Annotated in this window: 54 protein-coding genes, 2 tRNA genes and 1 pseudogene (2 of these 57 only partly in view); 30 read left to right on the plus strand and 27 right to left on the minus strand. The window is 56.1% G+C overall.

Annotation, left to right across the window (positions count from 1 at the left end):
- Positions 1–346, plus strand: the 3' portion of a protein-coding gene (locus ACR0AA_RS05160; protein ID WP_480662866.1) for an SH3 domain-containing protein. The gene continues 122 nt to the left of window position 1, outside the view; only the last 346 of its 468 coding nucleotides appear in the window; its start codon lies beyond the left edge, outside the window; the stop codon is at positions 344–346.
- Between the two features lie 10 nt (positions 347–356).
- Here ACR0AA_RS05160 and ACR0AA_RS05165 read toward each other — a convergent pair whose 3' ends face one another.
- Positions 357–1,265, minus strand: coding sequence for a haloalkane dehalogenase (locus ACR0AA_RS05165; RefSeq protein WP_480662096.1), 909 nt, complete (start codon positions 1,263–1,265; stop codon positions 357–359).
- A gap of 304 nt (positions 1,266–1,569) precedes the next feature.
- On the opposite strand from ACR0AA_RS05165, the gene ACR0AA_RS05170 reads away from it, so the two are divergent.
- A tRNA-Gln gene (locus ACR0AA_RS05170) sits at positions 1,570–1,644 on the plus strand.
- Positions 1,645–1,783: 139 nt separating this feature from the next.
- Here the strand turns inward: ACR0AA_RS05170 and ACR0AA_RS05175 are convergent.
- Positions 1,784–2,071, minus strand: coding sequence for an HNH endonuclease (locus tag ACR0AA_RS05175; RefSeq protein ID WP_480755563.1), 288 nt, complete (start codon positions 2,069–2,071; stop codon positions 1,784–1,786).
- An 11-nt stretch (positions 2,072–2,082) separates the two neighbouring features.
- Here ACR0AA_RS05175 and ACR0AA_RS05180 point away from each other — a divergent pair, with 11 nt between their 5' ends.
- From ACR0AA_RS05180 to ACR0AA_RS05190, 3 genes are all read left to right on the plus strand, one after another.
- Positions 2,083–2,592 (plus strand): hypothetical protein, encoded by a 510-nt coding sequence (locus tag ACR0AA_RS05180; protein WP_480553079.1) that lies wholly within the window; start codon positions 2,083–2,085, stop codon positions 2,590–2,592.
- 267 nt (positions 2,593–2,859) lie between these two features.
- Positions 2,860–4,254, plus strand: coding sequence for a primase-helicase family protein (locus ACR0AA_RS05185; RefSeq protein ID WP_480755564.1), 1,395 nt, complete (start codon positions 2,860–2,862; stop codon positions 4,252–4,254).
- The gene (locus ACR0AA_RS05190) at positions 4,254–4,628 is read left to right on the plus strand and encodes an HNH endonuclease (RefSeq protein WP_480755565.1); all 375 of its coding nucleotides are present in this window, start codon (positions 4,254–4,256) and stop codon (positions 4,626–4,628) included. Before ACR0AA_RS05185 ends, ACR0AA_RS05190 begins: the two co-directional genes overlap by 1 nt.
- A gap of 360 nt (positions 4,629–4,988) precedes the next feature.
- Here the strand turns inward: ACR0AA_RS05190 and ACR0AA_RS05195 are convergent, their stop codons facing one another.
- On the minus strand, positions 4,989–6,713 hold the full coding sequence (locus tag ACR0AA_RS05195) for a PGN_0703 family putative restriction endonuclease (RefSeq protein WP_170608613.1): 1,725 nt from the start codon (positions 6,711–6,713) through the stop codon (positions 4,989–4,991).
- 582 nt (positions 6,714–7,295) lie between these two features.
- Here ACR0AA_RS05195 and ACR0AA_RS05200 point away from each other — a divergent pair.
- The 4 genes from ACR0AA_RS05200 (at position 7,296) to ACR0AA_RS05215 (ending at position 10,103) form a co-directional block, all read left to right on the plus strand.
- Complete coding sequence (locus ACR0AA_RS05200) at positions 7,296–8,261, plus strand: integrase (protein WP_480755566.1); 966 nt, start codon at positions 7,296–7,298, stop codon at positions 8,259–8,261.
- Positions 8,258–8,431 (plus strand): hypothetical protein, encoded by a 174-nt coding sequence (locus ACR0AA_RS05205; protein WP_480755567.1) that lies wholly within the window; start codon positions 8,258–8,260, stop codon positions 8,429–8,431. Before ACR0AA_RS05200 ends, ACR0AA_RS05205 begins: the two co-directional genes overlap by 4 nt.
- A gap of 89 nt (positions 8,432–8,520) precedes the next feature.
- Positions 8,521–8,646 carry a hypothetical protein gene (locus ACR0AA_RS05210; RefSeq protein ID WP_480682255.1) on the plus strand — a complete coding sequence of 42 codons (126 nt, stop codon included), beginning with the start codon at positions 8,521–8,523 and terminating at the stop codon, positions 8,644–8,646.
- A 176-nt stretch (positions 8,647–8,822) separates the two neighbouring features.
- Positions 8,823–10,103, plus strand: a complete 1,281-nt coding sequence (locus tag ACR0AA_RS05215; protein WP_170469006.1) for a serine hydrolase domain-containing protein — start codon at positions 8,823–8,825, stop codon at positions 10,101–10,103.
- Between the two features lie 79 nt (positions 10,104–10,182).
- Here the strand turns inward: ACR0AA_RS05215 and ACR0AA_RS05220 are convergent, their stop codons facing one another.
- Both ACR0AA_RS05220 and ACR0AA_RS05225 read right to left on the minus strand, forming a co-directional pair.
- The gene (locus ACR0AA_RS05220) at positions 10,183–10,884 is read right to left on the minus strand and encodes a hypothetical protein (RefSeq protein WP_170469003.1); all 702 of its coding nucleotides are present in this window, start codon (positions 10,882–10,884) and stop codon (positions 10,183–10,185) included.
- Positions 10,885–11,514: 630 nt separating this feature from the next.
- Positions 11,515–11,643: a hypothetical protein gene (locus tag ACR0AA_RS05225; protein ID WP_480755569.1), complete on the minus strand. Its 129-nt coding sequence runs from the start codon at positions 11,641–11,643 to the stop codon at positions 11,515–11,517.
- Between the two features lie 336 nt (positions 11,644–11,979).
- On the opposite strand from ACR0AA_RS05225, the gene ACR0AA_RS05230 reads away from it, so the two are divergent.
- Positions 11,980–13,191 carry a primase-helicase family protein gene (locus ACR0AA_RS05230; protein WP_480755570.1) on the plus strand — a complete coding sequence of 404 codons (1,212 nt, stop codon included), beginning with the start codon at positions 11,980–11,982 and terminating at the stop codon, positions 13,189–13,191.
- 16 nt (positions 13,192–13,207) lie between these two features.
- On the opposite strand, the gene ACR0AA_RS05235 is transcribed toward ACR0AA_RS05230, so the two are convergent.
- The 4 genes from ACR0AA_RS05235 to ACR0AA_RS05250 all read right to left on the minus strand — a co-directional run bounded on the left by ACR0AA_RS05235 (position 13,208) and on the right by ACR0AA_RS05250 (position 16,149).
- A complete protein-coding gene (locus tag ACR0AA_RS05235; protein ID WP_480755571.1) occupies positions 13,208–13,399 on the minus strand; it encodes a hypothetical protein in 192 nt (63 codons plus the stop codon).
- 406 nt (positions 13,400–13,805) lie between these two features.
- Positions 13,806–14,753, minus strand: a complete 948-nt coding sequence (locus ACR0AA_RS05240) for a cation efflux transmembrane domain-containing protein (RefSeq protein WP_480662088.1) — start codon at positions 14,751–14,753, stop codon at positions 13,806–13,808.
- Positions 14,754–14,877: 124 nt separating this feature from the next.
- Positions 14,878–15,882, minus strand: a complete 1,005-nt coding sequence (locus tag ACR0AA_RS05245) for an arginase family protein (protein ID WP_480755572.1) — start codon at positions 15,880–15,882, stop codon at positions 14,878–14,880.
- Positions 15,883–15,975: 93 nt separating this feature from the next.
- Complete coding sequence (locus ACR0AA_RS05250) at positions 15,976–16,149, minus strand: hypothetical protein (protein WP_480755573.1); 174 nt, start codon at positions 16,147–16,149, stop codon at positions 15,976–15,978.
- 156 nt (positions 16,150–16,305) lie between these two features.
- On the opposite strand from ACR0AA_RS05250, the gene ACR0AA_RS05255 reads away from it, so the two are divergent.
- The 3 genes from ACR0AA_RS05255 to ACR0AA_RS05265 all read left to right on the plus strand — a co-directional run bounded on the left by ACR0AA_RS05255 (position 16,306) and on the right by ACR0AA_RS05265 (position 19,293).
- Positions 16,306–17,238 (plus strand): helix-turn-helix domain-containing protein, encoded by a 933-nt coding sequence (locus tag ACR0AA_RS05255; RefSeq protein WP_480755575.1) that lies wholly within the window; start codon positions 16,306–16,308, stop codon positions 17,236–17,238.
- Between the two features lie 161 nt (positions 17,239–17,399).
- The gene (locus tag ACR0AA_RS05260) at positions 17,400–18,290 is read left to right on the plus strand and encodes a peptidyl-prolyl cis-trans isomerase (protein WP_480755576.1); all 891 of its coding nucleotides are present in this window, start codon (positions 17,400–17,402) and stop codon (positions 18,288–18,290) included.
- 259 nt (positions 18,291–18,549) lie between these two features.
- A complete protein-coding gene (locus ACR0AA_RS05265; RefSeq protein ID WP_480755577.1) occupies positions 18,550–19,293 on the plus strand; it encodes a HupE/UreJ family protein in 744 nt (247 codons plus the stop codon).
- 729 nt (positions 19,294–20,022) lie between these two features.
- Here ACR0AA_RS05265 and ACR0AA_RS05270 read toward each other — a convergent pair.
- A pseudogene (locus ACR0AA_RS05270) lies at positions 20,023–20,241 on the minus strand (transposase); the annotation flags it as partial.
- A gap of 97 nt (positions 20,242–20,338) precedes the next feature.
- A complete protein-coding gene (locus tag ACR0AA_RS05275) occupies positions 20,339–21,226 on the minus strand; it encodes a LysR family transcriptional regulator (RefSeq protein WP_480755578.1) in 888 nt (295 codons plus the stop codon).
- A 97-nt stretch (positions 21,227–21,323) separates the two neighbouring features.
- Here ACR0AA_RS05275 and ACR0AA_RS05280 point away from each other — a divergent pair, with 97 nt between their 5' ends.
- Positions 21,324–22,631: an aminotransferase class I/II-fold pyridoxal phosphate-dependent enzyme gene (locus ACR0AA_RS05280; protein ID WP_480755579.1), complete on the plus strand. Its 1,308-nt coding sequence runs from the start codon at positions 21,324–21,326 to the stop codon at positions 22,629–22,631.
- A gap of 111 nt (positions 22,632–22,742) precedes the next feature.
- On the opposite strand, the gene ACR0AA_RS05285 is transcribed toward ACR0AA_RS05280, so the two are convergent.
- Positions 22,743–25,193, minus strand: a complete 2,451-nt coding sequence (locus ACR0AA_RS05285) for a GcvT family protein (RefSeq protein ID WP_480755580.1) — start codon at positions 25,191–25,193, stop codon at positions 22,743–22,745.
- Positions 25,194–25,312: 119 nt separating this feature from the next.
- The gene (locus ACR0AA_RS05290; RefSeq protein ID WP_480662071.1) at positions 25,313–26,833 is read right to left on the minus strand and encodes a trimethylamine methyltransferase family protein; all 1,521 of its coding nucleotides are present in this window, start codon (positions 26,831–26,833) and stop codon (positions 25,313–25,315) included.
- Between the two features lie 93 nt (positions 26,834–26,926).
- Between ACR0AA_RS05290 and ACR0AA_RS05295 the strand changes: the two genes are divergently transcribed.
- A complete protein-coding gene (locus ACR0AA_RS05295; RefSeq protein ID WP_480662069.1) occupies positions 26,927–27,826 on the plus strand; it encodes a LysR substrate-binding domain-containing protein in 900 nt (299 codons plus the stop codon).
- 76 nt (positions 27,827–27,902) lie between these two features.
- On the opposite strand, the gene ACR0AA_RS05300 is transcribed toward ACR0AA_RS05295, so the two are convergent.
- Both ACR0AA_RS05300 and ACR0AA_RS05305 read right to left on the minus strand, forming a co-directional pair.
- A complete protein-coding gene (locus ACR0AA_RS05300) occupies positions 27,903–28,253 on the minus strand; it encodes a DUF1428 domain-containing protein (RefSeq protein WP_480755582.1) in 351 nt (116 codons plus the stop codon).
- 144 nt (positions 28,254–28,397) lie between these two features.
- Positions 28,398–28,925: a ZrgA family zinc uptake protein gene (locus tag ACR0AA_RS05305; protein ID WP_480662065.1), complete on the minus strand. Its 528-nt coding sequence runs from the start codon at positions 28,923–28,925 to the stop codon at positions 28,398–28,400.
- A gap of 244 nt (positions 28,926–29,169) precedes the next feature.
- On the opposite strand from ACR0AA_RS05305, the gene ACR0AA_RS05310 reads away from it, so the two are divergent.
- The 10 genes from ACR0AA_RS05310 (at position 29,170) to speB (ending at position 40,241) form a co-directional block, all read left to right on the plus strand.
- Positions 29,170–30,441: an imelysin family protein gene (locus ACR0AA_RS05310; protein WP_480662063.1), complete on the plus strand. Its 1,272-nt coding sequence runs from the start codon at positions 29,170–29,172 to the stop codon at positions 30,439–30,441.
- A 131-nt stretch (positions 30,442–30,572) separates the two neighbouring features.
- A complete protein-coding gene (locus ACR0AA_RS05315; protein ID WP_480755585.1) occupies positions 30,573–30,866 on the plus strand; it encodes a (2Fe-2S)-binding protein in 294 nt (97 codons plus the stop codon).
- Complete coding sequence (gene bfr / locus ACR0AA_RS05320; RefSeq protein ID WP_480662059.1) at positions 30,814–31,299, plus strand: bacterioferritin; 486 nt, start codon at positions 30,814–30,816, stop codon at positions 31,297–31,299. Before ACR0AA_RS05315 ends, bfr begins: the two co-directional genes overlap by 53 nt.
- Complete coding sequence (locus ACR0AA_RS05325) at positions 31,271–32,806, plus strand: di-heme oxidoreductase family protein (protein WP_480662864.1); 1,536 nt, start codon at positions 31,271–31,273, stop codon at positions 32,804–32,806. Before bfr ends, ACR0AA_RS05325 begins: the two co-directional genes overlap by 29 nt.
- A 3-nt stretch (positions 32,807–32,809) precedes the next feature.
- On the plus strand, positions 32,810–33,820 hold the full coding sequence (locus ACR0AA_RS05330; protein WP_480755587.1) for an imelysin family protein: 1,011 nt from the start codon (positions 32,810–32,812) through the stop codon (positions 33,818–33,820).
- Positions 33,821–33,823: 3 nt separating this feature from the next.
- Positions 33,824–34,909 (plus strand): DUF1513 domain-containing protein, encoded by a 1,086-nt coding sequence (locus ACR0AA_RS05335; RefSeq protein ID WP_480755589.1) that lies wholly within the window; start codon positions 33,824–33,826, stop codon positions 34,907–34,909.
- Between the two features lie 99 nt (positions 34,910–35,008).
- Entirely contained in the window at positions 35,009–36,898 is a 1,890-nt protein-coding gene (gene speA, locus ACR0AA_RS05340; RefSeq protein ID WP_480662053.1) for a biosynthetic arginine decarboxylase, read from the plus strand.
- A gap of 25 nt (positions 36,899–36,923) precedes the next feature.
- Positions 36,924–38,147 (plus strand): saccharopine dehydrogenase family protein, encoded by a 1,224-nt coding sequence (locus tag ACR0AA_RS05345; RefSeq protein ID WP_480755592.1) that lies wholly within the window; start codon positions 36,924–36,926, stop codon positions 38,145–38,147.
- Positions 38,148–38,232: 85 nt separating this feature from the next.
- Complete coding sequence (gene nspC / locus ACR0AA_RS05350) at positions 38,233–39,402, plus strand: carboxynorspermidine decarboxylase (protein WP_480662049.1); 1,170 nt, start codon at positions 38,233–38,235, stop codon at positions 39,400–39,402.
- Positions 39,399–40,241, plus strand: a complete 843-nt coding sequence (speB, locus tag ACR0AA_RS05355; protein WP_480662047.1) for an agmatinase — start codon at positions 39,399–39,401, stop codon at positions 40,239–40,241. Before nspC ends, speB begins: the two co-directional genes overlap by 4 nt.
- On the opposite strand, the gene ACR0AA_RS05360 is transcribed toward speB, so the two are convergent.
- On the minus strand, positions 40,238–40,828 hold the full coding sequence (locus tag ACR0AA_RS05360) for an HD domain-containing protein (RefSeq protein WP_480662045.1): 591 nt from the start codon (positions 40,826–40,828) through the stop codon (positions 40,238–40,240). The genes speB and ACR0AA_RS05360 overlap by 4 nt on opposite strands.
- Positions 40,829–40,928: 100 nt before the next feature.
- Between ACR0AA_RS05360 and ACR0AA_RS05365 the strand changes: the two genes are divergently transcribed.
- Positions 40,929–41,759 (plus strand): LysR family transcriptional regulator, encoded by an 831-nt coding sequence (locus ACR0AA_RS05365; protein ID WP_480662043.1) that lies wholly within the window; start codon positions 40,929–40,931, stop codon positions 41,757–41,759.
- Here the strand turns inward: ACR0AA_RS05365 and lptF are convergent.
- Positions 41,756–42,895 carry an LPS export ABC transporter permease LptF gene (gene lptF, locus ACR0AA_RS05370; protein WP_480755593.1) on the minus strand — a complete coding sequence of 380 codons (1,140 nt, stop codon included), beginning with the start codon at positions 42,893–42,895 and terminating at the stop codon, positions 41,756–41,758. The two genes, ACR0AA_RS05365 and lptF, sit on opposite strands and share 4 nt — an antisense overlap.
- Before the next feature lie 196 nt (positions 42,896–43,091).
- Between lptF and ACR0AA_RS05375 the strand changes: the two genes are divergently transcribed.
- Positions 43,092–43,301: a DUF1127 domain-containing protein gene (locus tag ACR0AA_RS05375; RefSeq protein WP_480755594.1), complete on the plus strand. Its 210-nt coding sequence runs from the start codon at positions 43,092–43,094 to the stop codon at positions 43,299–43,301.
- A 134-nt stretch (positions 43,302–43,435) separates the two neighbouring features.
- Here the strand turns inward: ACR0AA_RS05375 and ACR0AA_RS05380 are convergent, their stop codons facing one another.
- Both ACR0AA_RS05380 and ACR0AA_RS05385 read right to left on the minus strand, forming a co-directional pair.
- On the minus strand, positions 43,436–43,879 hold the full coding sequence (locus tag ACR0AA_RS05380) for a hypothetical protein (protein ID WP_480755595.1): 444 nt from the start codon (positions 43,877–43,879) through the stop codon (positions 43,436–43,438).
- A gap of 126 nt (positions 43,880–44,005) precedes the next feature.
- Positions 44,006–44,081: transfer RNA gene (locus tag ACR0AA_RS05385), tRNA-Trp, on the minus strand.
- Positions 44,082–44,224: 143 nt separating this feature from the next.
- Between ACR0AA_RS05385 and ACR0AA_RS05390 the strand changes: the two genes are divergently transcribed.
- A complete protein-coding gene (locus tag ACR0AA_RS05390; protein ID WP_480662036.1) occupies positions 44,225–44,929 on the plus strand; it encodes a lysophospholipid acyltransferase family protein in 705 nt (234 codons plus the stop codon).
- Here the strand turns inward: ACR0AA_RS05390 and ACR0AA_RS05395 are convergent.
- From ACR0AA_RS05395 to ACR0AA_RS05415, 5 genes are all read right to left on the minus strand, one after another.
- Positions 44,926–45,240: a MoaD/ThiS family protein gene (locus ACR0AA_RS05395; RefSeq protein WP_480755597.1), complete on the minus strand. Its 315-nt coding sequence runs from the start codon at positions 45,238–45,240 to the stop codon at positions 44,926–44,928. The two genes, ACR0AA_RS05390 and ACR0AA_RS05395, sit on opposite strands and share 4 nt — an antisense overlap.
- Positions 45,164–47,419, minus strand: a complete 2,256-nt coding sequence (locus ACR0AA_RS05400) for a xanthine dehydrogenase family protein molybdopterin-binding subunit (protein ID WP_480755599.1) — start codon at positions 47,417–47,419, stop codon at positions 45,164–45,166. The genes ACR0AA_RS05395 and ACR0AA_RS05400 overlap by 77 nt, the downstream gene beginning before the upstream one ends.
- The gene (locus ACR0AA_RS05405; RefSeq protein WP_480662030.1) at positions 47,419–47,898 is read right to left on the minus strand and encodes a (2Fe-2S)-binding protein; all 480 of its coding nucleotides are present in this window, start codon (positions 47,896–47,898) and stop codon (positions 47,419–47,421) included. The genes ACR0AA_RS05400 and ACR0AA_RS05405 overlap by 1 nt, the downstream gene beginning before the upstream one ends.
- On the minus strand, positions 47,895–48,761 hold the full coding sequence (locus ACR0AA_RS05410; RefSeq protein WP_480662028.1) for an FAD binding domain-containing protein: 867 nt from the start codon (positions 48,759–48,761) through the stop codon (positions 47,895–47,897). Before ACR0AA_RS05410 ends, ACR0AA_RS05405 begins: the two co-directional genes overlap by 4 nt.
- Positions 48,762–48,889: 128 nt before the next feature.
- Positions 48,890–52,102: a reductive dehalogenase gene (locus ACR0AA_RS05415; protein WP_480755601.1), complete on the minus strand. Its 3,213-nt coding sequence runs from the start codon at positions 52,100–52,102 to the stop codon at positions 48,890–48,892.
- Between the two features lie 75 nt (positions 52,103–52,177).
- Between ACR0AA_RS05415 and ACR0AA_RS05420 the strand changes: the two genes are divergently transcribed.
- The gene (locus ACR0AA_RS05420; RefSeq protein ID WP_480662024.1) at positions 52,178–53,080 is read left to right on the plus strand and encodes a LysR family transcriptional regulator; all 903 of its coding nucleotides are present in this window, start codon (positions 52,178–52,180) and stop codon (positions 53,078–53,080) included.
- Here ACR0AA_RS05420 and ACR0AA_RS05425 read toward each other — a convergent pair.
- On the minus strand, positions 53,071–54,012 hold the full coding sequence (locus ACR0AA_RS05425; protein WP_480662022.1) for a LysR substrate-binding domain-containing protein: 942 nt from the start codon (positions 54,010–54,012) through the stop codon (positions 53,071–53,073). The genes ACR0AA_RS05420 and ACR0AA_RS05425 overlap by 10 nt on opposite strands.
- 13 nt (positions 54,013–54,025) lie before the next feature.
- Here ACR0AA_RS05425 and ACR0AA_RS05430 point away from each other — a divergent pair, with 13 nt between their 5' ends.
- A complete protein-coding gene (locus ACR0AA_RS05430; RefSeq protein WP_480662021.1) occupies positions 54,026–54,727 on the plus strand; it encodes an SDR family oxidoreductase in 702 nt (233 codons plus the stop codon).
- A 2-nt stretch (positions 54,728–54,729) separates the two neighbouring features.
- On the opposite strand, the gene ACR0AA_RS05435 is transcribed toward ACR0AA_RS05430, so the two are convergent.
- Positions 54,730–56,001, minus strand: a complete 1,272-nt coding sequence (locus ACR0AA_RS05435; protein ID WP_480662019.1) for an NAD(P)/FAD-dependent oxidoreductase — start codon at positions 55,999–56,001, stop codon at positions 54,730–54,732.
- Positions 56,002–56,040: 39 nt separating this feature from the next.
- On the minus strand, positions 56,041–56,583 hold the 3' portion of the coding sequence (locus ACR0AA_RS05440; RefSeq protein WP_480662017.1) for an ACP S-malonyltransferase. The gene runs 492 nt beyond the window's last position; 543 of the gene's 1,035 nt are visible here — the last part of the coding sequence; the start codon falls outside the window, past its right edge; the stop codon is at positions 56,041–56,043.

Consider the following 56,583-nt stretch of genomic DNA (forward strand, 5'->3'; position numbering starts at 1 on the left):
ACTAACGCATCGAATCGATTGGGTGTTCAAACGGCGGGGTATGCCGCTGCAGATCACCGCCGAATACGGCAACTGGCGCAAGGTTCAGGATCGCGACGGGGCCGGAGGGTGGGTCCACTATGCGTTGCTGTCCGGCGTAAGGACCGTGTTGATCGAATCCGAAATGCTGCCTGTTTACTCCAACCCCGACCCCAAAGCGCCGGTCAGCGCGCAATTCGAATCCGGCGTCGTGGCCCGGCTGGGCAGTTGCTCGTTGGATTGGTGCCAAATCTCGGCCGGAGGTTATCGCGGCTGGACATTGAAATCGAACCTCTGGGGCGTGGACCCCGCTGAAATCCGCGAATAACCACCGCGGATCAAGATGTTCGCGCGATGAAGTCGCAGGTCAGATCCACCAGTTCCGGGCCGACATCCTCCTGCAGAAAATGACCTGCGTTTGGCAAAATCACATGCGGCTGCCCTGCAGCGCCCGGGCATAACTTTTGAAACACCTTGTCAATTCCGGCCATAACTTTGTCATCTGCCCCAAACGCAGTCAGCACCGGGGTCTGCAATCCACGGATCACGTCCCACGCGCGGCGATTCGGGCCCGAGGACGGATCATCTGGCGAAGCTGGCACCAGCATCGGAAACTGCCGCGCACCGGCCTTGTAGCTTTCATCGGGAAACGGTGCGTCATAAGCTGCGATGACCTCCTCGGACAGGGACGAAACCGTTCCCCCTTTCAGAATTCCTCCGGCTGGAAACTCCGGCACGTCCTGACTGAACCTTCGCCAGTTTTCAAACGCTTCACCCATCGGCTGATCTCCGGTCGGCAGCGCTGTATTGGCTACAACAATGCGCGCAAATCGATCGGGCATTTCGGCCCACAACCTCAGCCCAATCAGGCCACCCCAATCCTGACAAACCAGTGTGATGTTGCGCAGGTCAACCAAGCGCAGCCACTCGCCCATCCAAGTGACGTGTCGCTCATACGAGTAGTCACCGCGTTCAGTTGGCTTGTCAGAGCGGCCAAACCCGATCAGATCGGGTGCAACCGCCCGGCGCCCGCGCGCGACGAATCCCGAAATCATATGGCGGTAAAGGTAGGACCAGCTGGGTTCACCATGCATCATCAGAATTGGATCGGCATTTCTCTGCCCCTCATCCACATGATGTATCCGCAGTTGGCCGCCCTCAGTGTTGTCAATCTGCGTGTAAACCGGCTTGAACGGGTAGTCGGATAACCCCTGAAACCGAGCGTCAGGTGTGCGCAAAAACTCCATGGTCACTCCCTTCTGATTACTTCCGATGGTCCACCGAAGCGGTATCAAAATCGCCTAACCCGCTGAAAAAATTATTCAAAACCCGTGCTCCACAGAGTTCACTGAAGTGCACGCATCTTTTGCCCAGCAATAGAAGAGCGGGCACAGGCGATAATCAGACTGAAGGATCGAACAAGGAAGCCGTGAAAACAAGCCACTCGTAGACCGTCAAAAGTGTCCTTCAGATTTTTTTCAAACCGCGCTGATTTTTTGTCGGAAAGGCCTTGAACCCGCCGATCAACAATCGTAGACAGCGCCTCACTGTTGGGGTGTAGCCAAGTGGTAAGGCAGCGGTTTTTGGTACCGTGTATCGTAGGTTCGAATCCTACCACCCCAGCCAGTTCATCGGAACATGGAACGACAGCAGGCACTTGGGTCAGTGATACCCGAGAAATGCCCCCGTTTATGCCCCAGTGGTTTCGGGTGCTACGGGTGCCGAGGGTGGGCCCTCAGAGGTCGTTGAAGGCCCATGCCACGGGTTATAGTCGATCGCGATCGACACCGTTCGCCCAGAAGTCCCAATCGTCGCGCTTGTTATCCGCCGCCGACCCCTCGATCAGGTGCTCAGGACGGACGCAGCGCTCGTTATGACAGCGATGACGAACCACCGTCGCCTCATCGATCACCGCCCGGTTAACCACGCAGTAAACGAGCCCTGCAGAGGCCACTTGGCGGCCCTTGAACCGTGTTTTCGGCCGTCCCTGCGTCGAGGTAACCCAGCACCCGTTCTCATCCTCTGTGGTTTGCGATAGGACGGAGTTGGGCATGGAGGCTGCACATGACGTTCAAAGATGATATTGACGAAATTGAAGCATGGTTCCAGCACCATCAACCAGCCTTCGCTGACGTGCCTCCAGAAGTGAAAGCCAGCGTCTATAACTATGTCTTGGTTTTCAGTTTGTTCGATCAAAGGCATCTTGAAGCAAGTGGCTCTCGCGATGATGTCATTGCCTTCATTGATCAGTTGCCCGAGGACGCCGATTTCACTCCGTACCAACAGTATCTCGACTATTTTCAGGACCGATACATACGCGATGGGCGGCCCACGCATCATTATGAACTTCTGGTTGACCAAGACGATGTGTCGAGTAGGAGAATTCTAGATGTTCTCGCGGGTCACTCGAACCTACCTGCCGAGAAAATCGGGGCGCTAGTCCTGATAGCGTATCGCCTCCGTTGCAATCTGGTACATGGCTCAAAATGGCAAACTGGCCTTGGTGATCAGTATCATAACCTTATGAACGCAGCGCGAGTGGTGATGCTCGTGATGGATCGTGGCCCCACCTGAAGCCCCGTTTATTTCCCCAATTCTAACCGCCAAATTCGGGCGAAATGGGCCAAAAACAGGCCGCGACCCTCTGATGGCCGTTTTTGCCATAAAAATATGGGGTTTCAGGCCACTTTTCGCCCCATGAATTCTTCCAGGGCACACTATAGAAGAGAAGAACGCGATTATGCACCTGGTGCGTGCCCCCCATAAACGGTCTAATCAGCCGTCTCCTGATACGGGGTGCGTGGCTAAGCCGGGAGCATCAATGATGGGAGATAACCATCAATGGAAACCAATAATAATCCAGTTGCTGGAGCGGAGGTAACCGAGCAAGTTCAACGTTTAGCAAAGGCCTACGGCGATCAGATCGTTCGGAGAGACAACAAGTTCTTCGACGTGGAGAATCTGAGTGTTCCACTGTCGCGCAATGACGTGGAGCGAATGATCCTGAACCGAGTACGAGACGAGCATCCTGAAGTTCCACTGAGCAAAGATCTAGTCAAAACCTTATTCAAGCTGCTGATCGAAACGCAGCATACTGACGCCGACCGGTCGTTTCAGGTCTGGAACGGAACGGCAATCTGTGAAGCCGGTAACTCTAACCGACTGATACGGTCGCGTGGAGCAGTTGCAGCCAACACGTGGGTCGAACCGGAATATCGCCAACTCAGGATCAACTCCGCTGAGCTTGGCGTCGTCGGGCAATTCTTCGACGAGTTCTTTCAGCTCGAGCACGACCGTGAGCAGTTCATGAACTGGCTGGCATGGAGCCTTCAGAACGAGGGAGAAAAGCCAGCTTGGGCTCCGTTCCTGTATTCGCGGGGAAGAGGTACTGGGAAAAGTACAACGGCTCGCATTCTGACCGAACTCTTTGGCACTTCGAATACCGTCGTTCCAAATAACGTCAGCAAGCTAACGCAGCAGTTCAACGCCACGGTTCTGACAAGCAAGCTTGTGGTGTGTGAGGAAACCCAAATCAAGCCGGGGTCGCCGCAGGAAAACGCTATCAAAACCTTCATCACTGACCCTTACGTTCTGATAGAGCGGAAAGGGATCGAAGCTGAACGCGCAAAGCAGTCGTGCTGCTTCCTGTTCACCTCGAACATCTGGCCATCATGGATCGGTGAGGGTGAGCGGCGTTATCTCGTAATGGATGTGAACCATGACGGTCGATCAGGGGGTTCTCGCGCCAACGAGTTTTCGAACCTCGTCGGTCAGGTTAATCAGTTCCTGGATGATCCGGCGAACGTGGCCCGTGTCTATAACGCCTTGATGCAGAGACAACTGCCGGTCGGATTCAGCGCCAAAAGCCTCAACATCGCAGACCATCAGACCCCGACCATGGAACGACTGCATCAGACCAGCCGAGACACCATCGTTGATCGGTTGGAGGAAGAACTGAATGCTAGTGGGCTCGTCGCCCTGCCTGAAGCGGGAGTGGTTGAGTTCGTCCAGACGAACCTCAAAGGAAACATCAACCAAACCAAGCACCTCATGGATGAGTTGGACTGGCAGAAGACCAAGGCCAAGTGGGGTGGCAAAGACTATCAACGCGCGATTTGGGTTAAGTCCGGCTATTGGATCGAGCGGGGTAAAATCCATGGTCCTGACTTTGAGCCAGTGAGCATCAACGATCACATTGCTGGTGACAGCCGGTTCGACGAAGTGGAGATCATATAATGGATGGTCAGCACTTCTTCTTGAGAGACGACTGCGAGATCTGGCTGCAGGACATCATGGACACCCACTACGAGGAGGCCCTTTCGAGGGCCAACTCCGTCCTATCGCAAACCACAGAGGATGAGAACGGGTGCTGGGTTACCTCGACGCAGGGACGGCCGAAAACACGGTTCAAGGGCCGCCAAGTGGCCTCTGCAGGGCTCGTTTACTGTGTTGTTAACCGGGCGGTGATCGATGAGGCGACGGTGGTTCGTCATCGCTGTCATAACGAGCGCTGCGTCCGTCCTGAGCACCTGATCGAGGGGTCGGCGGCGGATAACAAGCGCGACGATTGGGACTTCTGGGCGAACGGTGTCGATCGCGATCGACTATAACCCGTGGCATGGGCCTTCAACGACCTCTGAGGGCCCACCCTCGGCACCCGTAGCACCCGAAACCACTGGGGCATAAACGGGGGCATTTCTCGGGTATCACTGACCCAAGTGCCTGCTGTCGTTCCATGTTCCGATGAACTGGCTGGGGTGGTAGGAAACCTTGCCCACCGATGATTGTTATAGGCTTTTTGGCGAAGCTCGAGAAACTGGGGCGGTTCCGGGGGCATTCTCGACCGCTAGATCGACCGTCCACTGGCGCTGACGACGTCCGTAAGATGGAACCGCTGTCGAGTCGTTCCGGGTGCTGAAGACTGGTCGCTGGTGCTGGCGGGGGCTTTGGTGGGGTTGATATTGTGTGGGCTAGGGAAATATCCCGTGCTTTTCTTCCATTACTTCCGCTAACCAAATCAAGCTTTCTGAGTCCAAACAAATTCGAACAATTTCCTGCCATGTCACGCGACGAATAAGACCAGGTACCCGGCACGCGGAAGCAGCTTGTCTAATTTGAACGTCCGCAGCTCCGCCAACTTTGTACCTAGGATTTCGGCCATCATATACGAAGACGGCGTGTCCATTTGAAGGATCCACATTTCCGTCAATATTGGTGACTGCAGCGAGTACGTTCCGGACGATCTGATAAGTTGGTAAAAGTGGGCAGGGAGACAGATCCTGCTTGTCGCTCCAATCAAATAAGTCAGGTATGTGATCCCAATAAGAAACGCCAACTTCCGTTAAAGCGCAGCGCGTTTGCCTGTTTTGCTGACGAGTATAGGTCCCATCGCACAAAGGCGTCTCGGACTTTTGCGGCTTGACGCGCGAGCAAATTCCGAACTCGGATTCGCTAAACTTGCATTCAACGGCTACCCGGTAATCGTCCCTTTCTAGGCAGACATCCAATTGCGTTGGTCGAGGCTCATTAAGCGTTTGAACGTCGACTTCCATGGACAGCGCAGTTTCTTGAGAAACGTTTCCAAAAGCTGAACGCCCACATTGGGCCGGAATTTGGGACAGTAATTCCAACTGGCCTGCGGCTTTGAAGGCTCCAAAAACACTTTGAGCCATCGCCTGCGAGCTTCTGAAAGATCGAAAATGCCTATGGCGATCCGTTGCTGCAATTTCAGCTTCAATCTCCGAGGCCATTCTTTCGTCGGATGGCAGCATGAGATTGAGATAAGGTTTTGAAACGGAGACGACTGGCGGCCTTCCCGGTGCCGATTGCCCGTCGAGGTCGCCCTTGGAGAACGATTTGGCATAATTCCACCAAACCCCTTGCAGCAGCGCTTCGTGTTTTTTTGGTTCCGCCCCCATTTCACTTGATTTTTGCAAAGCACTTTTGGGCAACGAGTTCTGGTACTCAATTTGGGATAGCCCGATTAATCTTGGTGCTCTGCTTCGCTGGCCATATTGGACTTTTGCGTTCGGCAAGGATGCGAAGATTATACTAAGGCCAAGGACATTTGAGATTTCTTGCGACTTTTCTTCGAGAACAGACTTAAAGGCTCTGTCAGATGTAAGCCATCGCGACCACCAATCTGCTTCTCCTAGGACCACGATATCAGGCCGCTCCAAGACCATCTCACGACCAAAGGTGTCACGAATTTCCTTCGCAATTCTCGGAAGATTGGCCTCAACGATGGCGGCATATCGTAACCCTTCCAGCAGAGCGACAGGGGGCGGATCACTAGGGCCACCCGAGTGCCCAATCACCTTGAGTTCAACTAGTACAGCTCGGCCATGTTCCGTCAGGCCGAACATATCGATCTTTCCGATTTCACGATCTGCACGTGTCGCCTTTAGCGGAACTTGATAATCAAGCAGCTCAAATCGAGTCCCGTCTGGTAAATCCCAGCCCTCCTGTGCGTTAACCATCGCAATCGCAAAATGCTCTTCCCTGCGGTTCGTCTTCCCTTCAGTCGTAGGATAGCCACTTCTCCCTCCTAAATAGGGGCGACCAGTTGGACGTTTCGGAGCTTCTTCCTTAAGGCATTGATAGGCTTGGCAATACGAAGCTACGTCAATTCGCGCGACGTCTTTCGTTAATGAAGATTTTGGCCAGCGGCGGGCAAACAATAGATCAAATGTCATGTAACTTTATTAATCAGCGAAGTATGACTTGTCATGTCTGGCAGAGGTCCATCCGAGAGATCAATTCGGGCCGTACCTCGCAATTTACTACGCTAGGCCCTCTCGACTCCACCGAGCCTTTATCTGGCAGGGGTTATGCTTGTTCTCGGCGTCCTGATGAGCCCGTGCATGACAGCTTGGGCATAGTGCAATCGCGATGAAAGTTTTCTTGCCCGTTGAGATGTCGGAGCAAAGTTCCTCACCGCAAATCTCGAGCAACTCCCCGCGTAAAATTAACTCATTGGTGGTGATGCCACATTGCTGGCACTGCGCCTCTTCAAGGGCGCACCTGACTTCCTCAACCGAGACTATCCGTTGATAGTTGCATTCAGTATCGGCCATTTTCATACCCCGCGAAATCGTTGACAACTCAACCCTGTGCAATGGACCTGCTCTGGCCTCACCCAGTATTCGCCTTGGGAGACTCAGGCTAACGCAGGTGTCGGGCGCATACAAGCCAGCGGGCATTACTCACTCCTGCCCCCCAGAAAACCGAGGAACCTCCTGCATCTAAATAAAGAAGCAACTGCAGGAGTTTGATCCATGAAGTACCTGTCTGCCCTCGGCGTTCGTGACCTGAGCCGGGCCTATCTGAACAAGCGGAGTAACGAGCTACGACCCAGCGGGTACAAATCGGTCCGATACTCTGTCGGGTTGTTCACCAGTCGATACGGTGACCAGTCGGTTTGCAGCCTGACCAGAGCCGACGGCCGAGAGTTTCTGAGCGCCATAGCCCAACTGTCCCCAATGATTGGCAAGTCAGAACGAACCCGTGGGCTGACCCTGGACCAGCTGGTCGCGTACTCGTCTCGGGGGTCAGTGACCATAACGGCTAGAACCCAGCGGCGTATCTGGTCGCAGGTCAATCACTTCCTCGACTGGATGGTCTATGAGGGGCATCTGGAACAGAATCCTTTCCGAACGGTTCTCTTCGATCGCAAGGTGCGCCCAGCGCCTTATTCTGTCCCGACTGACGATGAAGTCGTGAGACTGCTGGGAGCCAAAGACCGGGACTTGCATCCGGTTCTACTGACCTGTCTGCTGTCAGGGATGCGAGCAGGGGAAGCGGTCGGGCTGCTTCGGGAAGACCTCGTGACCAAGGGCAATCTCGGGTGCTTCATTCATGTTCAACCTAACCAACTGAGACTGCTGAAGACGGACGCGGCGGAGAGACTGGTTCCGGTTCACCCAGTGCTGGATGAGACGTTCCGGCAGTTACCCGCATCCGGCCCTCTGTTTCCTGATCTGACCGTGGCACATGTCACCAAGGGGTTTGCAAGGCTCCGACGGCGGTTGGACTTGGAGCGACCGGGACTGGTGTTTCACTCGACCCGCAAGTGGTTTGTGACCCAGTGCGAACGAACAGGTGTTCCTGAACACTTCACGGCATCTCTGGTCGGTCACCAATCGGCACGGTCGGAGAACGGGATCACCTATGGGATTTACTCGGCTGGCATCAGTGACGAGCAGCGTCGGTCGATCGTTGACCAGATACGGCTTCCGGTATGAGCTTCCCTGACATTGATGCGTTTGAGGAGCGAGCCGCTATTGCCGAGTTCGATGGCGGTTGCGCCCGTAAGGCAGCGGAAGATCTGGCTGCTCGGGCTCAAGGGTTCCGTGACGCTGAAGCCTACTGGCAATGGCTGGCCGACTATGTCGTTAACAGAAGACCACCCTGACACCTAACCCTCGGCGGCCCTTAGCGGGTTGCCGGGGGATCCCTGTTTTGTTTTTTTCTTCAAAGTGGACGTTGGTTGGAGGCAGTTGAATGACCGAGCTGCGGACAAAGCCGCCTTATGCTCATCGCTTTCTGATAACCGGTCGCAGCCCGGAAGCGGACCTTCATTGCGAGCTTTACATCCTCACAGATGCGGACCAAGAGGGCATTGCATGAGGCGACCAGCGCAATTTTATCAGCCCACAACCGCTTGCGACTACTAAGCTGTCCTATCGTAGAGTAGTTCGCAGTCGTCTGACCGCTCCGTGGTCCAGGCACAAGGGGCTAGACACCAGAGCTGAAGCATGGCTGGGTTGCTTGGAGATTGCCCAATCCTTCGGAGATCCCCAAAAATGAAAAGTCATGCAAACAAGCCGTTAGTGACCTCCGCTATTGCTATCGCTCTTTTGGCCTCCGGTGCGGTATTTACTGCTTCTACACAACCAGCAAGCGCAGAGGCTGGTTATTTCTGGGATGAAACCGTTGAGTCTGTAGATAGAAGCCCTTGGATATTTGAAGGCATAAATGTTTTTGGCGAATTGGCACGAGTTCCACCGTCAGATTGGGTACGTACTTTGGAAAAAGCGGCATACCCAACTGAGCTTGAGACTTTTGTTTTCACAGCTAGCAATAATGAAGAACAGAATATCAACGATTGGTTGCATCAAACACATACCGATAGCTTTTTGATTTATCACGATGGCAAATTGGTCGCTGAAAAGTACTTCAATGGCATGAGAGCTGATACGCCTCACCGCATTCACTCGATCACCAAGACAGTGTTGGGTATGGCAGCAGGGCTGGCGGTTGAGGCGGGAGAATTAGATCCCAAAAAGCTGATCACCGAATACCTGCCAGAGTTGGAAGGCCCAGCATTCAAAAATACAACGGTTAGACACCTACTTGATATGACCGCTGCTGTTGATTGGAAAGATGCTTCTAGCGGCTACTTAGACGACGCCGGTGATCTGTTCTGTGCGTTTGGTCAGGACCTCTCTGAAAAAGTTGAAATTTGTGATACAGAGTCTGGCGTTAAGGAGTACATGATCTCTCTTAGTGATCGCGAGACCTTGGTAGAAGACGGTGAAGTTTATAGTTACCGTTCAGTGCTATCTGCGCTGCTGGGTATGGTTATCGAGTCGGCGACTGGAGAAAGCTATCTGGATGTACTGGCCGAGTTGTGGCAGGACATCGGTGCTCAGGACCCTGCATATAGCGAACTAGGACCCAAAAGGATTGTGCAAACGAGTGGTGGGTTATTTACCAGCTCTCGTGACCTATTGCGATTTGGCATAATGATGCTGGACAACGGAAAGGTTAACGACACTCAAGTTATTCCTCCAGATTGGATAGCTGACACGATTCAAGCAAATGATGACGTTATCGCAGCTTATGAGAAAAGCGCATACGCGGAGGTGTTTGAAGGCTTCCACTACCGTAATCAAGTTTGGGTGAAAGACAGAGAAAAAGGTGCGTTTTACGGCATTGGTGTCTATGGGCAGCTGTTGTATGTGAACCAAAAAGCCAATGTGGTTATGGTGAAGCTATCAAGCCAGCCAGACGTTCAAAATACACCTATGTACCTGGACTCTATGGTTGTGATGAAAGGTATTGCAGAGACTTTGAGTAAATGAATTTCAGATTATCTAAATCTAGTAAGCTGAGCCAAATGGCTCGGCTTATACTACGGAAAGACTTAACAGTGTCGTCGGGTTAGTACCGGGTGACCTCGACTGCGACCGCAGCAAACACCACACCAATCAACAGAGCTTTTGTATTCACTGCCGAAAGGCTGGGTAGTTTAACCCGAAGAGACAGGGCTATTATCACACCCCCTGTTAACCCAGTCGAAATTGAATAGATCATGCTACTTTTGTCTGCGTTGAGACCGATCAATATGCCGACCGCAAGCGACGCGACAAAGTATGCGCGTAGCCATCCAGACATGTGTCCGGGGTGGGTCTTATAGAGAAAGATATTCACCCCAAACAAATGCAATGAATAGGCCAACGTTCCAACAGCGTACAGCTCAGGTGATGTTCCCGTCGTTTGCATGACGGTAATGGCAAGCAAGCAGTTATAGGTCCCGAGGGCCACTGTGTCCAAGCCAAGCGACAACTTGTTGTCGGCCCCTACGTCGCGACTGGCCTCCAGCAAGTAGTAAATGAGAAATCCTAGGAGCGAATAACCGAACAGCGAGTTTTCCCATTTCCCGCTTGCAGCTAAACCGGTGGACAATTCACCAATTTTTGGCAGCAGGAAAAGAAAAGCATAGCCAAGTCCGATCCCTGATGAAAAATCAGAAAGCCAGCCTGCTAGGGCGGGGAATCTCCGGTAAAAAGACACGCAGAAGACGTGAACAGTGCCGATGACTGCAATCGATGTTATCGCGAGGTATGTCGACGCGTCGAACACGGCTAAGATCCAATGATCACATTACAATTTGTATGAGACACCCCTTGGGAGCAAAAGCACAACCTAAAAAGTGAAGAAGGTGCGGTTTGAATATAACACTCAACGACAGCTTTCTTCTGCACTTTCGGCATTGATGCACGGTGCAGAAATTTGAACTTGGGCTCAAAGCAGTCCTTCGCTGCACTAGACTTTAACGTCCGCTCCGACCCAACCGCCAGCACCAGCGACCAGTGTTCAGCCCCCGGAATCGATCGTCAGCGGTCGTCTCAGCCCCAGTGGAGGGTTGCTTTGGCGGTCCTGTCAGCACCCGTTAACGGCCTCTCTAGCGGTCAAATTGCCCCGTGCTTACCCTAGAAATGCCCCCGAAACCGCCCCAGTTTCTTGTGCTTCGCTAAAAAGCCTATAACGATCATCGGACGGCAAGGATTCCTACCACCCCAGCCAGTTCATCAGAACATGGAACGACAGCAGGCACTTGGGCTAAACCCTCCGAGAATTGCCCCCGTTTATGCCCCAGCCACCCGAACGACCCGTTAGCAACTATAGCGGGTTCTTCGGGGGAGCCCCTCCCACGTTGCGGGAGGAGCGGGTTAGCTGGTTTTCAATCGAGATTTCTGCATAGCCACAGGGCTATAGCGCACCCCAATCAACCCCGTTCGCTTGCCGATCGCGCTCATCTTCAAGGTTATCACGGCGGTCACCGATGGTCAGATGGCGGGGATTGATGCAGCGGCGGTTGTGGCAGCGGTGCCGGATCACCTGATCGCGGGTGGCGGCAAGCCGGTGGGTGATGCAATAAACGAACCTGTAAGCTCGGCCGGATGGCTACATTAAAGATAATTAACTAGGGAAAACTCTCACTTTCGATATTGTGGAAGTCTGACAGAACTTAGTGGATTGGCACCTGCCGACCTGCAACTATTTATGACATTCCTTAAGATCGGGATGTCGCTAACCGGGCCGGGTGGCCATAAATTCTGAATGCCGATTTGAGACGCAGTTTAGATATGCGTCGTCGGTTGCCATTACCAAAAACTTCAACGGAAAAACGGCTCTGCAAAAGGGCCGCGTTGCACTCGTGCAAAGGAGATATTTATGAGTGAGCAGCATAATTTCGAGACAGGCTTTAAACTGAAAAGGACTGAGAGAAATCGGCGCAACGCGTGTTTCGAAACCACCTCAAAAAACCACGAAGCCATCGAATTCATACCGTCGCCCACGGTCGAAGAAACGTCACACAATCTGGAGCACTTGAAGCCAGAAAGCCCAAAGACAATGCTGTGCCAAGATCTGGCGCGGCGATTTGTCCGAAAGGAAGGACGCTTCTTTCGCCGAGACAACCCGAGTTCTGCAATCTCGGCTTCAGACCTAAAGCGTGTAGCTCTAGTTCGGTTTTCTGAGAAGTATCCGGAAATCGAATTGACTGATGATCTTTGGCGCGAAGTCTACCAACATGTTGTGGAAGAAGTGCATTCGGACATGACGCAAACTATCCCTGTCTGGTCCGGCCTCATTGAATGCTGCCCCTACAACGATGAAGGGCTGGTCTGGTCCGATGGAACAGCCGCTATCAACTCGTGGACACAGCCGGAGTACAGAAACCTGGATGTGGATGACGCTGACTTCGGCTTGTTTGCTGAACTCTTGACTCGGATGTTCCCACACTACACCGATCAAGTCTTCTTTCTCGATTGGTTGTCTTGGAGCCTCCAGAACGAAGACAGCAAGCCCGGGTTTTCAATCCTGCTGTATTCTCAAACCAAGGGTACTGGTAAGAGTTCGATCGCACTGACCCTTGCCAAGCTCTTTGGACAGAGCAACTCCATCGGCATCAACGGTATCTCCAAGCTGACTTCTCGTTTCAACCAAACACTGATGTCGAAGAAGTTCATCGCTTGTGAAGAGGTGAAGCTAAAGCCGGGAACCGATGCGGGTAACGCTGTCAAGTCTTTCATTACCGAACCCAGAGTCGCCGTTGAAGGCAAAGGAAAGGAGGTAACTGAGGTTCGCAGTGTCAGCGTCTACCTAATGACGACTAATCACTACCCACATTGGATCGAGTCAGATGACCGGCGTTTCCTTGTGATTGACGCAAATCATCCAGGTCACGCTTCTGGCCCGGACCATCAGGACTTTCAGTCCTTCATGACCCGCTACTATGACTATCTGGGCGATCCTGCGAATATCGCTCGTCTATATCGGGCGTTGATGGCTCGTCAGCAATCCAATGGCTTCAACCCTCGGTCTATTAACATGGCTGCCGTAGCGAATGTGAGCAGACATCAGTCTCCTCCTTTTCTGTTTTGAATTTTGGGGATTGCCGTTAGGCGCTAGAGACAACCCGTAGGATCATCTCGAGGGCCGGTTCGCCGTAGGAACCAGCCAGTGGGCCGGTGATGGCAAAGCCGGTCACGCAGTCTTCGAACACCTCTTCCACGCGGAAGTGATGCTCAGGGACGTCATCGAAGGCGCGGACGACCACGACGTCACCGGGGTTCAGCTCCAGTTCAGTCATCGTCGGACCTCCACGTCCAGAGAACCGCCAGTAAAACCAGCGCCGAGACAGCGGGATGAGATCGAGCGACCACCCAGAGCATCGTCGTCAGGACGGCCTTGGGCGGTGGGTGCAAAAGAAAACCCCCGACGAGAACGCCGAGGGCAGACAGGTACTTCATGGATCAAACTCCTGCAGTTGCTTCTTTATTTAGATGCAGGAGGTTGCTCGGTTTTGACCGGAGTGGACGTTCAGGTTTTCTCCGCGGATGGCGGTTTTGCGGACAAACCCGTTATTCGCCGCGCAGTAGAAATAAGATTTCATTTGAACGACCGATACCGCAGACAAAATTGAATGAAGGAGAAAAATGAAAACGTTGCCTCACGGACTTGGGACATTGTCCCTTTAACAAACATAAATCAGATATTTAATTTTTCGATGCGGCGCCAAAGACTTGGCGTCCGATCTCAGAGACCACGACCAATACCTCTGCGCGCGCGAAACGGGTGTTCAGTTCACTGTTAAGTGTGATGGAGATTTCATCAATTGTGGAGCTCATAACTGCGCCATGTGGGTTTATAAACACAACAACGGAGAGAGTTCGGCCGGCTTTGAGAACAATGACATCTGGGATTTCGATGTCCTTATTGGCCAATAAGTCTTCTGCCGTCTTGCGCACTTCGTCTACGATGTCTTTGGAAGCGGACGTTCCGACCAACTCTCCAAGACTGTTTTTGAAATCGGCCCAATATGTTCCAGAGGCAACAAGGCAAAGGCAAATTACAATAATGGAATCTCCAATTGGCGCAACGAACGCCAGCGGTCCGTCCTTCAAAAAAAACACCAGTGCGAAACCCACGCCTGCTGTTCCAGTAATGACGCCGTCGAATGCAGCCGCGCGGGACTCTAGCCTTAAGATGTCGCTTTGCTTACCAGTTTGCTTCCAACATCGAAGGTGGTTTGCCCACAAACCAGCACAGATTAGGCAAATCAGGATAGTGTAAACACCAATAACCTCAAATTTAACCGGGGCTGGCGTCGTACCGCCGATATAGGAGGCGATCTTGGCAACTGCATTGGTAAAAGCAAACACCACAAGGCCGAGAAGAGACAAGGCGCGAAAAGTCGTGAATACCGCTTCATCAGCTGCGTAGCCCAACGGCCTATTCTCATCCGGACGGGCCGAAGATTGGCGACCGACACGAACTGCTAAGATAGCAGCAAAAAAGCCGACCAATGAAAACAACCCGTCGACCAGCAATGCTTGTGAGTTCGAAAGGACCGAAGCCAAGATTCCGGCAAATCCCATGGCCAAATTTCCGGCCATGCCCACCCGGAGAGCAGAGGTTTCAAGTGTATCGACTGCTGCCGACATCGAAATATTCACCAGTTGTTTTGAACAAGACCATTACCATGAGACCTTACTGCAAACTGCGACACACTCCGGAGCATTGTGACCCGGTGTGCGTCAACAAAATAAGCTCCGTGAAGTTCTCAAATTAGGGTTCACCCGAGATACGCGGATGCACAAACTCAGGGTCCATTCCTTCTTTTCTCATCGCGATACCAGTTAGGAACTGAAACATGGTTCGTCGTACAAGTCGCGCAGTCTGCTGGCCCTTATTGTCATAAAACGGATTGAACTCGACAAAATCCACGCCGACGATTGTTTTTCGTGCAGCGAACTCCCGCAGCATTGGGAACAGGTCTTCTGGGTGTGACCCAATAGGAGAGGATGATCCTGTGCCCGGTGCATAGCTCATGTCAAAGGTGTCGATGTCAAACGAGACATACACCAGATCAATATCCTTAAGATCCTCGTAAATCTTGTCGAAGGTCTCTTCCACACCGTCCCTGCGGATCTCATGAATATGATAGACTTTCCCACCCTCGGCTTGGACTTGGTCCCAGTCGCCTTCTCCAAAAACAGGAGTGGCCATGCCGTATTGGATGACATTGCTTCCGTCCACCAATCCTTCTTCTACAGCGAGGGTCATAAAGCTGCCAGAATGGTAGAAAGCGCCAAACTTTCCCTGGCCTCGGTCGAGATGGACGTCGAAATGTACGAAAGCAACATTATTGCGCCCATAGACGTCAACGATGCCGCGGAAAGTACCGTTGGGAACGGAATGATCTCCGCCAACAATAAATGGAACGGCCCCAATCGAAGCAACTTCGCGCGTCATTCTGCGAATTTCTTCTAAAGTGTGCGCTTGGTTGTATGCGTTCATTCCGGCATCACCGTAGTCAACCGCGTTGATGATTGAAAATGGCGCTATCAAAGTTTCGTATTCCACCCAACTCAGAGGGAACTTTGGATCCCCATAGCCCCCGTAGTCTCTGTTATAACGCACTTCTGCGGGTGCCCACATATTGCCAGCCGAGTGAGGCAAAGCTCCGGTCGGCGCTCCAAAAATTGCTACGTCGATTTCACCGGCAACCAAATCTTCTGGCGTCAAAGCCACTGGAAGCTTAAAGAAGGTCTGAATTCCGATTGGCTCCATCTGTAATTGGTACCGCTGTATGTCTATTGGCCCCGCCCCTTGCGGGTTTCTTTCCGGATCTCTCAGCTCTCTCCAAATATTCGTAGATTTGTCTTACCGGATATTCATCTTGGAAGGATCATCGGGAACGACATGCGGCATAGGAGCAGGCTCTTCCTGAGGAGCGGCATCGACTATGTCTTTTAGCATTTGCGCGGAGCCTTTAACGGGGAATACACCTAATGCCGCCGCAATTGCACTAGTCATCAACAAATCGCTGAACTTCATCGCTTGCCCTTTCCGATGCACTGTTAAACAGAAGAATTGTAAAGTTAATCTCGATTTGACCCCCAAACATGTGTGTGGGCTACGTAATTTGTGCAAACATAGGAATATTTAACAAAAATCTTGCCGACCCGACCAATTTCCGTACGATTAGGGCCCATGCGCGTACAACAAATCTGTCTGCAAGAAGCCGAAGATATTTCGGAGTTTTTGTATCAGACCACAGGTATGATTCCTGGCTACACTCAGTTTTCTCCGGGCTCGGCGAAATTGAGCTACTGCGTTGTTGAATTAGATGGCGTGTCCTTGCTTTGGGCGCATGGATTTGCTCATTGCAGATGGCAAGATCAAATGTCTGATGATGGAAGGGTACATTTTGGCTTCGTAATTGACGCACCAAAGGGTGTAGTTTCCCTAGGTCGCGAACTTGATCCAGGTTACGCAATGTTGTTTCGACCTGGCCAAGAAATGGACTATGTGTTTCTCGGTCCTGTGAAAACGCTAGAAATCAGTGTCTCCAAAGAAATTTCTGTCGATCTAGGGTGGAATTTCCGCGGAGCGCCACTTTCTAAAGTACCAACTGAACATTTGAAACAGCTCAAATTCATGTGCCAGCGCGCCACTGAGTTGGCGGCGCCCGTAAATGAGCCTCCAAACCTATCGAAGATATTTGATGCACGAGAGGCTATATTGGACGCCCTCGAACCCGTCTTGCATCCGTGGCTCGAAGACTCATCCGCTGATTTGCAACTTACCAGTAGGTACAAGTTGTTGAAGGCATTCGACGACTTAGCTGACAGCTCTGGAGAAGCCTTGCCCAATTTGGACCTGATTTCCAGGGAGTTGGGCGTCGGGCGGCGCACGCTCTTTTACGCTTTACGGCAGTCTCTCGGTTTGACGCCGCGAAGATACTTGGAAATACGTCGTTTGATCGAACTTCGTAAGCAACTAAGAAAGACTGATCCTTCTGACAGTACCGTTACCGACTTGGCCACTGGGCTAGGATTTGGTGACCTTGGAAGAATGGCCGGAAATTACCGCCGGCAATTTGGAGAATACCCAAGCGAAACTTTGCGCGAATCAAGATGTTAGACTTGAGACACGCGTTCTTTTGTTCCCCTCTGCCGCACAGAAATACCAGAAGACAAATTGAGGGGTGGCAATCTACCGAGTTGCACTCGGCGCTCTTGTTAACTTGCGGGAAGATGCCTCTTTTCGGGCTGCTTTTCAGGTGAACTTTCAAGGATGCAAACATGGCCTTAAGCAGTTCAGATCATGATTCCGATAGAACGGTCAACGAACCCAAATCCGACGCGACAAAGATAGTTCGAGCAATCTTCGGAGAACCACTCTTTCAATTCCTAATTATTGCAGGCTTATTGTTCGCAGCGCAGACAATTTTCGCAAAAGACGACCGTGAAGTGATCGTGGTTGAAACAGCTACTCAACAATACCTTTTTGACCAGGAGGCTGAGCTTCTTTTAAGGCCACTAACCGAGGTCGAAAAAAAGGAAATTGTTAGAAATTTCATTGAAGAAGAAATCTTGGTCCGAGAAGCTGTGAAACGCGGCTTTTCGGACAGTTCTCGCATACGGGCACTTTTATTGCAGAACATGAGGTTTTTTATCGCCGGGGATATACCCGAACCAACAGAAGCAGAACTGCAGGAGTATTTTGAAAACAACTCCGAAAAGTTCCAAAGTCCTCTGAGTTATGATTTTGAACATGTGACTTTTGCCTCAAGTGGCGATGTTCCCGAAACTGTCATAAACGACCTGAACGAAGCCGGCGCTGCAATAGTTCAAGGCAATGCTGGCATTTATAGTGGTGGTACGCTTCGTTACATGGATCAACGGCGTCTCGTCCAGGCGTTTGGAGCGGAGACGGCAAAAGAGATCTTAAAAACAGTGGACAAGGGCGAATCTTGGCATGGTCCATTTTTGTCTCAAACCGGAACCGTCCATTTTCTGAAAGTGTCCAAAGAAAATCCGCCGAGTTTACCCGACTTCTTGGAAGTTAAGGATTGGGTGGGAACACAATGGCTTTCAGACAAATCCCGAGAGTTAATGGACAAAGAACTGCAGGCAGTGGAATCCGACTACGTCGTCGAAATTGTGCCTCCATCGGGTAATGAAGGTGATTAGATTTCGTCTTTTCGCTGCAGTGTCGGCCATACTGCTTGCATTTTCGGCCGAGGGTACACACGCGCATTCACTGGGTGTGGATCGGGCCGAATTGGTTGAAGCAATCCCGGGCGAATATCGTTTAACTTCGAAGGTGCCCCGTCGAATCTCGGCCGCCATACTGTCACCAGTTTTGCCAACCCAATGCTCGTTCGTCGGTAACCCAAATGGTGAAAGAGGATCATATTCAGTAACATTTGAGTTTAGCTGCTCGGAGCCGATGACGGCAGAAGACAGTCTGCTACTGCCATGGAAGCGTGAAGGTGCTTTGCTGACAGTCCGCTGGTTTGGTCAAGATCCAGTAACGCGATTGGTCAAACGCGATGGAGAAGCAATGGTTGTTGGCCTAGATGAGTGGCTGGCCGGCTCAGGTTCAACAATACGCGCAGCCAAGCGGTACACGATCCTCGGCATCGAACACATCCTGGCAGGTCTGGACCATCTTCTTTTTGTGTTGGCCCTTCTGTTCCTTGTTCAAGGATGGTGGATGCTAATTAAAACTGTTACCGCGTTCACAGTTGCCCACTCGATAACACTGGGGCTTGCAACATTTGGTTTTGTGTCATTGCCGGCAGCTCCTGTAGAAGCAACTATCGCCCTATCGATTGTTTTCCTAGCCTCAGAAATTGTCTGGAAAGCGCGTGGAAGATCGTCTTTGGCGAGCAAAGCTCCTTGGGTGGTGGCATTTGCTTTCGGGCTTTTGCACGGTCTGGGATTCGCTGGCGCGCTATCTGAGATTGGACTGCCACCTTCAGAAGTTCCAATTGCCTTGCTGTTCTTTAACATAGGCGTTGAAGTGGGACAGTTGGTTTTCGTTGCGGGAGTTTTGATTGCCGGTTTGATACTTTTGCAGCTTCGAGTTCCAGAACGTACTGAATTCTACGCTCGGATGTCGGTGGTGTACGGAATCGGTATCATTGCGAGTTATTGGACGATCGAAAGAACTTTTGCGATATTTCTCTAGCGTCTCAATAAATCACGTTTTTCTCTCGGCCAAGCTGTCACGTCAGCACCTGCGACCACCCGTCAGCCCCCGGAACCAGTCGTAAGCACCCGTCGTCACTAGTGAACGGCCCCTCTAGCAGCCAAAATGCCCCCGGAACCGCCCCAGTTTCTCAGGCTTCGCCAAAAAGTCGATAACAATCATCGGTTGGCAAGGATTCCTACCACCCCAGCCAGCACAGCTAACATATTGTTATCGCTGGAGAATTTGGGAAATTCGCCCGGAATTTCCGGTCGGTTTTGAGGTTTCTCGACACTCCAGACTCCAGTGACGGCGCAATACTTGGGATTTCTGCGAAAAGTCTGGAATCGCCATTTCCGCGGTAGCAGTTTGACTGTGAACGATGTCAGGTGCATCTCCAATGATGCGGCTTTGATGTACGGAGCCGGGGTGACCCGGTCGAGAATTGGCCGGATCATCTTCATGTTTTTGGAAACGTGAAAGAATTAGCTCGTGGGCAGGTATTCAAAGGGCAGCAAACTGTTCGCGCTGTTCTGCCCAGAGCGGCGAGAAGGCATGACGTTTTAGCCATTCGGAAGTCAGGCCAATCGGCTGCTTGCCCTCATGAACCGAACGAATGATATCCGGTGCCAGGAACGACAGTTCGATCAGATGCTGAATACGGCGTTTTGAGACGCCTTCAGCCTCAGAAATCTCGCCGAAGGTTTTCCCGGAACACACAAGGTCGAAATACTTACCTTTCTCACTCCAACGCTTCCACCGGCTATAAAGCGTCTTGTGCGGCCCGTATTCTTTGGGAGCGTCACGCCACCGCAACCCATTGCGATTGATGAAGATAATCCCGCTCAGCACCCTCTTGTCATCGACCCGTGGCTTGCCATGCGACCGCAGGAAGAAAGGGGAAAGTTTGGCCATCTGCTCAGCAGTCAGCCAGAAAAGGTCGCTCATATCACCGCTCCGGTTTTCGAGCCGTGAATCACGCAGCGCTTTGAAAATCAATGTATCCTGACCCTAACATCGTTGCGGGGCGTTAGATTGCTCGGCGTCAGCACTGACCGGACCGCTCCGTGTCTCGTAACAGACCGACAATTTCATCAATTTCCGGACGTCGTCTGGACGGGTGCGGAAGGAATATCACCAATGCCTGACCTGTGGCACACTCCTCGGCGGACATTCGGCACAGGTGCCCATTCCGCAAGGCTTGCTCAACCAAACAGGCATGCGCCATGAGGGCGCCCGCGCCTGATTTGGCCTCTTCGACCGCGAGACCGTATAGCGAGTATTTTGGGCCCTTGGTCGGATCAGCGATGTCTGCTCTTGTTGCTTCTGACCACAGCCGCCAATCATCATGCCATGTTTGATCATGAAGCAGTGGAATAGAAGCAAAACGAAATCTGTCAGCCAGCTTCGGTGAGCAAACCGGGAATATGACGTCCTCGGTGACAACAATCTGGTTTGCCCCACCGTCGGGAACAGTAAAAAACACCGACAGGTCGAACAGCTCACGCGACAGTCTGGGCGGGGTTTCCAGAGCAGTAACAGAGAACTTCAGATCCGGTCGGGATTCCCTTATCCGCCCTAAACGTGCAGGTAACCAGAGCTGCGCGACCGAAGGCAAGGCGGCAATGTGGATTTCGACGCTCGGGCTCAGGTTTCGCAAGCTTTGGGTTGCGGCGGCCAGATGATCGAACGCCAAGGTGAACTCGCTGGCCAATTGACGCCCTGACGAGGTCAATTCGACCCCTTGGGCATTTCGTCGAAACAGCGGCACGTCGGCCCAAGCCTCCACAGTTTTGATATGTTGCGAAACCGCGCCGGGCGTAACGCTAAGCTCTTCAGCCGCAGAGACAAAACTGCCTAGGCGCGCGGCGGCCTCAAAGGCACGAAGAGCGTTAAGGGGCGGCCCTTTTGGTCGGCGAGGTAAGACGGCCATAGACAAAGACTCAGTTTTTCTATGCCAAGAAATAGCAAATCTGATTTGCGATGTCGCCCCGATTGTTCAATCTGGTGGCAACTTGGAGGTCACAGACATGACAATTGAATCTCGGCACTGGGTCCCTGCTGCGTCCGAGGCCCTCGTTCAGAAAATCGCAAGCCAGACGTCGCAGACATCGTCGGCAGATCTGCTTGCACAGATCGAGAACCTTGCAACTCGGAACAAGGAAATCCACGAAAAGGAATGCTTCAACCTCAATCCCGCGACAAACGTGATGAACCCGAGGGCAGAAGCGCTGTTGGCCTCCGGAATCGGATCGCGCCCATCTTTGGGGTACCCGGGCGATAAATATGAGATGGGTCTGGAAGCCATCGAAGAGATCGAGGTCATTGCTGCCGAACTCTGCGCCGAGGTTTTTGACGCCAAATTCGCCGAAATCCGCGTACCTTCCGGGGCCATTGCGAACCTGTATGGTTTCATGGCCACCTGCAAACCGGGCGACACGATCATTGCGCCACCGGCTTCGATCGGGGGGCACGTGACCCATCACGTGGCGGGATGTGCAGGTCTTTTTGGGCTGCGTACCGTTGATGCCCCGACGGACGGTTACGGCTATACCGTCGACCTTGACCACCTGCGCGCCATTGCGCTGAAAGAGCGGCCCAAGCTGATCACTATCGGCGGCAGCCTGAACCTGTTCGAACATCCGGTGAAGGAGGTCCGTCAGATTGCCGACGAGATTGGGGCCAAGGTCATGTTCGACGCCGCCCATCAATGTGGGATCATCGCGGGCAAGGCGTGGCGAAATCCTCTGGCTGAGGGCGCTCATTTCATGACGATGAGTACCTACAAAAGCCTTGGCGGGCCTGCCGGAGGTTTGATCGTTACGAATGATGCTGAGATCGCGGAAAAACTCGATGCAATTGCATTCCCCGGCATGACGGCAAACTTCGACGCGGCTAAGTCGGCAGCCCTTGCCGTGACGATGCTGGATTGGCGGGATTTTGGTTCGCAATACGCCGCCGAGATGATCGCGATGGCGCAGGCATTGGCCGATGGTCTGGATGCGAACGGCGTTCCGGTCTTTGCCGGGCGCGAAGGGTTTACCGCATCGCACCAATTTGCCGTATTGGCTGCACCCTATGGCGGCGGGCAAACTGCGTCCAAAACCCTGCGCCGTGCCGGGTTCCTAGCCTGCGGAATCGGTCTGCCCGCGCCAGAAGTGACCGGAGATATGAACGGTCTCCGGATCGGTACGCCCGAGTTGGTTCGGTGGGGGATGACGTCCAAAGATGCAGGCGGACTGGCGGCGCAGATTACGTCCGGACTGGCAGGCGATGATATCGCCGCTGAGGTTGCTGAATGGCGTCAGAGTTTCTCAGAACTGCACTTTGTCCATTGAGGATTTTGCGGATGGGGCTTTTGCGCCCCATCCCTGTCATGACCTAAGGAACCTGCCTCGGATCGCCTCATGGCCCGTTTTGACGGCCATAGAGGCAATCCAGCTTGGGCATCACGCCCGCATGTTCGCGCCATTGGCGTCATAGACCGGACCGCCCAGCACTTCGGCGTCATAGAAATTGCCAAGGATTTCAACCTGCAAGTTAGTCCCCGGCACTGCGCTTTCCGTCGCCACGTAGCCCATGGCCATCGACTTGCCGACACGGTGACCATAACCGCCAGAGGAAACGTAACCCACTGGTTCACTGTCCTTCAGGATCGCCTCGTCGTTGGAAACGTCGATACCGTCGACGTCGATTGTCATGGTGACCAGCTTGCGCGAAACCCCGTCTTCCCGGAATTTCAACGTGGCCTCTTTACCGACAAAATCCTTCTTCCAGTTGATAAAGGCATCCATGCCGCTTTCGACCGCGTTGAAATCCGGGCGGAAGTCGGTGGTCCAGACGCCCCAGCCTTTTTCCAGACGCAGAGACATCAGCGCGCGGGCGCCGTACCAGCGATAGCCCAGATCGGCTCCGGCCTCTTCAATCGCTTCGGCCAGGCGAAGCAGGTATTGCGGACGGCAGTAGATCTCATATCCCAGCTCGCCCGAGAACGAAATCCGGTTCAGGATCACCGGAACACCGCCGACGAAAGTCTGGCGCAGGTCGCGGAACTTCAGCGCAACAGGGCTGACGTCTTCACGGGTGATGCGGGCCAGCAACTCGCGCGATTTCGGTCCGGACAAGGCGATCCCGTGCCAGTCGCCCGAGACATTGGCATAAGTAACATCCGGGGGCAGGTCCTTTTCAAACCAGCGCCGATGTGCGTCCTGCATCGCGCCCGAGCCGAACAGAACAAAGTGATCCTCGGTCAGACACGCCACAGTCAAATCGCCATAGAGACGCCCCTTTTCGGTCAGCATCGGCGTCAGTGCCAGTCGGCCCGGTTTCGGCACATAGCCGGCCAGCATCTTGTTCAGGTAGTCACGCGACCCTGCGCCCTTGAATTCGTGCTTAGCAAAGTTGGCGATTTCGATGCCGCCGACAGCCTCTTGCACGGCTTTGACCTCGCGTGCCACGTAGTCGTGACTGCGATTGCGCTCGAACGTGGGTGTTTCATGCGCGTCTTCCGGGCTGCCTGCAAACCAAAGAGCGTTCTCAAGGCCAAACCCCTGCCCCATTACAGCGCCCTTTGCGACCAGACGGTCATAGAGCGCCGTTGTTTTCTGCATCCGGCCTTTGGGCAAGGTTTCGTTCGGGAAGGTCATCACGAAACGGCGTTCGTAATTCTCTGTCGACTTGATCGTGCCCCAATCCGGGGTCGCAAACTCGCCAAAGCGCGCCACATCCATGGCCCAGACATCAATCGAGGGTTCGCCGTCGATCATCCACTCGGCCATGGTCAGGCCCACACCTCCGCCCTGACAGAAACCAGCCATGACACCTACAGCGACCCAGTAGTTCTTCATGCCCGGAACCGGGCCGATCATCGGGTTGCCGTCCGGCCCGAAGGTAAACGGCCCGTTGATGATATCCTTGATCCCGGCCTCTCCAATTGCGGGAATACGTTCAAAGGACATCTCCAACCGGTCGGCGACGCGATCCAGATCAGGTTGCAGTAATTCGTGGCCGAAATCCCAAGGCGTACCATCAACTTTCCACGGTGTACCCTTGGGCTCGTAGGTGCCCAGAAGCATGCCCTGACGTTCCTGACGGAAATAGATGTTTGCTTCGTAGTCGATCCCGGCAGGCAGACGCGTGCCGTGATTGGCAACCGCATCGATCTTTTCGGTGATCAGGTAGTGATGCTCCATCGGTTGCACAGGCAGGTGAACACCGGACATATGCCCCACCTCGCGCGCCCAGAGGCCGCCGCAGTTCACCACATACTCGGCATTGATCTGACCCTTGGGTGTCGTCAGGTCCCAGCTGCCGTCGGGACGCTGGCTCATCCCGGTCACACCGCAATGGGTAAAATACTGCGCCCCGTGCACCTTGGCCGATTTAGCGAAGGCATAGGTCGCACCGGATGGGTCCAGGTCGCCGTCCTGATCATCCCAGAGCGCTGCGTGATAGTGTTTGGGGTCGATCAAGGGGTGGCGCTCAGCCACCTCTTTCGGACTGATGAACTCCTGGTGCAGCCCCATGTAGCGGGCCTTGGACCGTTCGCGTTTGAGGTAGTCGTACCAGTCCTTGGTCGAGGCCAGATAGAAGCCGCCGGTGATGTGCAGGCCGACGGAATGGCCCGAAGTCTCTTCGATCTCTTTGTACAGATCAATCGTATAGCTCTGCAGACGCGAGATGTTGGGGTCCGAACTGATCGTATGGATCTGACCGGCGGCGTGCCAGGACGAGCCGGAGGTCAGTTCATCACGTTCCAGCAAGACCACGTCCTTCCAACCGAATTTGGCGAGGTGGAACAGAATAGAGCATCCAACGACGCCGCCGCCGATCACGACGACTTTGGCGTGAGAGGGAAGCTGTTTGCCGCCGGTGCTTTCGTCTTTTTGAATTTCAGGCATGGGAAAGTCCTGTGTCATGTGTGTGTGATGTTTGGGGAAAGGGGGCTGTCTGCCCCCTCTTGAACCTGTGGCTCAATTCACCCCGAAGGTATTTTTGGCCAGATGAAGGGATCGCCTTGTCAGTACCAAGCGTCCGGGATTTCTTCCTTTCGCCGTGCGACATAGGCCGCCAGTTCTTCCTTTTTGGCTTCGTCCATAGCTGGAGGCTGGTATTCCTTCAGCATTTCGTTCCAGCGCTCGTAGGCACGGCGGCGCATGTCCTTAGAACCTCCCTCTTCCCAGCTTTCGACATTCTCGCTGTCGCTGAGTTTCGGCTCATAGAACGCTGCCTGATAGTTTCGCATCGTGTGCGCGCAGCCGAGGAAATGACCGCCTGCGTCAACCTCGGTATAGGCATCGCGGGCGAAGGCTTCCTCGCTGGTATCGAGACCCTGACTCAGAACCTTCTGGTAAGACCCCAGCCGGTCTGCATCCATAATAAGCTTTTCAAACCCGGTGCAGAGGCCGCCCTCGAGCCATCCCGCAGAATGCAGGACGAAATTGGCCCCGGCAAGCATGGTCGAGTGCATCGAGTCGGCGGATTCATATGCGGCTTGCGCGTCCTCGATTTTGGAAGCCGTCAGCGATCCGCCACAGCGCAGCGGCAGACCAGCGCGACGCGCCAACTGACCAATTGCATAGTTCGACATCACAGGCTCGGGCATACCAAAAGTCGGCGCGCCGGATTTCAGCGACATGGAGGACAGGAAGTTGCCCAATACGAATGGCGCGCCGGGACGCAGCAGTTGTACATAGGCGCAGACCATCATCGCCTCAGCCATGGCTTGGGCGACGCTTGCGGCCGTACTGACCGGTCCCATGGCCCCCGACAGGATGAAAGGCACCACGATCATGCCCTGACCCCGGGTGGAATAGACCCGCGCGGCTTCGGTCACCACCCGATCCACCAACAAGGGCGAGTTGGTGTTGACGTTGCCCATAATGACGCAATTTTGCTCCATTACATCCGCGCCAAAGATTATTTCGGCCATCTCTACACTGTCCTGTGCGCGGCTCATCTCGGTGATCGCGCCCAGATGCGGCTTATCGCTGAGCGTCATGTGGGCGAACATCATGTCCAGATGCCGCTTGCTGACCGGAATGTCACAGGGTTCGCACGTGACGAAACCACCATGATGCAGGTTCGGATGCAGATAAGTCAGTTTGACCAGCTTCTGGAACGCATCCATGTCGCCGTATCGACGCCCGTCTTCAAGGTCGCGCACGAACGGAGCGCCATATACCGGAGCAAAAACCTGATTGCCGTCGCCAATGACAACGGACCGTTCTGGATTACGGGCCAATTGGGTGAATTTTTTCGGCGCCTTCGCGCACAGATCGCGAATCCACGCTGCATCGGCACGCACGATGTCACCTTCTATCCGCGCGCCCTCACGACGCCACAGCTCCAGCGCCTCGGGGTCGTCGCGAAACGCGATGCCAACGTCTTCGAAAATCCAGTCAACCTGGGCTTCGAGACGCTCCAGATCCTCTTCGTTCAACGGGTTGAAATAGCTCAGGCTCCGCTGGATGTACGGCGATGCCGGGGCTCCGGCAGCGGCGCTTTGGCGGTCGCGCGAGGCGCGGGCGCGTCTGGCCATGGGTGACTCCTCGATTCATTTGACCTGCACACTACCGCGTCGCGACAGGTTCGTGACGGTTGAAAAAGGTGATGATTTGGATAAACACAGATTATGCATCAGCTCTGGAAAACAATCTCATCATCGAAACATCTCGTATATTTTGAAGCCGCGGCGCGGCTTCAGTCGATTACACGTGCAGCCGATGAAATGAATGTGAAACAGCCAGCGGTCAGTGCCGCGATCAAACAGCTAGAGGCCTCGCTGAATGTGCAGCTGTTTCATCGTGAACACCGAAAGATTGTCCTGACGTCAGCCGGGTCAAAGCTGTATTCCGATGTGTCCCGCTCATTTGACCAGATACTGAACTCGGTCAATGCGGTTCGACAGTTCACCCAGAACGATCATGTAACGCTCAACGCGTCCTCGGCCTTCAACTTTTTCTGGATGATGCCAAAGCTACAGGAGTTCCACCAGTCGTTTCCCGATATCGACCTCAGACTTCAATCCAGCGACCGTGAACCCGATATTGTTGCCGAGAACATCAGTCTGGCCATTCGCCGCGGCAAAGGCACGTGGGAGGGCTGTAATTCTGCTCTGATTGCAAACGAGGTCTTGTGCCCCGTCGCCAGCCCGATTGAAGTAGAAAACAGAGGTCGCCCCAAAAGCGTTGAAGAGCTGTTACAGCACCGGTTGATTCACCTCGAAGAACCGACGCGCGAACGTCCGGGCTGGACCCATTGGTTCGAAAGCTTTGGTGTCACCAAGAAGCCTCCGGTTTCAGGGCTTCGGTTGAATGACTACGCGCTTGTGCTGCAGGCAACTCTGGCGGGGGAAGGGTATGCCCTGGGCTGGAGCCACCTCACGACCCCATTGGCCGAGCGTGGATTGCTGTCAGCCATGGAAGAATGGCGCTGGGAAACAGGTTATGGCTTCTATCTGGTCTGGTCCGACTACAAGCCCCTGGTCGACAACGCAAAACGGGTTCGCGACTGGATGCTCAGTAACGTCTGAACACCGTTAAAGGATGTGAACACAGAAATTCGCACGCCCCAGTAAGCCGAAACAGTGCCCGCCGTCGGCACCTAGGTTAAATATCCGCAAGAACCTCAAATCCGCCAAAAATAATTGTTTTTCCGTTGACGGGCACGTCGCTCATGTCACCCATCTCCGGGTCTTGCATTGCAGCGGCAAATCCCGCCTCTTGCGATGCCTGATCCGGCCATTCCTGCCAACCAGTGACCACCGTGTCATCCGCGCCAGCCTGCACAGCAAGCGGAAACGACGTTACCTCGCCGGGCGGAACAGATGCGCCCCAGGTTTCCACAACCCGCGTTGCGCCGTGTTTGCGAAAGATACGCGCCATCCGTTTCGCGTGCATCTCATATTCCGCTTTTTTTGCAGTCGGAACCGCCCCTGCATATGCCATGATCCAGGCCACTTAATCGCCCTCCAAAATAACAATCACGAACAATAGTAGCACAATAAGAGGTGTCGCCCTATGCGTGCGGAGGCAGCCTGTGTGGTCCGCCCACCTGACCCCTTACGCTGAACGCTCAACGCTTCGGCACAGGTGTTTGTTGCGTCACATGATTAAATCCGGCTGGTTGCGCGACACATCGTACGTGCGATTCTCGCCCGACCGGGCGATCCGAACGATCAACTTCTGTGAATTTTCAAAACGGTCGAAATAGGCAAACCGGATACTTGCCAACGCAGCCATATCCTGACACTGAATCTGGTAATCGGCCAAAAACTCACTGTGCTCTGCCTGATCGGCGGCCTGCCCGCTTGCGTCTTGCCCCAACCCTTCACCCGAAAGCGTGACATTGGCCGACGCAGTGAAACACCCCGCCTCCTCGGGCAGGACAAAAAGACCCAGGGGTTTGGAGAGATCGGATATTGCAACAGCAACCAGCGCGCGGTCTTCGTCTGTCTCTGCCGGCCCTCCAAATCCGATGATGTCGGCTGCAGGCACAGCGAGCGACAGGGAAAACGCCTCACCCGAAAACGCAATGTCCATATAGCCGGTGCCATGTACATGCGCCGGGCTTTGGGTCTGCGACAGGGCAAAAGCCGGGGTCAGGAACAAAGCGAAGATTGCGCATCTCATAAACAGGGCACCATCCAACTGGGAATCACGAAGTTCATTCTAATGTGTTTAAAACCCCGCGCAATCGCAGCAACGGTTCGTTTCCCCGCCAATTATGGGGATAGAGGATCATCGGATGGGTGCGCCATTTAATTCCGACAATAAAACTCAGGTTGACTTATCTGACTGTTTCACTCAGTTTTTGGCCGTACGCGTCGCCCAGCGACGCCTGTAAATTTGTTTCTGACAGGAAAGTGTCACCCCCATGACAAAATTTTTTGCTGCTACCAGCGCACTGACCCTGGGCATTGCGTCTGCAGCCTTTGCAGCTGATGCACCCACGAAAGCTGATGTTCTGACAACGTATGCGAATATTGCCGAAGCCAAGTACGACGACAGCCTGATCGCGGCAAAATCGCTGCAGGACGCAGTGAACGCTCTGATTGCAGGTCCCTCGGACGCAACGCTAAATGCTGCGCGCGCCGCCTGGATCACCGCGCGTGTACCCTATCAGCAGACCGAAGTTTATCGTTTCGGCAACGCGATCGTCGACGACTGGGAAGGCAAAGTGAACGCCTGGCCGCTGGACGAAGGCCTGATCGACTATGTGGATTCCTCCTATGGTGGGCCGACTGACGAAAACGAGTTCGCTGCGCTGAACGTCATCGCGAACCCCAGCTTCGAACTGTCGGGCCAAACCATCGACGCCAGCGAAATCACCCCTGAACTGCTGGGAGAAACGCTGCATGAAGCGGACGGAATCGAAGCGAACGTTGCCACCGGCTATCACGCAATCGAGTTCCTGCTGTGGGGCCAGGACATGAACGGCCATGGCGCAGGTGCCGGCAACCGTCCGTATACCGACTACGTGCAAGGCGACGGCTGCACCGGTGGCAACTGCGACCGCCGCGCGCAATATCTGAGCGCAGCCACCGAACTGCTAATCAGCGATCTGGAATGGATGGCCTCTCAGTGGGCAGAAGGTGGTGAGGCGCGCGCAGCCCTGAACGCGAACGAAGCCGCCGGCGTCAGCGCGATCCTGACCGGCATGGGCTCGCTGTCCTATGGCGAGCAAGCCGGAGAGCGTATGCGTCTTGGCCTGATGCTGAACGACCCGGAAGAAGAGCACGATTGTTTCTCGGACAACACGCATAACAGCCATTACTATGACGGTCTGGGCATTCAGAACGTTTACCTGGGCAGCTACACCCGCATCGACGGCACCCCGGTCAGCGGCGCATCGCTGTCTGATCTTGTCATCGCGACCGACCCGTCGCTGGATGCCGAGATGAAGGTCAAACTGGCCAACACCATGCAAGCTCTGGGTCGCCTGAAATCGACAGCCGAAGCCGGTTTCGCCTACGATCAGATGCTGGAGCGTGGCAACGAAGGCGGCAAAGTTCTGATCATGGGCGGCGTGGACGGCCTGGTCGATCAGACCAAGACCATCGAGCGCATCGTGGCCGCGCTGAAACTCGACCAGATCGATTTCGAAGGTTCGGACAGCTTGGATAACCCTGACGCGGTGTTCCAATAACCAAATCGCGGGAGGCGGCAGTTTCATGCCGCTTCCCGATCTTATGAGGGACATATTGATGTGTTGCCTCTAGACCTGCAGCAAATAACTTACTAATATGGTAAGATAAATTATTCCGAGCCCTGACTGCCATGATCGTATGCCACTGTACAAACATCTCTGATCACGACATCCGGTCCGCCATTGACTGGATGCGCGCGTCGGATCCCTACGCAGTCATCACTCCTGGTAAAATCTACCATGCCCTTGGAAAATCTGCAGATTGTGGCGGGTGCATGCCGCTTTTCCTAGACTCGATGCGGTCTAGCGATAAGTTGGAAGTCCCGATGCAGCTTCGTGCATTGCGCAGCGAAGCAACACAGGAGGATGCAGATGAAGGGCGACCAAAAGGTCATAGAATATCTCAACAAATCACTGCGGCATGAACTGACGGCCGTCAGTCAGTATTGGCTGCATTATCGCCTGCAGGAGGATTGGGGCCTTGGTCACATGGCCAAGAAAAGCCGCGAAGAATCCATCGAGGAAATGCAGCACGCGGACAAACTGATCGAGCGGATCATCTTTCTGGGTGGGCATCCGAACCTTCAACAGCTTGACCCTTTGCGCATCGGGCAAACGCCGAAAGAGTCGCTGGAATGTGATCTCGCGGCTGAGATCGATGCACGCGCCCTGTACAAGGAAGCCCGCGAATACTGCCAGAGCGCCGGAGACTACGTCACTATGTCTCTGTTTGAGGGATTGCTGGCGGATGAGGAAGGCCATATCGATTTTCTGGAAACGCAGCTCGACCTGCACGAAAGGATTGGCGAAGCCAATTATGCGCAACTCAATGCATCGAAAATGGACGAAGGCGAGTAAGCTCGTTCTTATTCCGGTGGCCGTCTTGACGGCCACCCAATCTCTGTCAGCAGAGCTGCAGGATCTTCATCTCAATTACATTCCCAGAACCGAAGACGAAAACGCCCGCATCGCCGGTGCAACTGCAGCGCCCAAGGATTTCGGCGCGCCGCAACCGTTCGAGGAATTGCCCGCCGGGGCTGCCACCGTCCGTGCACGCACCGATGCCGATGCGTTTTCGCAGCCGTCGGGCAATCTGACTTTCGAGCAGGAATTGGATTTCAGGGTCGGCAACGGGCTATTCAAGAAAATCTGGGTATCGTCCCCGGCTTCGACGCTGGCTTCGGATGGATTGGGGCCGCTCTATAACGCCCGGTCTTGCCAGCGCTGTCATATCAAGGACGGCCGCGGGCACACGCCGAACGGTCCCGACGACAACGCAGTATCGATGTTCCTGCGGGTCTCTGTCCCCGGTGCCACCGAAGACGGTTATCCTGAGATCAAGGACTATATCGCGACCTTGCCCGAACCGAATTACGGCGGCCAGATGCAGGATCTGGCGCTGCCCGGTCACCCGGCAGAATACCGTTTGGACATCACTTATGAGGACGTTCCAGTAACCCTGTCGGATGGGGAAACTGTTACGCTTCGCCGCCCGGCATATGAGGCTGCTAATCTGGGTTATGGCCCATTGCACCCGGACGCCATGCTCAGCCCACGTGTTGCACCGCAGATGATCGGTCTGGGGTTACTCGAAGCGATTCCGGTCGAGGATCTGCTGGCAAACGCCGACCCGGAGGATGAAAACGGCGACGGGATTTCCGGCCGCCCGAACATTGTCTGGGCAATTGAATACGACGCGCCGATGATGGGCCGGTTCGGCCATAAGGCAGGTATGCCCACAGTGATGGAGCAATCCGCTGCAGCCTTTGCCGGTGACATTGGCATTTCCAGCCCGCTGTACCCGGCAGGTCACGGCGATTGCACCGACGCACAGGTGGATTGCGTGAACGCGCCGCATGGTGATGGTGACGTGCGGGAATTCGAAATCGATCAGGTCGGCTTGGACCTCGTCGCATTTTACAGCCGCAATCTGGGTGTCCCAGCACGGCGCGATGTGGATGACCCACAGGTGTTGCGCGGCAAGCAGGTGTTTCATGAGACCGGATGCGCATCCTGCCATACGCCTGCTTTTGTAACCCACCGCCTGGAAGATCGGCCCGAGCAAAGCTTCCAATTGATCTGGCCCTATTCGGACCTGTTGCTGCACGACTTGGGCGAAGAGCTGGCCGACAACCGCCCCGAGGCGCGCGCGACAGGTCGCGAATGGCGCACCGCTCCGCTTTGGGGGATTGGGATGACCGAACAAGTGTCAGGACATACGCAATTCCTGCACGACGGTCGCGCGCGGTCGTTGCTTGAAGCGATCCTGTGGCATGGCGGCGAAGCGCAAGTGGCACGCGACACGGTCGTTTCGATGCCAAAGCCCGACCGCGATGCCCTTGTTCGCTTTTTGGAGAGCCTCTGACCCATGCGTATCTTCGCTTTTGCTCTGGCCTTGTCGCTTCCCCTTTGCGCCCACGCCCAGGATCGGACGCCAATCCTGGCCGACACGGTCGAGGCGCATATCCTGCCCGGGTACGCGGCACTATCAGACGCAACCGGCGCGCTGACACAAGCGGCGCAGGCGGGTTGCGACCCCAACTCGACCCAACTTCGGGAAGCGTACAACGCCGCCTTTGATGACTGGATTTCCGTCAGCCATCTGCGTTTCGGGCCTTCCGAGGCGGAGGACCGTGCCTTTGCACTGGCTTTCTGGCCCGACTCCAAAGAGTTCACGCCCAAGGCCCTGTCGAGATTGATCACAGACGAAGACTCGACCGTCCAATCATCTGTTTCCTTTGCGGAAACCTCCGTAGCCGGTCGCGGATTTTTCGCGCTGGAACTGATGCTTTACGATCCACGGTTTTCAGGTCAGGGCAATGCAGAATATCGCTGTGCCCTGATCCAAGCAATTGCTGCGGATATCGACGGCAATGCCCGCGCAATCGACTCTGACTGGGCAGACTATGCAGCGGCATTAATGAACCCGGGCGACGGCAGCCCCTATCGGTCGGAAGACGAAGCCATGCAGGAGCTCTACAAAGCCCTGATGACCGGTCTGGAGTTCACTGCAGAAACCCGCCTCGGCCGCCCGATGGGGACCTTCGACCGCCCGCGACCCAAGCGCGCCGAGGCACGTCGTTCAGAACGCTCGCTGCGCCATGTTGAGCTGTCGCTGATTTCTCTGCGAGATCTTGCGGCACGCCTGTCGGTGGATCACCCTGAAATCGCTGCCGATCTGGACAGCGCATTCGCCTCGGCCATAGACCGTGCCCAAGCGCTGGAAGATCCTGCATTTGCCGGTGTGACCACGCCGCAGGGACGGTTCCGCGTCGAGGCGCTGCAGCAATCGATCAACGACATCCATGCGATCGGCGCGACCGAACTTGGCCCTAAGCTGGGCATCAGCGCCGGTTTCAACTCTTTGGACGGAGATTGAACCGTGACCAGCCGACGACAATTTCTTGCAGGATTGGCTGCCGCTAGCCTTGCGCCTGTGCGCGGTTGGGCATCGGTCGGAGCGCCGGATTTTCTGGCCGCCGCGCTGTTTCCCGACGGTAGTTATCGTCTGGTTGGGCTAACCGCAGGCGGAGATACTCTGTTCTCATTGCCACTGCCGGCCCGTGGTCACGCCGCAGCCGCGCATCCTCATCGTGCGCAGGCGGTCACCTTTGCGCGCCGCCCCGGAACCTTTGCCATCGTCATCGACTGCGCGTCGGGGAAGAAAACCGCACGATTGGCAGCGCCCGAAGGTCGCCACTTCTATGGTCATGGCGTTTTCTCGCGCGATGGATCCCGACTTTTCACCACCGAAAACGATTACGAGGCCGGTCAGGGCGTGATCGGCATCTGGGATGCCAACAGCTATTCCAGACTTGGCGAGTTCTCTTCGGGCGGGGTCGGACCGCATGACATGCGCCTTATGCCCGACGGTCAAACTCTGGTCGTTGCAAACGGCGGGATCGAGACCCATCCGGAAACCGGTCGGACCAAGCTGAATCTGCCGGTGATGCAACCTCGCCTGACCTACCTTGATCTGTCAGGTGCGGTTTTAGAGCAGATAGAACTGCCAAATGCCCTGCACAAAAACTCGATCCGCCATCTGGCCGTGCGGCCGGACGGGCTGGTCGGCCTTGCGATGCAGTGGCAAGGAGACAAGTCGAAATACCCTCCCCTGCTGGGGCTGCACCGTCGCGGTGAGGAAGCCCGATTGCTAAGCGCGCCCGATACCGACCAAAGCACGCTGCAGGGGTATGCGGGCAGCATCGCCTTTTCCGGCGATGGCGAAACCGTTGCAATCACCTGCCCGCGCGGCAATGCCCTGCATCGGTTCCGCGTTGCTGATGGCCAGCTTGATGGTGTTTTCAATTTCGACGACGTCTGCGGCCTTTGCACTGGGAAGAACGGGTTTGTGTTTACGACGGGCATCGGTTTGATCGGAGTGTTAGCAGCCAATACAGCCAGGATCTTGACCCAGTCTGATTGCCAATGGGACAACCATCTGATCCCAATTCGCACGTCCACATAAATTCGGCAAATCCCGCCGCATAGATTACACTTGGAAGAATCAAAATGCTGCCGTATTGGCGGGCGCGAAACTGGCACCCTATTGCAAGGACAGACTTGATTGAAACACACGCCCGACGCACCGCATTCCATCTACGGGGTTGAGAAATGGGGCAAAGGCCTCATCGAGGTGACGGAGCAGGGCGAGATCGGTCTGCGCAACCCTCTGGTGCCCGAAGCGGCGGCGATCAGCCTGCCGGGAATTCTGACCGACTTGGACGACCGGGGCATCAAAGCACCAATGGTTTTGCGCGTGTCGTCTTATCTGGAACATGAGATCGCGCATCTGAACGTGAGTTTTCGCGAAGCAATTGCACGCGTAGGCTATAAGGGCAGCTATCGCGGCGTCTTCCCGATCAAAGTGAACCAGCAGGCGCAGGTTGTGGACCGGATTGTCGAATTCGGCAAGAAGTACAACTACGGGCTCGAGGCTGGATCCAAGCCTGAATTGGTGGTCGCACTGGCGCACCGTCTTGCCAGCGAGGCGCTGATCGTATGCAACGGCGTCAAGGATGCCGAGTTCATTCAGTTGGCGATCCTGTCCCGCAAGATCGGCTTCAACACCGTCATTGTTCTGGAAAGCCCGAAAGAGGCTGACACGGTGATCGAGGTCTATAACGAGCTGGGCATCGAACCCCTGATTGGTGTGCGGGTCAAACTGACCAACCAGATCAGCGGCAAGTGGGAAGAAAGCTCGGGCGATCGATCCGCATTTGGCATGAACACCGATCAACTGGTCGCCACTGTGGACAAGCTGCGCGACGCGGGCCTTCTGCATTGCCTGAAGCTGCAGCATTCGCATCTGGGCTCTCAGGTGCAGGACGTCAACGATGTGCGCCGTGCCGTCGGTGAAGCCTGCCGTTACTACACCGAGCTGACCCGCGAGGGCGTGCCGCTGACTCATCTGGATCTCGGCGGCGGCATGGGTGTCGACTATACGGGCGAGAAGAGGGCTGCCGAAAACTCGATCAACTATACGGTCGAAGAGTATTGCGCCAACGTCGTGGAAACCGTGGCCTACGCGATGGACGAGGCCGAAGTCGACCACCCGACGCTGGTCACGGAAAGTGGCCGCGCTGTGGTCGCCACGTCTTCGATGCTGGTCTTCAACGTGCTGGAAAGCACTTTGTACGATGCGCCCAACGGACCCGAGGTCGAAGCCGACGACCACCATTTGGTCTCGGACCTGGCGGCCGTGCACGGTTACCTCAGCAGCGACCGCCTACAGGAATGTTGGAACGACGCCACCTTCTATCGCAACGAATTGCGTGCCATGTTCCGCCGCGGCTATGTCGACCTGCGCCAGATGGCCCGGGCTGAACGAATTTACCTTTCACTGATGGCCCGCCTCAAGGCGCTGGCCGCAAGCGATGATCTGGAGACGGATGTAGACGACCAGCTAGAGAAAGTGGCCGACATCTACCACTGCAATTTCTCGCTGTTCCAATCCCTGCCCGATGTCTGGGCCATCGATCAGCTGCACCCTATCGTACCGCTGCAAGGCTTGAACCAGGCCCCGGACCGCCGCGCAGTTCTGTCCGACATCACCTGCGACAGTGACGGCAAGATCGACCGGTTCATTCTGGCCGATGGCGTCTCGCCCAGTCTGCCGGTGCATTCGCTGCCTGAAGAAGACGAATACTACATGGGCGTCTTCTTCGTCGGCGCCTATCAGGAAACGCTGGGCGATCTGCATAACCTGTTCGGAGATACCAATGTCGTCACCATCGACCTGCGTGCCGACGGAGGCTTCGACCTGCTGCACGAACAGGAAGGCGACACCATCTCCGAAGTTCTGTCCTATGTCGAGTTTGACCCGCAGGACTGCGTCGCGGCCTTTCGCAAAATGGTGGACGAGGCGATTTCGACCGGTACTCTGAAAGCCAAAGACCGCAAAACCCTGATGAGCGCCTATCGCGACTCGATCAACGGCTACACCTATTACGAATAACCCCCTGTGAGAGGAGATCACCCCCATGGGTTCATTTACTGGCAAAACACTGGTTGTCGGAGCGGGCGGCGTTTCGCACGCAGCCGTGCACAAGATGGCAATGAATTCGGATATCTTTACCGAAATCACTCTGGCCAGCCGGACGAAATCGAAATGCGACGCCATCGCCAAATCGGTGAAAGAGCGTGTGGGCGTTGATATCGCTACAGCCGAGTTGGACGCCTACAAAGTCGAAGACACCGTCAAGCTGATCAAGGACACCGGGGCCGAAATTCTTGTGAACCTCGCCCTGCCCTATCAGGATCTGGTGCTGATGGACGCGTGCCTTGAGGCCGGTATCCACTATCTCGACACCGCGAACTACGAACCTGAGGATGAGGCCAAGTTCGAATACCACTGGCAATGGGCTTATCAGGACAAGTTCAAAGAGGCCGGCCTGACCGCCATCCTCGGCTCGGGTTTCGATCCGGGTGTTACATCCGTCTTCGCCAAATGGCTGAAGAAGCACAAGCTGGAGACCATCCGCCAGATCGACGTTCTGGATGCTAATGGCGGCTCGAACGATCAGGAATTTGCCACCAACTTCAACCCGGAGATCAACCTGCGCGAAGTGCTGGCCGAAGTGCGCCACTGGGAAGGTGGCGAGTGGAAACACTCCCCCGCCATGACCCATAAGGTCGAGTTCGACTTCCCCGCCATCGGCCCCAAAAACATGTACCTGATGTATCACGAGGAACTGGAGTCGCTCTCGACCCACTTCTCCGAAATCGAGCGCGCCCGTTTCTGGATGACTTTTGGCGACGCTTACATCACCCACGCCAAAGTGCTGGAAAATGTCGGCATGACCCGCATCGATCCGGTGATGCACGACGGCAAGGAAATCATCCCGATCCAGTTCCTGAAAACCCTATTGCCTGATCCCGGCGATCTGGGCGCGGAAACCAAAGGCAAAGCCTGCATCGGCGATATCGCCACGGGTCAGGCCAAGGATGGCTCGGGCGAGAAGACCTATTACATCTACAACATCTGCGACCACGAAGAATGCTACCGCGAAGTCGGCAGCCAGGCTGTCAGCTACACCACCGGCGTCCCGGCCATGATCGGCGCTGCACAGGTTCTGAAAGGCAACTGGACCGAGCCAGGCGTGTGGAACATGGAGCAACTCGACCCCGATGACTTCATGGACATGCTGAACGAACATGGTCTGCCGTGGCAGGTCCACGAACTCGACGGCCCCGTCGAATTCTGATCCGTTTTAGCTTCATCTGGCTACAAATATCCCGGGGGTCCGGGGGCAGTGCCCCCGGCCCCTCCTTAATACGGAGACGCCGGTTATGTCCGACATGATGACCACACAGGCTGGCGACGCCGGAGCCTTTCGCAGATTTGATCTGAGCCGCGTGCCGAGCCCATGCTTCGTGGTCGATGAAAAGGCTGTCGAACGCAACCTGACGATCCTTGCTGACATCGGCGCCCGGTCCGGTGCGCATGTGCTCAGTGCCCTCAAGGCGTTCTCGATGTTCTCGCTGGCCCCGCTGGTCCGCCAGCACCTCGACGGCACCTGCGCCAGCGGCATCTACGAGGCGCGTCTGGGCCGTGAGGAATACGGCGGCGAGGTCGCAACTTTCTGCGCCGGGTACAAAGATACCGACATGGACGAAATCCTGTCGCTGTCGGACCATATCATCTTCAACTCTCCGGCCCAGAAGGATCGCTTTCTGGCCAAAGCCCGGGCTGCTGGCGTACAGGTCGGTCTGCGGATCAATCCGGAACATTCCGAGGGCGAGGTCGCGAAATACGACCCTTGCGCGCCCTGCTCGCGTCTGGGTATGCCGGTCAGCCAACTGACCGCCGAGACCTTGACCGGCGTTAACGGTCTGCACATGCACACACTCTGCGAACAGGGTTTTGAGCCACTGCAGCGCACGTGGAAGGCCGTCGAGCCAAAACTCAAACCCTTCCTCGGCCAGCTCAAATGGCTGAACTTTGGGGGCGGTCATCACATCACCCGCGACGATTACGACCGCGACGGACTGGTAGCCTTCATCAAATCCATCCGCGAGACATACGGCCTCGACATCTATCTCGAACCCGGTGAGGCGGTAGCGCTGGACGCGGGTATTCTGGTGGGCGAAATCCTCGACCTGCCGACTAATGACATGAACCTCGCGATCACCGACATCTCGGCCACCTGCCACATGCCCGATGTGATCGAAGCCCCTTATCGACCCGCCCTTATGGACGAAGCCGAGGAAGGTCACACCTACCGTCTGGGCGGGCCGTCCTGTCTGGCGGGCGATGTGATCGGCGACTACACGTGGGACAGGCCGCTGGAAATCGGCCAGCGCTTTGCCTTCCTCGATCAGGCGCATTACTCGATGGTCAAGACCAACACGTTCAACGGCGTTCCCCTGCCCACAATCGCGCTATGGAACAGCGAAACGGACGAACTGAAGATCATCAAACAGTTCGGCTATGACGACTTTAAGGACCGACTCTCATGAGTATTTTTCTCGACAGTGAACTGACCGCATCCGAGCGCACCGAGGACGCTCGATTCCGCGTGATCCCGGTGCCGCTGGAACGCACCGTGTCCTATGGCTCGGGCACCGCCAAAGGCCCCGAAGCGATTATAGAGGCCAGCAACGAACTGGAACGCATTACCGGCCATGCCGAACCTTGTGTCGAGGGTATTTTCACCGAAGACCCCATCGATTGCGACGCCTCGCTGGCCGAGATCATGGACCGCCTGTCCCAGCGCACCGAAGCCGCCGTTCGGGCGGGCAAAATACCGGTCACTCTGGGTGGAGAGCATTCGCTCAGCTACGGCGCCGTCATGGGAGTGACGCGCGCATTGGGGCAACCCATCGGGATCGTCCAAGTCGATGCACATGCCGACCTGCGCAACGCTTATCAGGGCGAGAAACACAGCCACGCCTCGGTCATGCATTTGCTGGCAGAAGAAGGGATCAAACTGGCCCAATTCGGTGTGCGCGCATTTTCTACGGAAGAAGCGAAGAGCCGCCTGAAAAACCACGTGTTCCACGTGGATGCCGAAGAATTGGTGACGGGCAATATCCACGCTGTTGACCTGCCCGAGGATTTCCCCGAGCTGGTCTATGTCAGCTTTGACGTCGACGGGCTGGACCCCTCGCAAATGCCTGCCACCGGCACACCTGTTCCCGGCGGACTGGGCTATTATCAAGCGCTGCGGTTGGTGGAACACGCGCTGCAGCACCGCAAATGCGTGGGTTTTGACGTTGTTGAGCTTGCCCCGGACGGCAACGCCGCCTGGGACTTTACCGCAGCTCAAATCGTCTATCGCCTGATGGCGGCCTGCTAACCCTCGGACGTTTCGTTCAGTTCCATGTGGCCCTCGCCCTTGTTCAGAACGCGGCGCAGCATGGGCTCGAAAAACTCCAGCGGCTTGGTCGGATATTCCGGGTCAAATGCCTTCTGATCGTACTCATGGCAGAAATAGCGGCAGTCCTCCCAATACGGGCTGTCGCGGTACTTGTCGCGGGCGTTGCGATCGCCGCCGAGATGGTGGTTGTAGTAATAGCCCTGGAACACGCAGTGATGCTTGAGAATCCAATAGGTTTTCTCGCTGACATAGGGCTTCATCATCGCTGCGGACAGCTCCCCATGGTTGTAGGGTGACAGGATATCGCCGGTGTCGTGGATCAGCGCCGCGACCACCAGTTCCTCATCCGCACCGTCCTCATAAGCGCGCGTCGCGGCCTGCAGGCTGTGCTGGTAGCGGTTCACGGGATAAGGCGTCCACTCCTCGTCGAGCGACCGGATGGCATCCAGAATACGGTCCGGCAGCGCGGCGTTATACGCCTCTTCATAGTCCATGACAGCATCCCAGTCGGCCTTGGTTGCCTCTTCAAAACTGGTCCAGGTTGGTTTGTGGCTTTTGTCCAGCATGGTGTTTCCTCTGGCTGATCTGCTGGTCCCAACTTAGCCCAAGGTTGGCGTTCAAAAAAACGAATTGATTTTATCGGTCTGATCAAAAAATACTTTCGCTATGCAGATCAAAGCGCTCGAAACATTTCTCTGCGTTGCGGAAACCGGCGGGTTCCACGCCGCTGCGCGCAGGCTCAACGTGACCCAGACGGCCGTCAGCGCACGTATCAAGCTGATTGAAAAGGAAACCGGAAAACCCCTATTTACCCGGGGTGCGGGAGGCACCAACCTGACGGACTTCGGCCGACAGTTTCGGCCCTATGCCGAGCAGATGATATCGCTGTGGTCCTTTGCCTCTCGGGATCTGCCGGACCAAACTCGGCACAGAATCGCACTGCGGCTAGGCGCACAGCTGAGTGTGTGGGATCCCTTGCTCGTTGACTTGGCTGTCCGGTACGAACAGCACCTTGGCCAATTGTTGCTTACCCTCAACTATGATCACGACCTCAATATGGTCGAGGCCGTCGCAACACATGTACTGGATGCCGCGCTCACACACGAAAAACCCTCAGATCAACGTGTTCTGTTTCAAGAACTGGTGTCGGAACGCTTAATGTTGGTCGAGACACCGCACACGCCTGAGGATCCGGTTTTCGTTAATCTGGAACTGGGCGAAATCTATCAGGACCACGTGCGATCAACGGCGCAAAAAGCCTCGGGGCAGACGGTCTTTCTGGGCAACTGCATGATGGCCCTGCGTTATGTTCTGCAACGCGGTGGGACAGGCTATTTTCCCGAATATGTCATTCGGGATCAGTTGAGCGCGGGGCAATTGACTCCGGTCGCCGGGGCGCTGGACCTGATGTTGCCGCTTTACCTTGTGACCAGACGGGACAGCGACGCCTTTGAAGACGTGAAGACGTGCCTGACCGATCTTCGGCAGTCCAATTAGGCCTGGGATAAGGCTCCATTCTCCCCCCGGGATCGGGCGCGTATCAATGGCCGCCCGGCGATCAGCAGGAATACGCATGAGATCAGGATGCCGATAATGGCTGGCAAATAGAGCAGAATCCACAGTTTCGGGTCTTCGATAACAACCGGCGAAACAAAGCCTCGGACACCTTCGAGCAAGACCAGAATCGTGAAAGCTCCGAATATCTGCGGCCACAGACCGAAGCGCGAAAAGCTGCCCAGCATCAGTGTCGAAAACCCGGCCATCGCCACGGCGACACAGATCGTGATCCACGAGAAACGCTGATGCAGTTCCTCGATCAATTCCCCTTTCGAAAACTGTTCGGACGCTAAAATGGCATTGCGGCTTTGCAACAGCTCTAACGTCGGGATCGCACCGATACTGCGGGCGGTCATGGTATCCGAGCTTGTGAGCTCGGAGATATCGTAGGATGCATCCTCGAACAGGGTCGAAGACAGCGTGCGGCCCTGCTGATCCAGACGCAGCGCGATCCCATCGACCATCACCAGATGAATGCCGCTACCATTGTTGACCAGATAAGCCGTCTTACTGGAATAACTGACCGGGCTTTCCTCAACACGGCGGTCCGAGACAAAAACCTCGGACAGTGTACCGTCCAGATCGATCTTACCGATGTAAACCGTGACCCCTTGCGCTGGGTGGAGGAATTCGCCCTCATTCAAAAGTTGAGCGGTAACGTCTCCGGCCACTTCGGCCTGACGTATTTCCAACTGTTCAACTGATGCAGGGTGCAGGAAAACGCTGATGGCCGCCATCATCAGACCCGTCACGATACCGAACAGGAACACGGCACGGCCCAGCCTCCATGGGCTGGTTCCGGTGGCCAGCATCACCGTCATCTCGCTTTCGCGGCTGAGACGGTTGGTTGCATAGACGGCAGCGGCGAACACGGCCATCGGCATCACGGTTCTGATCAGGGTGGGAAGGGTCAGCGCCGTAAATTCCAGAAACACGATCGCCGACTGACCGCCGCTGATCACACGGTCAAACAGGCTGACGGAACGGGTAATCCAGAACACGCCGACAAGAACCAGAGTGAAGAAGCCGAACAGAATCAGCAATTGCCGCAGGAAATAACCATCAAAGCGCGACATGAATCCTCTTCCGCCTGTCTGTAGTGGGCTGGACCATAGGCCATTCCCAAGGCGTAGGAAACCGGGATTGACCGAATTGCGCGGTTCCGAACCCACATCTTATCTGAACCAACGTTAATTTCTCCGACAGGCAAGGTTCAGCACGGACACCAATCTGAACATCAAGAACAGCCAACATGCAATGGAGGAGATTATGATGGCCTATGCAGACTTCATCACCGGAAACGGTATTTTTTCGAACCTCTTTGCGTCCGCAGAGGAAAGAAAAGCCAAACGTGAAAAGAAAGCTGAGTACAAACGTAAACGGCGCGAAATCGACAGGATGTCGGACAAGGAACTAATGGACCTGGGCTATTGCCGAGGTGACATGCACGAGATGGTTTACCGGCATTACTTCTCGGGCTGAGTTCGGAGCCTTATTCCGTGCCGTGCGTTCGGCGTGACTGAAGCTCAACACATCGTCACGCCGCGCGCTCAAAAACCAGCAAGCTCCTACTGAAACACGAATTTCTAACGAATTTCACAGATCCCTTAAGACACTCAGTCCGGCAATATGTAGATTGTCAGATAACACAAAAGCTGGAATCCGCCCTGAACCATGTGGTTTTCCTCTAGGTCGAAATTCATGACGGTCTGGTCCGAAAGAAAAAACGCCAGCCACAGCCCCAGCGAAACTATAAAGGCCCTGTCCACTCGGCGGAACCACAGTTCGCTATGAGAGTAAGGCGTCGCCAAAGCGATCAGGAACAGCCCTGCAGACAGCAGCGCCCACAGGATGATCCCAATGAACAGTGAGACATTTATCGCTGTTGTGGAACCAAATTGCTCAAGCGTCTTCACAAGAAATGGGTAATTGTGCCCGTCAAACCAAGGCGTCGATGTCACGCCCAACAGTTCCAGCCCTCCTACGAAATCGGTCAGGAAGGCCATAACCCACCACAGGAACCAGAAGACCACCAACCCTTGCTTGAACAAAACGCGCATTGACCGCCCCCACGATCAGAATTTCTGAAATAATTGGAGAAGGATACGTTGTTTTCTCAAAAATCCAAAATCACGGGTTAAGCAGCCTGGCTTACCCACTCGCATTGCGTTCGGATTTTTGGGAAATGGCAGGGGCAGCAGGGTTCGAACCCGCGACCTACGGTTTTGGAGACCGTCGCTCTACCAACTGAGCTATACCCCTAAGGTGCGCCTCAGATATGCCAGCAGCGCGGCGGACTCAAGAGGCTTTTTCAAATTCCCGCTCACTATTCCATTCCACAAACACGTTGCGCGCTGCGATGAGTTCTATAAGACACGGTTTGGTCAACATAGGGAAAGCCATCCGTGAGTATCCGCACCAAGATAGCCGACAGCGACACCGTCCTGAACTGGGCAGCGCGACGCATCGCCAGCTATATCCGGATGGTCAATCGTAACACCCGCTGGCAGCGCATTGGCTACGAGGAATTGGACCAGTTGGCCGAACAGGGTGAGCCGGTCATCGTGGTGCTTTGGCATCAGCGACTGGCTCAATCGCCTTACTTCTTTCCGCTGGATAAGGGGCGAATCTGTTCGATCACATCCTCTGCACGGGCGGGCAGCATGGTGGGGCGCGTTCAGCAACTGTTCGGCATGGACACGATCGCGATGTCCAGCCACAAGCGCCATGTCGCGCTGTCACGCGAGGTGCTGGGCAAGATGAAACAGGGGATCTCGATCGGGATTGCCGCTGATGGGCCGCGCGGACCAGAACGGGTGTCTTCGACCGTGCCGCTGATCTGGGCGCGGACTTCAGGCAAGCGGGTGTTCGGGATCACTTTTTCTGCAAAGCATGGGCGCGAAGCAGGCACATGGGACCGCCTGCTGATGCCGCGCCCCTGGCGTAATGAAGGTGTGTTTCTGTGTCGAGAATGGACGGATACCGTACCGCGCAAAGCTACTGAACAGCAGATTGAAGAGCTGCGCCAGAGCCTCGAGAACCACATGAATGACATCACTGCCGAAGCCGACCGCATGGTTGGTCGCGAACCGTGGTCGCCTGAAAGCTAACCGCCCCTAAGTCGTTGCATCAAGTATACTTCGCTGCCTTCGGGGATCGGTTCGGTTAGCCCCGTAGCGATGACGCGGCCGTCGATGGCAATGGAAACGCCCGCATCAATCGGCCCCTGAAGCTGCGGGTGTACGCGCACCAGTGCGCGTAGCAATTCGCCGGTGGTTTTGGCGTCAACCTCTACCACCTGCTGGCCCCCGGTCAAAGACCGGAGACCAGCCCAGAGATGAACTTCAACCATTGTCCTTGAGTGCCGCCAGAATACGCGGCGGCGACATGGGCAATTGCCGCATGCGAACGCCTGCCGCATGCGAAACCGCGTTCGCAATCGCAGCCAAAGGCGGCACGATGCCAGTTTCGCCTACACCACGAACGCCGAACGGGTGGCCGGGGTTGGGCACTTCGACGATCACCGTGTCGATCATCGGCAAGTCACTGGCAACCGGGATACGGTAGTCGAGGAAGATCGAGTTCTGCAGGCGACCATCGTCGCCATAGATATATTCCTCGTTCAGCGCCCAGCCGATGCCCTGCGCAGCACCGCCCTGATACTGGCCTTCCACATAGGTCGGGTGGATCGCTTTACCCGCGTCCTGAATGACCGTGTAGCGGGTGATTGAGGTCTTGCCGGTCTCAGGATCCACCTCCGCGTCCACGATATGGGTGCCGAATGACACGCCTGCGCCTTCGGGGGTGGCTTCGAAATGGCCCGAGATCGGACCTCCGGTCGCCCCCATATGTGCGGTGATTTCCGCCAGTGGGCGCGGATCGAAGTCACCCGCATTGGGGCCCGAGGGCACGGCGCAGCCGTTCTCCCATTTCACCGCGTCGGTCGGGATCCCCCAGCTGGCCGCCGCACGGGCACACAGCTGTTCGACCGCGTGTTTGGCCGCTTTGATGGTGGCCAGACCGCTGGCGTAAGTCACGCGCGAGCCGTGGCTGACGTCGTTATACCCCAGTGTGGCCGTATCGGCGATGGTTACACGGATATTCTCGTACGGGATGCCCAGCACCTCGGCGGCCATCAGCGCCATCGATGCGCGCGAGCCGCCGATATCAGGCGTGCCGACCATCAACTGGGCCGAGCCATCCTCGGATAGCGCCAGCGACACCGAGGTCTCGCCGCCGTGGTTGAACCAGAACCCGCAGGAAATCCCTCGCCCCTGCCCCGGCTTCAGCGGCGCTGAGTAATGCGGATGCGCTTTGGCGGCTTCCAGCGTCTCGACCAGACCGATGCGTTCGTAGGTCGGACCATAGCTGGCTTTGGTGCCTTCATGCGCGGCGTTTTTCAGACGCACATCAACCGGGTCCAGACCCAGCTTTTTGCACAGCTCATCAATTACGGACTCGACCGCAAAAGCCCCCATCGGCGCACCCGGCGCGCGGTATGCGGCCTGTTTCGGGCGGTTGGCCATGACGTCATAACCGATCTGCTTGACGTTGGTCAGGTTGTAGGGCGCGAAGGCGCACATGGCGGTCATATCGCCGGGCGCACCCGGGAATGCGCCACCCTGCAGGCGGAACACGCCCTGAGCAGCAGAGATCGTGCCGTCTTTTTTCATCCCGATCTTGATGTCCATCGACGCCGACGCGGTCGGGCCAGTTGCCCGGAACACTTCTGAACGTGACATCACGATCTTGACCGGGCGGTTGGCCCGGCGGCTCAACGCCAGTGCAACAGGTTCGATAAAGACCGTTGTCTTGCCACCGAAACCACCACCAATTTCCGAGGCTGTTACACGCAGCTGCGAGGTCTCAATGCCCAGCAGTGCGGCGCAGGTCTTTTGCGCGATCCAATGCCCTTGGGTGGTGCACCACAGCTCACCTTTACCGTCATTGCCCAACATACCCAGACAGGCATGCGGTTCGATGTAGCCCTGGTGGGTCGCCTCAGTGACAAAGCTGTCCTCAATGACCAGATCAGCCTCGGCAAAGCCGGCTTCAACATCGCCGTGACCGCTTTCGTGGTAACGCACGACGTTCGGATGCATCCCTTCCGGAACCGAATAGTCCGCCGCACCTTCGCGAATGACCGGAGCATCCGGGGCCATCGCCTTATCCACGTCGGTGACGTGGGGCAGCACTTCGTATTCGACCTCGATCAGCTTGAGCGCATCCCGCGCTGCGAGGGCAGACGTAGCCGCAACAGCCGCAACGGCGTGACCGTCGTACAAAGCCTTTTCGCCCGCCATGACGTTTTCCAGAACATTCCAGAACTCGCCTTCCAGACCGGGCTTGAACGGAACGTCTGCAAAATCCGTTCGGGTCACGACGGCCTTGACGTCCTTGTGCGCCTCGGCCTTCGAGGTGTCGATCTTCACGATCCGCGCATGCGCGTGAGGCGAGCGCAGGATCGCACCGTGAAGCATGCCTGGCGCATAGGCATCAGCCCCGAACTTCGCGCGGCCTGTGACCTTGTCCAAACCGTCAGGACGGTTCGGGCGCGTGCCAACAAATGTGAATTCAGATTTGCGATCGTCGAGTGCCATTACGAAGCCTCCCGCAGTTCTTCAGCCGTTTCCATCACAGCACGAATGATCTTGTCATAACCGGTGCAGCGGCACAGGTTGCCCGCCAGCCAGTACCGCGTTTCCTCTTCGGTCGGGTTGGGGTTTTTCTCTAGCAGCGACTTGGCCGCGACCAGAATACCCGGAGTGCAGATACCGCACTGCAGCGCTGCATGTTCGATGAACTTCTTCTGCAATGGGTGCAGAACGTCGCCATCTGCGATGCCTTCGACAGTTTCGATCTGCTTGCCCTCGGCCTCAACGCCCAGCATCAGGCAGGAACAGACCAGACGGCCGTCCACCGAGACCGAACACGCGCCGCAGTCACCAGTCCCGCAACCCTCTTTCGCGCCGGTCAGGTTCAGTTTGTCGCGCAGGCAGTCCAGCAGGGTTTCGCGCGGATCGCAGAGGTATTCGACCGCGTCCCCGTTAACGGTAGTAGATACGTGGAACTTGCTCATGCTTGCTCTCCCTTCGCACGGGCATAGGCGATTTTTGCGGCGCGCTTGGCCAGAACGCCAGCGACCTCGGTGCGGAACTCAATCGTGCCGCGTTTGTCGTCGATCGGGTTGCAGGCGGCAGATGCCGCAGCGGCCAGCGCATCCAGCGCGGCCTCATCCAGCGCGCTGCCGATAATGGCCTTGGCGCAGTCGTCGACCAGCAGAACCGTCGGGGCTACAGCTCCCAGCGACACGCGCGCTTCGATGACAGTGTCGCCGTCCAGACGCAGGTTTACACCAACGCCGACAACGGCAATGTCCATTTCGGTGCGCGGGATAAACCGCAGGTAGGCGTCTCCGCCATTCTCGCCCCGGGCCGGAATGTGGACGGCCGAGATCAGTTCCCCTTTTGCCAGGGACGTTTTGCCTGGGCCCGTGGGGATGTTTTCAACCGCAACCTCTCGGTCGCCTTCCGGTCCGGTCACCGTGACCGTCACTCCTGCCGCCACCATAGCGGGCACGGAGTCTGCTGCAGGCGATCCGTTGCACAGGTTACCTGTCAGCGTCGCGCGCCCTTGCACCTGAGTCGATCCGATCAGATCCATCGCCTCAACCACGCCAGGCCAATCCCGGCCCAGTTCGGGGTGCTCGCTCATTTCTGCACCGGTTGCAGCGACGCCCAGCGTCCAGCTGCCATCGGCATTGCTATTGATGTCACTGACGCCATCAATCTTTTTGATGTCGATCAGCGTGTCGGGTGTCACCAGTTCCGAGCGCAGCTGCACCAGAACATCGGTACCGCCTGCCAAAAACCGCGTGATGCCCGTCGCGTTTGCAGCCAGGGCCGACGCCTCGGCAAAGCTGGCGGGGCTGTGATAATCCATGAAAATACCTCGCACCTGTTGATCAGGATTCACTGGGTTCGCAGGGGACGTTAGTGCAGCAACCCCACGGCGTCCATGGCCGGAACGACCAATTTTTGTGTTTCACGAAGTCGTTTTCAGACTTCAGATCAGAGGTCGAGTTCAATCACGCCTTCAGGTTCAGCCGCGCGGCTTTGGCACAGGATGATCGCATCCTCGCGCTGCTTGTTCGACAGGACAAAGTCGCGATGTTCGATATCGCCGGAAATTACCACGCATTTGCAGACCCCGCAGATGCCGTCTGCGCATTTGACATCCACATGGATACCGGCCTCGTTCAGCACCTGAGCGGCGTCTCTGTTCTGCGGGACAGTCAGTTCCCTACCCGACTTTGCCAGCTTCAGAGTGAATGGGTGGTTCTCGTATTCCGGCTGCTCGGGAACTGAGAAATACTCCAGATGACGCGCCTCCTCGGGGAAACCCTGCCGCTCAGCCGCCGCGATGACCCCGTCCATGTAGCGATCCGGCCCGCACGTGTATACGTGCCATCCTTCCTGATAGTTCGACAAGATCGCATCCAAATCGGCGCGCGTACCTTCGTCCGAGAAATGGTAATGCAAGTGGTCCGCCCATGGCATTGCCGCAAGGTCGTCCAGATACCCGGCCCCGGCGCGTGTGCTGGCCGAGTAATGCAGCTCGAACGGTTTGCCCAGCGCGTACAGGCGATGCGCAAAGGCGATCATCGGCGTGATTCCGATGCCACCTCCCATAAGGAAGGTCTTGGTTGCACCCTCATCCAGTTCGAAGTGGTTGATGGGTTTCGAGATGAAAACCTTGCGCCCTTCGTTGAAAATTCGATGCAGTAAGGCAGACCCACCCCGCCCTTCATCCTCGCGCAAGACGCCGATCTGATAGACAGACCTGTCAGACGGATCGCCCGACATCGAATACTGGCGCAGGAACTCAGGCGCGACCAGCACATCCAGATGTGCGCCCGCTGTCCATCCCGGCAGGGGCGCACCGTCCAGCGATGAGAATTCGTATTTCGTAACATCGGCAGTCATCTTGTCGGCTTTGGTCAATTCGACCCGCATGACAGGCGCATCCCCGGCGACTTGATACCGATGCACAACAGACATGTCTCCGCCCGCCTTGCGGGACTTGTATTCCTCGGCAGTTACCATCGCCTGATAGGCTGCGATCCCGGCCTCGCGGTCCATCATAAAGGGATACGGCCAGGGATGTGGGGCCAGATAGGCGGGATAAACGGCAAGCGTCTGATCTTCGTATTTCAGGTCCAGGTCCGTCCGCAGGTTACGCCGGTTCAGCGGATGCTGCGTCGGGCGATAGGCACCGTCCGACTGTAACTCGATATCCCACCACCATTTCTTGACGTCGTTCAGACCGCCATTGCCCACCGCGTCATCCAGCTTCGCCAATGCCGGCGCGGCCTGAGGGATATTCATCGCCGCCCAGCGGAACGGCCTTTCCTTGAAGATACCTTCGAGGTTCCAGGGACAGGTTTTCATGCATCGCCCGCACATTGCCCCGCCGGGCGTGGTCACGCGGTAGGTCGCGCATTTCTGGCTGTCGGATTTCCAGATTTCATAGCCGTTGAACATCAGTTTCGGCCCGGCGGTAATCGCGCCCGAGGGGCACTCGCGCGCGCATTTGTTGCAGCTTTCGCAAAAGGTCTGCAGTCCAAAATCGATCGGCTTGTCATGCTCCATCGGCATATCGGTCGTCACCGCACCGGACTTCAGGCGCGGCCCGAGATAGGGGTTTAGAATAACCTCACCGATCCGGCTGACCTCTCCCAATCCCGACAGCAACAGCAAGGGCGGCTGCAGCACCTCTCCATCCATCACAGTATGCGCCTTAGCCTTGTAACCAAGGTTACGGATCTGCTGTGCGATCACACCACCAAGCAACGAGAAACGCAGATAGGCCCGCATAGACTGGGCAACGCTGATCCAGTCGTCACCGCTGGCGCCTTCCATGGTCTCATAGCCCTGATCGATGATCATGCTGATCGCCTGATCATGGGACGGGTTGATCACTTCACCGGTGGCGTCGTGGGAATACCACGCCCATTCCGGGCAGCGGCTGAGGCCCACGGCATCGACGCCGAGGAAATAGGTCGCAGCCTTGATGTTCGCGGCATTTCGGGACGCATCGCTCGGACACGGGCCATTTGTGCTGTCGCCATCCTGCAGCAACACAAATGCCCCAAGTGAACGACGTTGCGCGAAACTGGGGGCGGCCTTGCGCACATAGTGCCCCCCCTTTGCTGCATCCTGCAGCGGTTTGCCCATATCCCCGAATTGTGCGCGGGCAAACATGTCAGCGCGCTTGGGCACACGAGCGACATTCTCTTCGTCAATATAAGTTGTCGGGTCATCGACGCGCCTGAGCTTCTCGAACGGATGCGCCCCGTCCACATAGCGTCGTTTGGCGTAGGCATCGCGGTTCAGCGCGTTCTTGGCAAACCCTGTTCCCAACCACCACGACGGGCCCTGCGTACGGAACCACGGCTGTTGCGCCATCGGCCGCAACGGCTGATCATGCGCAATCTCCATCTCGGTGGTCACAGCCGCCAGACCGAAACGCTTGCCCAACCACGGGACAACGGCCTCGCCATCCTCAATCGAGGCCAGACCCGCAGCCACCGCCAGCTTACCCAGATCGACCTCCGAGGACATCGAGGTATGCGCTCGCGCGTCGAACCCCAGCAGCCGGATGTAATTAGCTATCACGACGGCATTCTCGGTCGCCAGCAAACATGCACGGTGATCCTGCGCGTCCATGATCCAATCCGTGCCCGGCTCATCAGGGTCGGGGTCGCGGTTGTGCTCATAAAGAAAGACGATGGTATGGCGGTGCGTGTCCATCGGCTTGGGCGCGGCCTCCATGCTTTCCTTGAGATCGGCCATGATCAGGTCGATCCCCGAGGCCAGCGTCTTGGTCTGCCGAGTGCGCAGCGCATGGGCCAGACGGTCGATATCAGGGTTGCGCCGCGGTTCGGGCAGCAGCGCATCGTTCGGAAGCGGACCGCAGCCCATCATCGACGCATCGTTGAAGTATCCAAACGCCTTGAGGTGATCGGCGCGTGTGGCAGGGTCCGCTGGAATCTCGGACATAACCGGGTTTACAAAACCGTCCCGGATGGCGTCCATCATCGCCTGAAATTCGCCCATCGCGTTGACGATGCTTTGGGGCTGATCCGGGCGATGGAAACTCAGCGCTGGCATAGGCTTTAGGGACGAAAAGTCCGGCATTGCAATTTGCCGCGCCAACCGCTCCAGCGGATAGGGGCCCATGTGGACCGGTCGGTTCTTGTCCGAGAAAAAGCGGATCCCCATTGCGCGCCTCCTGTTTCTGACTGTCACCTAATGTGCAGTGGACAGTAAATCCATTCATGAATAGTCATAGACAGTATGAACAAAACTGATTTTACGGATTTGGATGGAAAAGTCCTGCGGGTGTTTCTAACCATCCTCGAGGAAAGCTCCGTCTCAAAGGCAGCCGACCGACTGGGCGTGACGCAATCGGCAATCAGCCATACGTTGTCCAAGCTACGGTCGGTTCTGGGCGACCCGCTGTTCGTGCGATCCGGACAAGGGCTGACACCGACCGAGCGCGCATTATCGCTGAAAGACCCGGTGCAACATGTGCTGGACGGAATGCGCGCGCTGACTGAAGATCGCCCGTTTGATCCGCTTTCAGAAGAGATGACATTTCAGATCGCTACAAACGACATGCCAAGGGAACTGATCTTCCCGCAGCTGCTGCAAGAGGTTCGGGCCGAAGGCGTACGGTTGGGACTAGGTTTTATTCCGTCCGGGGTTCCGGACCCGGACCTGCTGCGTAGTGATCGGTGTCAGTTGATGCTGACCCCGCTCCCTCCGGACGGGCCGGACATCTTTCAGAAACGTATCCTTAGCAGCCCCTTGATGATCTTTTTTGATGGCGCGCGGCGATCTCCTCCGGGCAGTTGGGAAACCTATTGTGTCACCGAACATGTCGAGGTGCGATTTGCAGATGGGCGCAGCTCGCGCGCGGTAATGCGAGGCGTCGATCAAAGCCAGATCCGGCCACCCACCGTGATCCTTCCGCATTTCAATGCGATTACGTCATTTGTGAGGGGCAGCGATCTGATTTCAACCGACACTGCGCTGATGAAACATGGCCCGCTGGCATCGCTGGATTGTGCGCCCCTGCCCTTCGAATGTGAGCCTGTCTCGATCTACATGGTCTGGCACCAACGGTCATCCAACGACCCGGCACATCGTTGGTTGCGGGACCGGATCGAAAGGATCGCAGGTACACTTCAGGCCTGAGACAGCAGCCAGTCTTTCATCAGTGCGACAAGCGCCGGTTGGCGGGGTTGTTTGGGGGTTATGATGTAAAACCCCAGATCCTCGACCAATTCGTCGGGGATCGGGCGCACCAGTTGCCCTGCGGCAAGTTGTGCTGAAACCAGAGGTTCGTTGGCCAGCGCCACCCCCTGATCCGACACTGCCGCGTCAATTGCCAAGCTGGTTTGGCTGAAACTCATGATCCTTGGCTTGCCCGAGACGCCTGCGCGCTGCAGGAACAGCGGCCAAAAGCCGTGCGTGTCATTCAACAGCATATGCTTCAGCAGGTCGGCAGGCTGGGCAATGTCTGCTGCGATTTTGGGGCTGCAGACCGGAACGAAAGTTGTTGAGAAAAGCGGCTCTGCGGTCAGATCGGCCCCGAACGGCGCGCGCCCTTGCCGGACCGCTATATCTACGCCGTCGCCTTTGAAACTCGCCAGGCGTTCCCGCGCGTCGACCTGAACCGCAATGTCCGGGTGCTGCTCGGTAAAGTTCTGCAATCGCGGGACCAACCACTTTGACGCGAAACTAGGCGTCACCGAGATGGTAATTTGTCGGTCGCCGGACAGGTCTTCGACAGCTTCTTCGATCAACCTGAAGGCCCGCCGCATCGGCGCATGAATTCGCCGCCCTGCCTCGGTCAGGGCTAGACCGCGTGGCAGTCGGTCAAACAATTGGATGGCCAATCGGGCCTCAAGCCCCCGCACCTGTTGGGCAACCGCACCCTGCGTAACGCCCAACTCTTCTGCAGCCAGACGAAAGTTCAGGTGCCGCGCCGACGCTTCAAAAGCCCGAAGTGCGTTCAGTGGAGGAAGAGCGGTCATCGCAGAACCCAGTAGTTTTTCTACAGCATAAGGCCAGCAGAACTGATTGGTCAATCCGACCAGCAGGGCCCATTCTTGTACGATCGACATATGGAGAATTCACATGACCAAAGTGGCGCTGATTACGGCTGGTGGGAGTGGCATGGGCGCGGATTCAGCCCGGCGGTTGGCCGCGGACGGGTTCAAGGTTGGAATACTGTCCTCCTCGGGCAAAGGCGAAGCCCTGGCCCACGAGTTGGGCGGAGTGGGCGTAACCGGGTCGAACCAGTCCAACGACGATCTGCAAAAGCTGGTTGATGCGGCGATGGCCCATTGGGGGCGGGTCGACGTTCTGGTCAACTCGGCCGGTCATGGACCGCGCGCGCCAGTACTGGAGCTAACGGATGAAGACTGGCACACCGGTATGGACATCTATTTCATGAACGCTGTCCGCCCGACGCGTCTGGTAACACCGATCATGCAGTCTCAGGGCGGCGGGTCCATCATCAACATCTCGACCTTCGCCGCGTTCGAGCCTGACCCTGTTTTCCCAACCTCGGGCGTGTTCCGCGCTGGTTTGGCCGCATTCACCAAGCTCTTTTCGGATCAGTATGCTGCTGACAACATCCGTATGAACAATGTCCTGCCCGGTTTCATCGACAGCTTGCCTGAGAAAGAAGAATTCCGCGCCCGCATCCCGTTGGGCCGCTACGGACGCAGCTATGACGAAATCGCCTCGGTCGTGGCAATGCTGGCCTCCGAGGGCGGCGGCTATATCACCGGCCAGAACATCCGGGTCGACGGCGGCATCACTCGCGCGGTCTGAGGTCAGAACCGAGCCTTGATAAAGTGGGTCAGCGCCGCGCCGGTTTCAAAATACGCGCGGCGCAGGCCGGTCCAGCTTTCGCGATGGTCCGTTACTGCGGGCACGGGCAATATACTCTGGTCGTCTTTCAGCAGGCTTTCTGCAGCAAGGCGACCGAAGACGGTACCTGGTCCGATCCCACGTCCCGAATAGCCGTGAATTGACAGGGCATTTGGGCCGATCTGTGCAATCTTCGGAATATGATCCGAAGTCATGGCGATGCGCCCATGCCATCCTTCGATCAACGGCTGATCCGCCAATTGCGGGTAGAGCTGCGCCAGTTTTCGCTTGATCCAGCTTTTATGAATCGTGCCGCCTGCCTGATCCAGATCACCCATAGCCCCGATGACAAACCGCCCTTCCTGATCCATTCGGAACGAGGTCATGATAAGGCCGGTATCCCAGCAACCTTCGCCCCCCGGCAGGACGCTGGCCCGCAGGTTGTCCGACAGCGGGGCCGTGGCGTACTGAAAGTAATAGACCGGCACATAAGCAGGGGCCGTGGCGGTCAGTTCGCGGTGATAGGCATTGGTGGCTTGCACCACTGATTTGGCGTGCACCGTTCCCTTTGCCGTGTTCAGCACCCAAACGCCATCCACGTGTTGCATCGACTGAACCGGGTTTTGCGTGAAAACCTGCGCACCCGCTTCAACAGCAGCGCGGGCTAGCCCATACACGTATGCCAGCGGTTGTATCGTCCCCGCACGCGGGTCGAACAGAGCGCCATGAAAGGCCGCACTGCCTGTGCGCTGACTTGCCTGCTCGGCAGACAGGAGTTCAACCGGCGCGCCAGCGGCGCTCAACTGCGCTTGGCGCGCTTTCAGATCCCGAAAGCCCGCAGCAGAATGCGCACAGTGCAAAGTGCCGTTGCGCACAGGCTCGCAGTCTATCCCGTGCTGGTCGATCAGATCGAAAACCTCTGACGGCGCCGCTGCCAACAGGTCAATCAGGCGATCCCCTGCTTCATCTCCCAAATGCGCGCGAATTTCAGCGGGCGGCAACCACAGCCCTGCGTTCGCCAGCCCGACATTGCGCCCGGACCCGCCATGCCCGATTTCCTGCGCTTCAAGCAAGCAGACGGACGCCCCGGATTTCGCGGCGGTCAGAGCTGCGGAGCAACCGGTATAGCCGCCACCTATGATCGCCAGATCAACCGAGACGTCACGGGTCGAAACGCTGGGGTCGACGTGCTCGCGGCAGGTTTTCAGCCAGAGGGACTGGTCGTGGTCGCTCACTTCACGCTCCTTGAGTTTGCGCGGATCATCAGGGCACCGTCAGCCGGTTGCAAGCACCCGTTGGTCGTCACGTCCCATGGCAATCAGGAAAGGCTGCGCATCCTGTTTTGCCTGAAACGCCGCCTTGTCGCCCATACCACGCCAATCCGCCAGCACCAGAGACTGCGCCACCGCACCTCCCAAAGTCGCGCCGGGGCCGGTGACAATGAACAAATCGGGTGCAAACTCATGCGCCGCAGTCTGAATTGCACGGCTAAAGTCGTAGGCCTCGGTCACCTGATGCCCAAGCGTGTAATCCCACAATGCCTCGGTATCCGTAGCACCGGGCCACCAGATCTTCCCACGCCCATCAATTAAGGCTTGCTCGGGCTGACCAAACAGATCAGCGCCCAATCTCGCCCGCCCCTCAGCCGCGACCGGAGCCTGCAAGGACGTGTGGAACGCGGCATGGTTCGCCAAACGCATCGGAAAACGATCCTGCACCGTGGGTTGTGAGGCTTCGAACGCCTTCAGCCCCTTTTCGTTACCCGCGAGTACAAGCATTCCACCCAGATCAATGGACAGCGCCAGATCATGCCCATC

Source organism: Ruegeria sp. CE8 (genome assembly GCF_056537465.1).

Bases quoted from the DNA above. Each gene is read 5' to 3' on its own strand.
- ACR0AA_RS05295 (WP_480662069.1), top strand. From the start codon at position 26,927: ATGCATCAGCTCTGGAAAACAATCTCATCATCGAAACATCTCGTATAT.
- ACR0AA_RS05180 (WP_480553079.1), top strand. From the start codon at position 2,083: ATGACGTTCAAAGATGATATTGACGAAATTGAAGCATGGTTCCAGCAC.
- ACR0AA_RS05310 (WP_480662063.1), top strand. From the start codon at position 29,170: ATGACAAAATTTTTTGCTGCTACCAGCGCACTGACCCTGGGCATTGCG.
- ACR0AA_RS05200 (WP_480755566.1), top strand. From the start codon at position 7,296: ATGAAGTACCTGTCTGCCCTCGGCGTTCGTGACCTGAGCCGGGCCTAT.
- ACR0AA_RS05245 (WP_480755572.1), bottom strand. From the start codon at position 15,882: ATGGAGCCAATCGGAATTCAGACCTTCTTTAAGCTTCCAGTGGCTTTG.
- ACR0AA_RS05250 (WP_480755573.1), bottom strand. From the start codon at position 16,149: ATGAAGTTCAGCGATTTGTTGATGACTAGTGCAATTGCGGCGGCATTA.
- bfr (WP_480662059.1), top strand. From the start codon at position 30,814: ATGAAGGGCGACCAAAAGGTCATAGAATATCTCAACAAATCACTGCGG.
- ACR0AA_RS05360 (WP_480662045.1), bottom strand. From the start codon at position 40,828: ATGCTGGACAAAAGCCACAAACCAACCTGGACCAGTTTTGAAGAGGCA.
- nspC (WP_480662049.1), top strand. From the start codon at position 38,233: ATGTCCGACATGATGACCACACAGGCTGGCGACGCCGGAGCCTTTCGC.
- ACR0AA_RS05425 (WP_480662022.1), bottom strand. From the start codon at position 54,012: ATGTCGATCGTACAAGAATGGGCCCTGCTGGTCGGATTGACCAATCAG.
- ACR0AA_RS05430 (WP_480662021.1), top strand. From the start codon at position 54,026: ATGACCAAAGTGGCGCTGATTACGGCTGGTGGGAGTGGCATGGGCGCG.
- ACR0AA_RS05345 (WP_480755592.1), top strand. From the start codon at position 36,924: ATGGGTTCATTTACTGGCAAAACACTGGTTGTCGGAGCGGGCGGCGTT.
- ACR0AA_RS05190 (WP_480755565.1), top strand. From the start codon at position 4,254: ATGGATGGTCAGCACTTCTTCTTGAGAGACGACTGCGAGATCTGGCTG.
- ACR0AA_RS05330 (WP_480755587.1), top strand. From the start codon at position 32,810: ATGCGTATCTTCGCTTTTGCTCTGGCCTTGTCGCTTCCCCTTTGCGCC.
- ACR0AA_RS05375 (WP_480755594.1), top strand. From the start codon at position 43,092: ATGGCCTATGCAGACTTCATCACCGGAAACGGTATTTTTTCGAACCTC.
- ACR0AA_RS05265 (WP_480755577.1), top strand. From the start codon at position 18,550: ATGACGGCAGAAGACAGTCTGCTACTGCCATGGAAGCGTGAAGGTGCT.
- ACR0AA_RS05395 (WP_480755597.1), bottom strand. From the start codon at position 45,240: ATGCGGCAGGCGTTCGCATGCGGCAATTGCCCATGTCGCCGCCGCGTA.
- ACR0AA_RS05205 (WP_480755567.1), top strand. From the start codon at position 8,258: ATGAGCTTCCCTGACATTGATGCGTTTGAGGAGCGAGCCGCTATTGCC.
- ACR0AA_RS05290 (WP_480662071.1), bottom strand. From the start codon at position 26,833: ATGGCCAGACGCGCCCGCGCCTCGCGCGACCGCCAAAGCGCCGCTGCC.
- ACR0AA_RS05215 (WP_170469006.1), top strand. From the start codon at position 8,823: ATGAAAAGTCATGCAAACAAGCCGTTAGTGACCTCCGCTATTGCTATC.
- ACR0AA_RS05410 (WP_480662028.1), bottom strand. From the start codon at position 48,761: ATGGATTATCACAGCCCCGCCAGCTTTGCCGAGGCGTCGGCCCTGGCT.
- ACR0AA_RS05305 (WP_480662065.1), bottom strand. From the start codon at position 28,925: ATGAGATGCGCAATCTTCGCTTTGTTCCTGACCCCGGCTTTTGCCCTG.
- ACR0AA_RS05185 (WP_480755564.1), top strand. From the start codon at position 2,860: ATGGAAACCAATAATAATCCAGTTGCTGGAGCGGAGGTAACCGAGCAA.
- ACR0AA_RS05255 (WP_480755575.1), top strand. From the start codon at position 16,306: ATGCGCGTACAACAAATCTGTCTGCAAGAAGCCGAAGATATTTCGGAG.
- ACR0AA_RS05365 (WP_480662043.1), top strand. From the start codon at position 40,929: ATGCAGATCAAAGCGCTCGAAACATTTCTCTGCGTTGCGGAAACCGGC.
- ACR0AA_RS05210 (WP_480682255.1), top strand. From the start codon at position 8,521: ATGACCGAGCTGCGGACAAAGCCGCCTTATGCTCATCGCTTTCTGATA.
- ACR0AA_RS05325 (WP_480662864.1), top strand. From the start codon at position 31,271: ATGCATCGAAAATGGACGAAGGCGAGTAAGCTCGTTCTTATTCCGGTG.
- ACR0AA_RS05175 (WP_480755563.1), bottom strand. From the start codon at position 2,071: ATGCCCAACTCCGTCCTATCGCAAACCACAGAGGATGAGAACGGGTGC.
- ACR0AA_RS05405 (WP_480662030.1), bottom strand. From the start codon at position 47,898: ATGAGCAAGTTCCACGTATCTACTACCGTTAACGGGGACGCGGTCGAA.
- ACR0AA_RS05275 (WP_480755578.1), bottom strand. From the start codon at position 21,226: ATGGCCGTCTTACCTCGCCGACCAAAAGGGCCGCCCCTTAACGCTCTT.
- ACR0AA_RS05165 (WP_480662096.1), bottom strand. From the start codon at position 1,265: ATGGAGTTTTTGCGCACACCTGACGCTCGGTTTCAGGGGTTATCCGAC.
- ACR0AA_RS05420 (WP_480662024.1), top strand. From the start codon at position 52,178: ATGAACAAAACTGATTTTACGGATTTGGATGGAAAAGTCCTGCGGGTG.
- ACR0AA_RS05195 (WP_170608613.1), bottom strand. From the start codon at position 6,713: ATGACATTTGATCTATTGTTTGCCCGCCGCTGGCCAAAATCTTCATTA.
- ACR0AA_RS05260 (WP_480755576.1), top strand. From the start codon at position 17,400: ATGGCCTTAAGCAGTTCAGATCATGATTCCGATAGAACGGTCAACGAA.
- ACR0AA_RS05400 (WP_480755599.1), bottom strand. From the start codon at position 47,419: ATGGCACTCGACGATCGCAAATCTGAATTCACATTTGTTGGCACGCGC.
- lptF (WP_480755593.1), bottom strand. From the start codon at position 42,895: ATGTCGCGCTTTGATGGTTATTTCCTGCGGCAATTGCTGATTCTGTTC.
- ACR0AA_RS05235 (WP_480755571.1), bottom strand. From the start codon at position 13,399: ATGACTGAACTGGAGCTGAACCCCGGTGACGTCGTGGTCGTCCGCGCC.
- ACR0AA_RS05230 (WP_480755570.1), top strand. From the start codon at position 11,980: ATGAGTGAGCAGCATAATTTCGAGACAGGCTTTAAACTGAAAAGGACT.
- speB (WP_480662047.1), top strand. From the start codon at position 39,399: ATGAGTATTTTTCTCGACAGTGAACTGACCGCATCCGAGCGCACCGAG.
- ACR0AA_RS05280 (WP_480755579.1), top strand. From the start codon at position 21,324: ATGACAATTGAATCTCGGCACTGGGTCCCTGCTGCGTCCGAGGCCCTC.
- ACR0AA_RS05315 (WP_480755585.1), top strand. From the start codon at position 30,573: ATGATCGTATGCCACTGTACAAACATCTCTGATCACGACATCCGGTCC.
- ACR0AA_RS05240 (WP_480662088.1), bottom strand. From the start codon at position 14,753: ATGTCGGCAGCAGTCGATACACTTGAAACCTCTGCTCTCCGGGTGGGC.
- ACR0AA_RS05285 (WP_480755580.1), bottom strand. From the start codon at position 25,193: ATGCCTGAAATTCAAAAAGACGAAAGCACCGGCGGCAAACAGCTTCCC.
- ACR0AA_RS05415 (WP_480755601.1), bottom strand. From the start codon at position 52,102: ATGGGGATCCGCTTTTTCTCGGACAAGAACCGACCGGTCCACATGGGC.
- ACR0AA_RS05380 (WP_480755595.1), bottom strand. From the start codon at position 43,879: ATGCGCGTTTTGTTCAAGCAAGGGTTGGTGGTCTTCTGGTTCCTGTGG.